Below are 56345 nucleotides of genomic sequence, written 5' to 3'. Positions count from 1 at the left end.
ATTCGGTGGCGGCGTGCGCCGATGTGGTCTGGGTCTTGCCTTGCGACTCGAGCCAAATGATGGCATCCAGAACGTTGCCGTCGGTGGCGTCGAGCGCGGCCTTGGCATCGGTGTAGCTCACGTTGCACTTGGTGCGGATGGTTTCAACTTTTTCGAGGTCGTCCATGACCTGTCCTTTCGTTCGATGGGCACGACGCCAGGCGATCTGCCCGGGCGCGAGCGTTGCGTTCGGCGATCTGCGTTGCGCGGCGCCGCCCCGCCCTTGGTCGAACTTTATAGTGCAGGTTATAGATTAAGCGATTCTTGAGCCAAGATTAATGTTGGATGAGTTTTTGGGTGGTGTGAGGGAGGAGCGGAATGTGTCCATTGGGTTGCGCGGGGGAGAAACGACTCGCCTTTTGGACTGCTGCCGACGAGGTCCAATACTTTTCCGAGAAGTGAACGAGCTAAATCGGACCCCCGAAGCATCGACACTTTAGAGGTGCCGTTTCCTGGGGTTTCGGTGCTGGAATCCTGCGATTTTGCCGACGAAAAATGTGGATGCTTCAGGGGTCCAAAAACAGACGTTCACTTCGCGGAAAAGTATTAGACCTCGATAGCGGGGGATGGGGTGCCGGTGCAAAACGGCGTTAAGGGTTGGTCGAGCAGGTGGTTTTCAGGCGACTGGGACATGGCGGGCGGTTGATCACCTATACTGGTTGGGCTCAACTGGAGAGGTGATAACTAGTTATGAAATCAATCAATGTTGCAGCAGCGGTTATTCAGAAGGACGGAAAAATTCTGAGCTGCCAGCGCGGCTATGGCGAGTTTAAAGACGGCTGGGAATTTCCGGGCGGCAAGCTCGAGCCGGGCGAGACCGGCGAGCAGGCAATTGTGCGCGAGATTCAAGAAGAGCTCGAGGTCACGATCGGTAACCTCGACTATCTTTGCACGGTCGAACACGATTACGAGACGTTCCACCTGTCGATGCAGTGCTACCTAGCTACCATTCTTTCGGGGGAGTTCAAAGAGCATGCTCACGAGGATATGAAATGGCTTGATACCAATAACCTGTGGGATGTCGATTGGCTTCCGGCAGACGTTAAAGTCGTTAAGGAGCTCGAAAAGAAACTCGGGCTTATGTAAGAAAGGGGCGGGCGCCACATGGCGGCCCGCTCTTTTTTACTCGGCCTCGCTCAAATCGCTGAGCATAAACTCGTAGATGTCCTGTCGTACAGGCACATTGAGCTCATATTCGATTTCAACGGCGTTGTCGCCGCTCTTAGTTTTAATAGCTTCGAACTCACCGGTCGGATGCATTTCGCCTAAGAAATAGAACTCCTTGCCACCCTTATCGTCCTTATTCTTTCGCATAAACAAATACGTTTTCAGGCCGTTTTCCGGCCATACCTGCAGTCGCAGAATCTCGGGAGAGTTGAGCGTACGGTTGCCCTTGGAGATTGCGATAAGCTTGCTCGGCGAAACAAAGCGATCTTCATACTGAATTGACTCACTAATGTCGGGCGCCTTGTCATAGTTAATAAACACAGGGAATGTATTGGTCTTTTCGTCGTAAAAATAGCCGCCAAGATTTTGGCCGTTGATGTTCTTTTCCCAGTTCATCAAGCGGCAAACCTCTTCGTACGTGTACTTGGCGTTGAGAACGAAATTTGTGTTTTCGTACGTCTCGGCATAGTCGAGTCGGTTGCGCGCGATACCAAAATCCAGCACCTCAAGAATCTGACGTTTGAACTCTGCGTTGCGCAGGGCGGTCGCAAACACTTCGGTCAGACGAGGTCCGGTTCCATCGTCAATGAGCAGGGAAACGAAATCCTTAGGAGTGGCAAAGTCGCCCTTAAGGACTGCGATTGCCGACCTAACGGCGCTGTCCTTAAGCTGTGCGCGGTAGTTCCTAAGCGCAGCCTCGCGCATATGCCGGTAGCCCTCGTGTCCGGCTTCGACGAGCGTTTGAAGCAAATAGAGGTCTTCGAATCGCTTGCCCGCGGCAAGTTTTTGAGAAATAAATTTGAGAATCTTGGTTTGATCAGAGGAAAATTGAACCGTGTAGTCCGGCTCGTATTTGGAAAGAAATACGTGGTAGGAGCCCAGGCTGCTATTCTTGAAGATAAGCAGCGGATCGATGGAGCCGTTACGATCAAATTCGAGCAGCGAGGGAATCTTGCCGAGTTTTTGGCGCAAGTCGAGATATTCGTTTTTCAAAAACCTGACGGAGGTGAAATCGCCGCCGTCGATGGCCTTGTAAATGCGTGCCTCGGAAATACGATCGAAGCTCACGGTCGAGCATCCGGGGATCGCCGAATCGCCCTCTTGAACAAGACGGCGCAGGCGGTCTTTGTTATATGTCTTGTCACCCGAAAGCGCGATGGGCACCAGGAAGTTGCTCTGGTAGTTGCCAATAAAGTCGAGCACCAGTGCGTATTCCTTACCATCATTCAAGCGCAAACCTCGTCCGAGCTGCTGAATAAAGATGATTGCGGAGTCGGTGCGTCGAAGCATGATGATTTGATTGAGCGAGGGGATGTCGACGCCTTCGTTCATGATATCGACCGAGAAAATGTACTCGAGCTCGCCGGCTTCAAGTCGGCTGATCGCGGCATCGCGGACCTCATCGGGATCTTGACCGCTAATCGCAACCGTTCGATATCCGAGAGCGTTGAATTTGCGTGACAGTTCCTTGGCCTCGGCGTTTCGATTGCAAAAAATTAAGCCCCTGCGATTGCTTTTGGTGACGCTATATTCTTCGATCTTCTCGGTGATATGACGCACGCGCTCGTCGGACGTTAAGCGCCCGAACAGGGCGATATCTTCGACCGTTTCGTCGTCAATCTCCAGATCGTGAATGCCAAAATAATGGAAGGGGGCAAGCATCTCCTCGGCCAAAGCGTCCTGCAGCGTGATCTGGAACGCGATGACGTGATTGAAAAGAGCGAAGACGTCATAGCCGTCGGTGCGATTGGGTGTAGCGGTCATGCCCAGATAAAACCGAGGCGTAAAGTGCGACATGATGGATTGGTAACCCTGGGATCCCGTGCGGTGGGCCTCGTCGATGACGATGTAGTCGAACTCATCGGGACGGAAATCGCTCAGATGTTTGGCGACCGAAGAACACATGGCAAACACGCAGGTAGCATTGCTTATATTCTTGCCAGTTTGATAGGTGTCGAACGTATAGGTACTACCTAAGAGGCGTTCGTAGCTTGCGCGGGAGGCGTCGATAATGCGCCGGCGGTGCGCAAGAAAGAGGACGCGCCGGGGTTTAGTTGCGAGCACGTCGAACGCCGAAAGGAAGGTCTTGCCGGTGCCGGTTGCCGAGACCAGCAGGGCGCGGGTCTCGCCCTTGCGGTGGATTACGCCGAGCGCCTCAAGGGCGCGCTGCTGCATTTTATTGGGCTTGATTTCTTCGAGGTCATTCTGCACCGGCGTTTCCGCAGATCTGAATGTCGGTTTCGATTTGGGCTTTGGCGGACGTGCCGATCGATATGCGGCATAGTTCTCAATCCAGTCTTGGGAAAGCAAAACAGTTGAGGTGTCGTTCCACAACGAATTGAACTCGCCCCTCAGTTCGCCGAGTAAGCGGCTGTTATCGACAGTCTGATACAGCACGTTCCATTCTTTATTACAGGTGAGGGCGGTCTGCGTCATGTTCGAGCTGCCGATGATGACCGTGCTGGTTTCGCCCTTATCAAAAATATATCCCTTGGCATGCAAATTACCTTGGAATACGCGAACTTCCATGTTGTCGTATTCCAGGAGCTTGCGAAACGCATCGGGTGAGTTGAAGTTGAGATAGGTGGACGTGAGCAGCCTGCCCTTAATGCCACGCTGTTTGAGCTCCTGGAACGCCTCGACCAGGATTTGGAGACCGCCGTCTGCAACAAACGCTACGCAAAAGTCAAAGGAGCTGCAGGTTGAGAGCTGCTCTTTGATAACGGATAGTAGTGTTCCGCCTGTCGCCTTCGAGTTGGCGATGAGCTTGGGTGAATCGTTCTCGCGTGCAAGCGAGTCGAATTCAATATCAATCTGCTGCTGCGTAGTCATCCCGGCCAAACCTTTCGAAAGACTATGTTGGCGCCAGGATAACAGATCGATCGTTCGTGTTTTGGGCATATGACGGTATTGATTGCCGGCTTTGGTCTGAGGGGCGCGGTTTCTCCATTGATGTCCGCACGGCATGTGACACTTACCCTGCCGCCCTGCTCTGCCGCGGCGGCATGTACCCAAACAACGGCCCTCTAAGGAGTCCGATATTGATGAGTGATAACACCAAGCATCTCGCAAAGAAGTGCGTTAAGGACGCGGGGCCGTGCCTCGCGCTGTGCGTGGTCGGCGCAGCGGTCGCGCTGTTGGCTGTTCTGGGACCATTCGACGTGCTCCGAAGTGCCAACTCTCTGCACGTTTGCATGGCTCTTGCCGGCGCTATGATGACCGGCGGCGTGCTCGATCTGATTTTTTGGGTGCTTGATCCGTTTGGATGGAAGAACGAGGGGTAAGCCCTAAGGGATGGAAGGGCTGGAACGGTTGGCTTAGTGATCGTGCAGAATGTGGACTAGCTACTTACGGGGAAGCGGTGATCCGATGACGGTCTATGTGACGGGCGATATTCACGGCGGCGTCGACATGCAAAAGCTGCGCGACTGGGATCTTGGGGATAGTCTGACGAGCGACGACCATCTGATTGTCGCGGGCGACTTTGGCTTTCCGTGGGATTTCTCTGCCGAGGAGTGCGCCGACATCGCTTGGCTGGAATCGCGTCCCTATACCGTGCTGTTCGTCGACGGCAATCACGAGCGTTTCGATCACTGGGCGGAGCGTCCCATGGAGCTGTGGCACGGTGGGCTAACGCAACGCCTGTCGGATACCTCTCCCATACGGCGCCTGACGCGCGGCGAGGTTTTTGAGCTCGACGGCTCAACGATCTTTACCATGGGCGGCGCCACGAGCGTGGATAAGGAATACCGCATTCCCTATTCCAGCTGGTGGCCACAGGAGCTGCCGGACGAGCGCAACTTTGAGGAGGCGCGGACAAAGCTCGACAGCGTGGGCTGGAAGGTTGACTACGTGGTCACCCATACCTGCTCTACGCGCATGCTTTCGCCCACGCTCTATCCTGCGCCCGGCTGGAATTGCCCCGACGTCGACCGACTTACAGCATTTTTCGATGAGCTGGAAGACCGCTTGGACTACAAGCGCTGGTACTACGGGCATTTTCATCGGGATGCCAACCCTGCCGAGCGCCATACCGTGCTCTACGACTGCATCGTTCGCTTGGGCGACGAACTCCAGCCCTGGGACGTTGCGTAGGGGCGAGGTATTTGGCTACTCGTCCGTTACAGCGATGTTCTTGCGGTGCGCGCGGATGACATTCCAGCTAAAGTGCTCGACCAGCTGCTCGGCAGAGCGCGGCGTGGTGTCCGGCGCGATGCCCGTTTGCCCGGCGAGCCATCCCAGCAGTGCCTCGGGCGTGCCAAAGCGTGCGCGTAGCTCGCCCAGGTCCAGATCGCGGTCGCGCTTGGAAAGGCGGCGGCCGTCTGGCGACACGAGCAGCGGAATGTGCGCGTAGTGCGGCGTGGGAAGTCCCAGCAGATGCTGCAGATAGATTTGGCGGGGCGTAGAGCCCAGCAGATCGCATCCGCGCACGACCTCGGTGACGCCCATGGCAGCGTCGTCGACCACCACGGCTAGCTGGTAGGCAAAAACGCCGTCGCTGCGGCGCACCAAAAAGTCGCCGCACTCGGTGGCGAGTGCCTCGCATTGGGCTCCGTACGTGCGGTCAACGAATTCGATCACGTCGCCGGCGAGGTCGTCGACGGCGGGCACGCGCAGGCGCGTGGCGGGAGCGCGCAGGGCACTGCGGCGGGCAACCTCCTCGGCAGAAAGGCCTCGGCAGGCGCCGCGGTAGATGGGCGTGCCGTCGCTGGCATGCGGCGCGCTCGCGGCGTGGAGCTCGGCACGCGTACAAAAGCAGGGATAGGTGAGGTCGGCGTCATTCAGCCGGCGCAAGGCGCTTTCGTACAGGTCCAGACGATCGTGCTGGTAGTAGGGGCCTTCGTCCCACTCAAGCCCTAGCCAGGCCAGGTCGTCAATCAATTGAGCGGCAAGTTCCGGGCGCTTGCAGCGATCGTCCAGATCCTCTATGCGTAACACGATGCTGCCGCCTTGGCTGCGGGCCGAAAGCCACGAGCACAGGCAGCTGAACACGTTGCCCAGGTGCATGCGGCCCGAGGGCGACGGGGCAAAACGGCCTACGACAGGTACGGGAACGGAGGCGGGCTGCATCGTTGGCGCGTTCGCGGCGGGCGTTGCTATGTTGCGTGCGTTGATATCCATGCGGACGAGTATAGCGCGGGGCGCGATGGGGAGGCGTCACTGTGGTCCGCAAGTTGTCGAGGCCCCGCATTGCGTATGGTGGGCCGCAGGCTCGGTGCTTTGATTCCTGTCGATCAACTCAGTACCTTAGACAACAGAAACCCCGGCAGCTCTTCGCAACTGCCGGGGTTTCCGCGGAAAAGGGGGACATGATCCTCGAGCGAACGGCAAAGGGGCAAACCGGTTTCGCTCAACTGTTTTATGCCCCTCGGCTGGCGGCTCAATCAGCGCGTGCCGCGCCCACACAAAGCTGCTACACCTGTGACGGAGCTGTGAAGTGGTATCTATTGCTGGCGCGGGCCATGCCAAGGGCGTCCCTCATGACTAGTCATTTAAGAACGTCCCCAATGATTAGCTGCTGGCGGCAGGCATGACTTTCATCCCGTTTGGCGCTCCGGTCGCCTAGATGTTCGTCATGTGTACCCGCAAACGTGGGACAATGGCGCTGTTGGTTTTACAGACAAAGGATGTGCCTATGAACGCCCCCGTTGCCAATGCTTGTCGGCAGCGCTGCCTGCTTGCGCGATTTGCTTCCATTTGCGCACTCGTCGCGTGCGTGCTGCTGCTGTTGCCCGCCGTTGCACGTGCCGACGGGTATTCCATGACCCAAACCTATATCGGTGCCACGGTTGAGGCCGATGGATCGCTGACCGTTGTCGAGGGACGCCAGTTTGATTTCGACGACGACATCAACGGCGTGTATTGGGATATCAATACGGGCACCAACCAGCAGGGTGGTACGGCGGGTGTCGACGTGCTGAGCGTCGAGGAAGATGATGCCGCGTTTAGCAGGGTTGACTATGCAAACAAAGGCGACAACGGCGTCTATACGGTTGAGCAGTCCGACGGCGGCGTAAAGATCAAGGTGTTCAGCCCCCACGAGAGTGGCGACAGCGCGATCTATTACGTGAGCTACACCATGACCGGTGCGGTTATGAACTGGTCCGATACCGCCGAGCTTTACTGGAAGTTTGTGGGCGACGGCTGGTCTGCGGACTCCGATGACGTCGAGATGGAAGTTTACTTCGCAAATGCCGCTGCCGGAACGGCGGCCGTCAAGGGCGATAACTTCCGTGCATGGGGCCACGGTCCGCTCACGGGCGACGTGTCGCTCGACGCGGACGAGCCCATGGTCACCTATACCATACCCTGCGTGCATCAGGGTGAATTCGCCGAGGCGCGCATCGCCTTCCCCAGCGATTGGGTGCCACAGCTCGCCGCCTCGGGCAAGGAACGCATGTCGACAATTCTGAGCGAGGAGAAGGCGTGGGCCGAGGAGGCCAACGCCCGCCGCGCTCACGCCCGCATGATCGCCAATGCACTTGCCGTGGTTAGCGTTGTCGCGGCGGTGGCCTTTACCGGCACAATCGTCGTGCTCAAGTTGCGCAAGCGCAAGCCCAAACCGCTGTTCCAGGACGAATATTTCCGCGACGTGCCCTCGGCCGACCATCCCGCCGTGCTTTCGGCCCTCATGAGCTGGAACGAGGTGCCCGATCAGGCATATATCGCCACGCTCATGAAGCTCACCGACGATCGCGTGATTAAGTTAGAGGAGGCAATCGCGACCAAGGGCAAGAAGGGCCTGCTCCGTCGCGAAAAAGAGGAGCAGACGTATCGTGTGACGGTGAGCGATGCGGGCTGGAAGTCGGCCAAGGGCATTGACCGCATGGTGCTCAAGGTCTTCTTTGCCGGTGCTAAGCCCGACGAGAACGGCGATCGCTCGCGCACGTTTGACGAGCTGCAACACTATGTTAAGCAGCACGCTACGCCCGTGGGCGACAAGCTCAAGGACTATCAGAGCACCGTTAAGGGCAAACTGGCCGATAGCGAGTACGTTGCCTCGGACGGCATTGTCGCAATGGTGTTTTGCCTGGTTCTTGGTACTCTGATCGCCTTTGTTCCCGTGGGATCCATCTTCTTTACCGACGGCGCACAGGTGAACATTGTCGCCGCGGTTATCTCGGTGCCGATTGTGCTGGTGGGTATTGGCGTGGGCCTTACGTTCCGCCGCCTTACGCCGGAGGGCGCCGAGGTGGCGGCTCGCTGCAAGGCGCTCAAGCATTGGCTCGAGGACTTCACGCGTCTAAAGGAAGCCGTCCCCGGCGATCTGGTGCTGTGGAATAAACTTCTGGTGATGGGTGCGGCGCTGGGCGTTTCCAAGGAAGTTCTGCGTCAGCTTGCCGAGGCCGTGCCGCCCGAGGTGCGCGAGGCCGACGGCTTCTACGACAATTACCCCTGCTACTGGTGGTACTACCATCACTACGGAAACCAGTCTCCGCTCGATTCGTTCGATGGCGTGTATCACGAGAGCATCCGTGAGCTGGCTTCGAGTTCCGATAGCTCGAGCGGCGGCGGCGGTGGTGGCTTCTCGGGCGGCGGGGGCGGCGGCGTCGGCGGAGGCGGCGGCGGAACGTTCTAGCGGTCCTAAATTATGGGATGGGCTTTTCTCGGCAGCCGTCGGGGAAAGCCCATCCCCTTTTTATGCGCCAAAATGCGCCGATCTTTTACTTTTGCCCACCGCTATTTGCAGAATCCTCTATAGGGTGATGCCAGCGAGGGTTTCGGTGACTCTTTTGTTCAAGACTGTCCCCGGCGACTAGTCATTTAAGAACGTCCCCAACGACTAGGTGTGGTTGCTGCCAAGGAGTGTCCCGGGGTGCCAGCACAAAGGGGATGTCCCTAACTGCCAGGTTTAAGCTGTTAGGTCGAGTTCGTAGAGGAAGCTTTCGCGCGGCATGTCGTGGCGGCGCTCTTCGCGGTTGGCGCGGTGCGTGGCCGTGCGCTTAAAGCCGTGCAGCTCGTAGAACTTCCACGAGCAGTTGGAGTCGGTATACAGGTGCGCTCTCGACGCTCCGCGCGAGGACAGGTGCGAGACCGCGGCATCGAGCAGAACCGAGCCAACGCCCAGGCCGTGGACATCGCGATCAACGGCAAGCAACGTGACCTCGTTGTCATGCGGCAGCGGGCTGCTCTCGAGCAGGCGGTTGTTGGTCCGAATGGTGGCGCGCACAAACGAGAGATACTCGGCACAGGCATCGGGCTCCAGCTCACGCATCTGCGACAGCAATGCGCGTTCGGTATCCATCCAATGCTCCTTAACGGTGGCGCCGCTGCTTTGCCCCGCACGTGCGAGTGCAATGCCGCGCGCCTGGCCGTCGATTACGGCGACCTGCGAAAACGTCGAGGAAGAAAGGCAATAGGCGAGGTCGCACGCGGCCTCAAGGCGGTTGTACTCTTCGTTATCCGAATTGTTATGCCAAAGCTGCTGCAAGATCAGTGCGATGGCGTCGAAGTCTTCGGTATCAAACGGTCGGTAGAGAACCCGCGAGACCATGGTGCCTCTTTCTATTGCGGATGCATATCGAGCACAGTTCTACCATGCCATTGGCATCTAATTATGGTGCCCCTGTGTTCCATCAACTCACCGTGCCTAGTGCCGCTCCTGCAACCCCCGCTCGCAAGCTTTTTCTGCACATGCGCCCGTTACGGGGTGCATCGATGCGCTCGATGCGCTACATTGAATCAGTATTTTCAATGCCGCTGCGCGAGCGCTGCAGATCGACGTATCACCGACTCACAGAGCACGGCGGCGTACCAGACAGGAGGACTGCATGGGATCTGATGTGAAGATCGCACGCGCGTTGATCTCGGTTACCGATAAGACGGGCGTCGTCGATTTCGCACGGACGCTGGTTGACGACTTTGGCGTCGAGATCATCTCTACGGGCGGCACGGCTCGTGCCATCGAGGACGCGGGCGTTCCCGTAACCCCCATCGAGGAGTTCACGGGCTATCCCGAGATGATGGACGGCCGCGTCAAGACGCTGCACCCCAAGGTTCACGGCGCGCTGCTGGCTCGCCGCGATTCCGAGCAGCACATGCAGGAGGCAGCTCAGCACGGCATTAAGCTGATCGACCTGGTCGTCGTCAACCTGTACGAGTTCGAGAAGACCGTCGCCAACCCCGAGGTCACCTTCGCGGATGCCATCGAGCACATCGATATCGGTGGCCCCTCCATGCTTCGCTCTGCCGCCAAGAACGCCGCGAGCGTTACCGTCATCTCCGACCCGGCCGACTATGATGCCGTCCTGGCCGAGATGCGCGAGACCGGTGGCTGCACCACGCTTTCCACCCGTCGTCGCCTGCAGGTGAAGGTCTACCAGACCACCGCCGCCTACGACACGGCTATCTCCCGTTGGCTTGCTGCCCAGGCAAGCGACGTGGCGGACACCTCTGCCAAACTCGAGGTCTCGCTGGAGAAGGTCGACGACCTGCGCTATGGCGAGAATCCTCAGCAGAAGGCTACGGTCTACCGCTTTGCCGATGGCTGCGAGAACTCCGCGAGCTCGCAGTTCCCGCTCGTGGGCTCCGAGCAGATTCAGGGCAAGCCGCTCAGCTACAACAACTATTTGGACGCCGATGCCGCTTGGAACCTGGTTCGCGAGTTCGACGAGCCTGCCTGCGTGATCCTCAAGCATCAGAACCCCTGCGGCTCCGCCGTTGCCGAGGACATCACGGCTGCCTACGACCGCGCCTTTGCCTGCGATCCCAAGAGCGCTTTCGGCGGCATCATCGCCTGCAACCGCGAGGTTCCCTTTGAGCTGGTTGAGCACTTTGCCGATCAGAACAAGCAGTTCGTCGAGGTCATCATCGCCCCGAGCTACACCGCCGAGGCGCTCGAGCGCATGGCCAAGCGCCCCAACCTGCGCGTGCTGGCTACCGGCGGCGTGGACCACGGCGCCAAGGTGGAGCTGCGCTCCATCGACGGCGGCATGCTGGTGCAGGAGGTCGACCACGTGATCGAGGATCCCGCGACCTTTACGTTCCCCACCGACCGCAAGCCCACCGATGCCGAGATGGCCGAGCTTGAGTTTGCCTGGAAGGTCTGCAAGGGCGTCAAGTCCAACGCCATCCTGGTCTCCAAGGGTAAGGCCGGCATTGGCATGGGCCCGGGCCAGCCCAACCGCGTTGACTCCGCACTGCTTGCCTGCGAGCGCGCCGAGGACTTCTGCGAGCGCGAGGGCGTGGAGAAGGGCGGCTTTGCCTGCGCAAGCGACGCGTTCTTCCCGTTCCGCGACAACGTCGACGTGCTTGCTGAGCACGGCGTGACCTGCATCATCCAGCCCGGCGGCTCCAAGCGCGACGACGAGAGCATCCAGGCCTGCAACGAGCATGGCATCGCAATGGTCTTCACGGGCGCTCGCCACTTCCGCCATTAATGATCGTTACGCGGTTTTACCAAACCGCGTAACTGCTCGACGCTGCGCCGGCCCCAAGCACCTCATCTCGCCGCTCAAACCGTCGCTCGCGTACAGAAGTACGCGTCGCTCCTCTTTCGCGGCGACCTGAGGCACTTGGGTCCGGCTCGCTGGCTTATGCTCCACCAGCGGTATTGGCTCGCCCCGAACTAAAGCTATCTATTGCCGCCCGTGCCGGTTGGTGCAGGCGGCTTTTTTGGGTATAACGGTGCGGTGTATGTTTTTGAGAAAGGTTGGATATGGCCGTTGTGGATGATGCCGAGCTGTTTGGCAATGCCGAGGACCAGCGTGCGTACGAGGACTTTTGCGCCAATCAGGAGGCGGTCGAGAAGTTTACGCTCGACAAGCCCGCGCTTGTCTGCCGTTGGCGTATGTCCAACAAAAAGGTGCCCATGCTCAACCGTCACATTCGTGCGCTGTCCGAGCGCCTGGTGCAGGGCGAGCCGCTCACCCATAACATGCTCAGCTGGGCCAAGCAGCACGTTGAGTGGTCGCTTGCCGAGGGCGATTACACCGCGCGCGACGGCGTGCTCATGCTGGTGATCGACGTTAACGGCAATGCCGCCATGACGGTGGGGGAGTACGAGCCGCTGGCCGATACTTCGGCCAAGGCGCTGCGTGCCCGCTCCGCCGAGGCCCGCTCCGAGGCCGACGAAACCGGCGTGGCGCCCGAGCTGCTCGCCGCCGTCAACAACGGCGAGCTGGTCTTTGTGGCACCGGCGGACGAGTGCCTGTGTGGCACGGCGACGCTTATCGAGCAGCTGGCCCAGACCAAGGGCATCCCGGTCACGCGCGTGGACATTCCCGCGCAGCTCAAGGGCGCGCTGTTCCTGGTGAGTGACGAGCACGGCGTGGTTCCTGCCGCCGAGACGGACGCCGTCGAGTCCGACGCCGCTACGGTTGCCTTCTTTGCCGAAGGCTACGAAAAGCTCCGTGCCTGCCGCTAAATGATTTTCCTGGGACGGGGATTTAATAATCATTTGATCCTCGCTCCCGTTGCGAGCGAGGGGCGAGCCAAACGCTTTCGTTCGCGAACAGTTCTGTCACCTTGGTGCCTCGCGAGGCACGCACCTGCGGCTCCGCGGTCATAATGGGGCAAGACAACCAAGAGGGGAGCGGAATCCATGGCGCTGATCTATGTCGTTGAGGACGACGAGCGCATTCGTCGTGAGCTTGTCGACATCCTTGCCCGCGCCGGGTTTGAAATCGAGGCCTGCGAATCGTTTGAGCATGTCTCGCGCGATATCCTTGCCGCCGCGCCCGACCTGGTGTTGCTTGACCTCACGCTTCCCGTCAAGGACGGCCAACATATCTGCCACGAGGTTCGCCACGAATCCGAGGTTCCTATCATCGTCCTCACGTCGCGCACGACCGAGATCGACGAGGTCATGGCCATGACGCTTGGCGCGGACGACTTTGTTCCCAAGCCTTACAGCGCCCGTGTGCTCGTGGCGCACATCAATGCGTTGCTGCGCCGCACCGCGGCGGCGGGCGATCGCAGCACGCTCGTCCACAAGGGGCTGGAGCTCGACCTCGCCCGCTCCATGGTCACCAATACGGCAACCGGCGACAGTACCGAGCTCACCAAAAACGAGCTGCGTATCCTCTCGCTGCTCTTGGGCCGCGCGGGCAAGATTGTCTCGCGCTCGGCTATCATGCAGGACCTGTGGGACTCCGACGCCTTCGTGGACGACAATACGCTCACCGTCAATATCAACCGCCTGCGCACCACGCTCGAAAAAATCGGCATCAAGGGGTATTTGACGACGCATCGCGGCCAAGGCTATTCGGTCTAGGAGCCGGTTATGTCGTTTGCCAAGTTCTTTAAAGATGCACTGCTTTCCGTTGCCGTGTGGACCTGCGGCGTGCTGCTGAGCTGTTTTGTACTGACGGTCGCCGGCGCCCCGGCATCCATCGTGGTCGTGGCGGTCGGTGTGTCCTTTATCTTTGGCATGCTGGGCATCGTGATCGAGTACGTGCGCCGTCGTCGTTTTCTGTGCCAGCTGGAGCGCGCGGCAGAGGAGCTGGGGAGCCCCGCATGGGTGCAGGAGATGGTGCAATGCCCGACCTATGCCGAGGGCGAGCTCGAATATGAGGTCTTGCGCCGGGTGGGCAAAGCCGCTTGCGACGAGGTGGCGGAAGGCCGGCGCCAGACCGATGACTACCGCGACTATATCGAGAACTGGGTCCACGAGGCCAAGCTGCCCCTGGCGGCGGCTCATCTGATTTTGGAAAACCTGGACGGCAGCGAAGACGACCTGTCGCGCGTGGATGAACTGGGTCGCGAGCTGGCTCGCGTGGAGCGCTATATCGATCAGGCGCTGTACTATGCGCGCTCGGAAGTCGTAGAGCGCGACTACCTGATTCGCCGCTGGGGTCTCAAGAGCTTGGTGACGGGCGCGATTAAAGCCAATGCGCGCGAGCTCATTGCGGCGCACGTGGCTCCGGTGTGCGAGAACCTCGACTTTGAGGTGTTCACCGACGAGAAATGGCTCGAGTTTATTCTGGGCCAGCTCATTCAGAACAGCATTAAATATGCGCGTGAGGACGGCGCGAAGATTGTGTTTTCGGGTGCGTTGCTGGACGAGGGCCTGGCAAACGAGCGCATCGAGCTTACCGTCGCGGACAACGGCTGCGGCGTGAGCGCGGCTGACCTGCCGCGCGTGTTCGAGAAGGGCTTTACCGGCGATAACGGCCGCACCACCAAACGCGCAACGGGCATCGGCCTCTACCTGGTGGCGCGCCTGTGTTCCAAGATGGGCATCGACGTCACCGCGGCATCCGACTCCGGCGAAGGCTTTGTCGTAACATTCGCTTTCTCGACCAACAAGTTTCAATACTTCGAGTAGTCGGGCCGTCTTGTGGTGCGGATGGCTATGTTCCCGAGCGTGAACATGGCTATGAGGCTCTAAAAAAATCACCCAAAAAAATGTGCCGCCCAACCAGGGCGGCACGCCATCTCTCTATTCAGCTAACTCGCTGAAGTACGGTGACGAAGGCGCAAGGCCGGGAGGGGTTATCTAAGCCGACATCCCGCAGCCGCGAAGCGGCGAGGACGTCGGCGTGATAACCCCGCAGGCCTTGCGCCGGCGGGAAGGAACCTACTTCACGACCAGAATGTCGCAGTCGGTGTTGCGCAGCAGGAATGTCGAAATCGAACCCAGGAGCGCATACTTGATCGAGGAAAGGCCACGAGCGCCGCAGAGCACCAGATCGGGCTTGACCACGTCGAGCATCTCGTCCTTGAGCGTCTCGCGAATACGGCCGGCGCGAATCATGACTTCGACCTCGGGAATGTTGGGATTAGCCTTGGCCTCTTCGAGCTGCTTGGCGATGGAGTTCTTAAAGGCCTCCTCCAGGCCGTTGACCAGATCGACCGGATAGGAACCGGCGCTCTCGAGCGCCGTGGAATCGATGACGTGACCGATGATCAGCTTGGCGCCATTGTTTGCGGCGACCTTGATAGCGCGTGTGAGCACAAAATCCTGCTGCTCAGTACCGTCGAGTGAAACAAATACCTTGGTATAGCCCTCGTTCATGGTTTCCTCCTTGGTCTATCGCACGGGCGCGGGGCTCGTGCATCGGACGACGTGTTGGCCGCCGGACACTTTAGCTTGTTGCAGTTATACCCAAGGATTTCGGTTTGACCGCTCGCAATTCTGTGAACGGGCGAGATTTTTGGTAAGGGTGGGCGCGGCCGCGGCCGAACGGTTGATAATGGGACATCGCCCGCAACCGTCCGCAGAACAACTATCGGCGGGTGAAAAACGAGGGGGTCCCTTTGGATATCATCGAGCTTCTAAAATCTGCCTTCATGGGCCTGGTCGAGGGCATCACCGAATGGCTGCCCGTTTCGTCGACGGGCCACATGATCTTGGTGGACGAGTTCGTCAAGATGAATGTGAGCGAGACATTCTGGAATATGTTCCTGGTCGTGATTCAGCTTGGCGCCATTTTGGCCGTTTGCGTTCTGTTCTTCTACGACTTAAATCCGTTCTCGCCCAGCAAGGGCAAGGAGGGTCGTCGCGACACCTGGGTGCTGTGGGGCAAGATTGTGCTTGGCTGTATTCCCGCCGCGGCGATCGGTCTGCCGCTCAACGACTGGATGGAGGAGCATTTCTATAACGCCCCCGTCGTGGCGCTGGCGCTCATCGTGTACGGCGTGTTGTTTATCGTGATTGAGAACTGGCGTGCGAGTAAGCGCGAGAACGCCGCTCTTGCCGATTCGTTTGGTTCGTGTGCTGTGGTGGCGGGCGGGCGTCCCGCCGGTGCACACTTCGCGGCTCCTGCGGCGGATATTACCGAAGACAATGACAATGACGAGGATTTGGACTTTGGATCCATCGCCACGCTCGAGGACCTGAGCTGGAAGACCGCATTGGGTATCGGTTGCTTCCAGGTGCTTTCGCTGATTCCGGGCACATCACGCTCCGGCTCTACCATTATCGGCGGCCTGCTGCTGGGCTGCACGCGCTCGGTGGCGTCCAAGTTCACGTTTTTCCTGGCCATTCCCGTTATGTTTGGCGCGAGCGCGCTCAAGCTGGTCAAGTACTTCGTTAAGGGCGGTACGTTTGGCACCAACGAGATTGCCATTCTGGGCGTGGGCTGCGTCGTGGCCTTTGTGGTTTCGCTTATTGCCATCAAGTGGCTCATGGGCTTCGTTCGCCGTCACGACTTTAAGTGCTTTGGCGTCTACCGCATTATTCTGGGCATCGTGGTGCTCGCGTACTTCTTTGTTCTGGAGCCTATGCTCGGCCTGTAACTTGGTTGACGCTGCGCGGCGGCCAGAGCGCGGCGCACGGAGTCGTGGTGTGATTTGCGTCGGTGTCCGCGCGGCTCGGTATACTGGTACGGCTCAAACTATGGCGCCGCCCGCAGGCGCGCCGTCCGTCAGATGAGGAGTCGCCCATGACCCAGCCCTTGCCCTGGGAAAAGAACGCCGCGGTACCCGTGCCGCCCGCGCCGGAACCCGTGCCGCTCGATGCATACATCGCCCCCGCTGCGCCGGAGCCCGAGCTCGTTCCGCTCGACATCTACGACGCTCCCGCGCCGGCACCCAAGCCCGTCAAGCCGCTCGTCGACATCGACAGCCTTAATCCCGCCCAGCGCGAGGCCGTCCTGACCACCGAGGGCCCGTTGCTGGTCCTCGCCGGCGCAGGCTCGGGCAAGACTCGCGTCCTGACCTTCCGCATCGCGCATATGCTCGGCGACCTGGGTGTTAAGCCTTGGCAGGTTCTTGCCATCACGTTTACCAACAAAGCCGCGGCCGAGATGCGCGAGCGTCTGACGGCGCTCATTCCCAGCGGTACCCGCGGCATGTGGGTGTGCACCTTCCACGCCATGTGCGTGCGCATGCTGCGCGAGGACGCCGACCTGCTGGGTTACACCGGTCAGTTCACCATCTACGATGACGATGACTCAAAGCGCATGGTGCGTGACATTATGCAGGCGCTCGGCATCGAGCAAAAGCAGTTCCCCATCAACATGATTCGCAGCAAGATCAGTTCGGCCAAAAACGCCATGATCGGCCCCGAGGACATGCTCAAATCCGCCGATAGCCCCAACGACAAAAAGGCCGCGCAGGTCTACCTGGAGCTGGAGCGCCGCCTGCGCGCCGCCAACGCGATGGACTTCGACGATTTGCTCGTGCGCACACTCGAACTGCTGCGCACCCGCCCCGAGGTGCTCGACAAGTACCAGGAGCGCTTCCGCTACATTAGCGTCGACGAGTATCAGGACACCAACCACGTCCAGTACGAAATCGCCAACCTTCTGGCCGCCAAGTACCAAAACCTCATGGTTGTGGGCGACGATGACCAGTCCATTTACAGCTGGCGTGGCGCCGACATCACCAACATCTTGGACTTTGAGCAGGACTTTAAAAACTGCAAGACCGTTAAGCTCGAGCAGAACTACCGCTCTACGGGCCATATCCTAAACGCCGCCAACGCCGTGGTGCGCCACAACTCGCAGCGCAAGGACAAGCGCCTGTTTACGGCTGAGGGCGATGGCGAGAAGATTCAGGCCTTCCAGGCGAGCGACGAGCGCGACGAGGGCCGCTGGATTGCCGGTGAGATCGAGAAACTGCATGCCAAAGGCACGAGCTACGACGATATCGCCGTGTTTTATCGCACCAACGCCCAGTCGCGTATTCTCGAAGATATGTTTCTGCGCGCGGGCGTGCCCTACAAGATCGTGGGCGGCACTCGATTCTTCGACCGTGCCGAGATTCGCGACGTCATGGCCTACCTCAAGATGATCGTGAACCCGGCCGACGAGATGAGCGTCAAGCGCGTCATCAACACACCGCGCCGCGGCATTGGCTCCACCTCAATCCAAAAGATCGAGCAGCTGGCACGCGACAACCGTTGCTCGTTCTTCCAGGCTTGCGAGATCGCGTGCGCCGAAACCGGCATGTTTAGCGCCAAGGTGCGCAACGGCCTGTCGAGCTTTGTCTCACTGGTGCGCGAGGGCCGCCGCATGGACGGCGAGCTCAAGGACGTTGTCGAGATGATCGTCGATAAGACGGGCCTTCTGCAGGCGTTTCGCGCCGAGGGCACCATGGAATCTGAGAGCCGCGCCGAGAACATCCAGGAATTTCTGGGCGTTGCGGCGGAATTTGAGGAGACGCACGAGGATATCGAGGGTACGCTCGAGAGCCTAGAAGAGCTGCGCGCAGCCGGTGTTGCCGACGTGCCTGCCGGCGCCGAGCCCGAGCCCGTCGTGGTGAGCGTGTCTGCGCCCGAACCGGGGCCATCTGCCCCGGCATCCTCGTTTGAGGCACTCGTCGGCGCCCGTGACGCCGCGGGCTCCAATCCGCTCGATGGCTTGGCCGCTCCGGCGCTGTCTCCGCAGGATGCCCTGGCCGCCGCCATCGCAGGCAACGCGTATGCCGCGCCGACGGAGCTGTCGGCGGGTGCCGTGCATGCCGGCGAGATCGAGCGTACCTACGGTCCGCTCACCTGTAAGGCGCTGCCGGCACTCATGGAGTGGCTGGCCTTGCGCTCCGACTTGGATTCCCTGGCCGGCGAGACGCATGCCATTACCATGATGACCATCCACTCCGCCAAGGGCCTGGAGTTTCCGGCGGTGTTCGTGGCCGGCATGGAGGAGGGTATCTTTCCGCACGTCCACGACTTTGGTGGCAGCGATGATCCGGGCAAGCTCGAGGAGGAGCGTCGCCTGGCCTACGTCGCCATCACGCGTGCCCGCAAACGCCTGTTCTTGACCTATGCGGCCACGCGTCGCACCTACGGTTCGACCTCCGCCAACCCGCGTTCGCGCTTTCTCAACGAGATTCCGTTTGAGGATATCGAGTTTAGCGGTATCGGTTCTGCCGGTTTTGAGGGCACGGGCTGGGAGAAGCGCGGCGACCGTCGCGGCACCTTTGGCTCGGGCACGGGTTCGGATATGTATGGCGGCAAGGTGTTTGGTTCGCATACGCGCTCGACCGGCGGTTCCGGTTCGCGCGGCGGATCGAGCTTCGACGATTTCTTTGGCGGCAGCAGCTACGGGACCGAGCGCCATCGTGGGGTCTCGCCCGACGCCGGTCGCGTTGCCTCGACCTTTGGCTCGGGCGCACCGCGAGCCAAAAAGCCGTCGTCTAAGGTGTCCCCGACAGTGGAGCGCAAGGTCGATCGCGCCAGCGCGTCGCAGGACTTTGCCGCGGGCGATACCGTGAGTCATAAGACTTTTGGCACGGGTACCGTGATCTCGGTCGCTGGAGACATGATCGAGGTCCAATTCGAAAAGACCGGCCAGACCAAAAAGCTTATGAAGGGCTTCGCTCCGATCGTCAAGCTGAATGCCTAACTGCGAGGTTGACCGGGCGCGCCGGGGGCTTTGGTCGCCTGCTCGGACAGTCCTGCTCGCACGGAGAGCACATTAAGTGCTCTCCGGCTCGTGCGGAACTCGCGATCGACCAAAGCCCCCGGCGCGCCCTCTTCCTTGTGGCGTTTTGGCCTGCAGCTTGCGAACGTCGCTCTGCTCGTTCGCTTTTTGATCTGGAGAACCGGGTGGGCTGATAGATAGATACGAGTAGGGGCTCTTCCGTACATGGTCGGGAGAGCCCCTTATTACGTTTCGGTTGTTGGCGCGACCTAGAGGTGGCTGATAATCAGTTCCATCTGGCCTTCGAGGTCAATGGAGCTGACGGTGCTGGGTGCCAGCAGATGGCTTCCCTTGTGGACGGGGTCGCCGCAGACGGTGCCTTCGCCGTCGATGACCGACAGGCACATGAAGGGCCAGCGCTGCTCCAAGGTCTTGCTGCCGTCGACGCGTACGCGATCGACAGTGTAGCAGGAGCAAGACTCGAGCTCGGTTACGCCGTTCACCTCGGGCGCGGCCACCGTGCCGTCGGTCGGAGCCTGAGCATCAAAGTCGATGCAATCGAGGCTCTGCTCAATGTGCAGCGGACGCAGTTTGCCATCGGTGCCGGGACGGTCGTAGTCGTACAGGCGATACGTCACGTCGCTTGACTGCTGCGTCTCCAAAATGAGCGTGCCGGTCTTGATGGCATGCACGGTACCGGAATCAATCTGGAAAAAGTCGCCCTTGTGGATCGGCAGTACGTTGAGCATGTCGTCCCAGCGGCCGTCCTCGATCATCTGCGCGGCCTCGGCGCGGTCATGCGCGCGCTGGCCGACGATGATTGTGGCGCCGGGCTCGCAGTCCAGCACATACCAGCACTCGGTTTTGCCCAGGCTGCCGTTCTCGTGCTTGGCAGCGTACTCGTCGTTGGGATGAATCTGGATCGAAAGGTCGTCCTTGGCGTCCAGAATCTTAATGAGCAGCGGGAACTCCTTGCCCTCGCACCTGCCAAAGAGCTCGCGGTGCTCGGCCCACAGCCACGACAGCGTGTGGCCTGCATACGGGCCTTCCGCAATCTGGCAGTCACCGTTGGGGTGGGCCGAGATGGCCCAACACTCACCGATGGGACCCTCGGGAATGTCGTAACCAAATACGGTTTCGAGTTGACGGCCACCCCAGATCTTCTCGTGGAAGATCGGCGTCAGTTTAATCAAATCGGACATATTCATACCCCATTGTGTTGCGCGGGCGTTGCACAAACAGCTCAAAACGAGCGCCCGCATGACTACAAAAACCTATACCAACGTTACGTTGTGCAACTCAAAGCGGTCGCCAACGTTGCGCGAGACCGAATACTCAAAGGCCGCGCCGCTGTCCAAAAAGCCAATCTGGTTGAGCTCGAGCAGGGGAGAGCCAGGTTTGGTGTCCAGGCGCTCGGCTTCTTCCTCGGTTGCTGCCACGGCGCGAATGGTACGGTGGAAGCTCGAGATCTTCAGCCCACATTGCTCGCGGACAAAGCGGTAGACCGATCCGTACAGGTCCTTCCTTTTAAGGCCCGGAATCAGCTCGAGGGGCATGTAGGTGTACTCGATAACGATGGGCTTCTCATCGGCCTGACGCACGCGCACGATGTGATAGGCGAAGTCATCCTCGGCAATTCCCAGCTGGGCTGCGATGTCCGCTGGTGGATTAACAATCGAGAAATCATAGACCACCGAGGTCACCTTCTCCCCGCGGTGCTCATACGAAAAGCCCTGGGCACGGTCGTTTTTGCCCTGGAAAAACGCTTGGCCGGGAAGCCCCGCCGTGTCCTTAACGTAGGTACCCGATCCACGACGGCTGGTAACAAGACCTTCCTCGGTGATTTGCTCGATAGCTCGTTTGACGGTGATTTTGGAAACGCTATAGAGCTCGCAGAACTCAACGACGGTGGGAAGCTTGTCGCCTGGTTTAAGAGCGTTATCCTCAATACTTCGACGAATATCTGCAGCTATCGCCTCGTATTTGGGAATCATGGGACCTCCTTTCCAACTTGATTGAGTATAAAAGAAAGTATACTCAACACCTAAGTATCCCTATTGAGTCATTGAAAAGTTCGATAGATATATTACTAAAAGTCGCTTTGCGCTAAAAATAAAAGCGCTCTAAATAAATATACATTCGAATAATGTCGTGTTGAGAAATCTAATCGGTCCGAGGACGGGGCCGAACCGATTTAGCACCCAGCGAAACGAATCCTGTATTCTGCATTTCCCCAGATAAAACCTACCAAAACAAACCTGTCCCTTTTTGGTAGGTTTTTGCCTTGGGAGCGGTACCATACAGACAATGTTTAAACGAGAAAGGCGGGCCCCTATGGAACCTAAGCAGTACTACATCGGCATCGACGTCGGCGGCACTTCGGTTAAGGAGGGCCTGTTCGACGGGGATGGCAACCTGCTTGCGAAGGTCAGCGTGCCCACGCCTCCCATCGTTGACGCTGCGGGCTTTGCCGCGGTGACCGAGGCTATCGACCAGGTGGTCGCCAAGGCACAGATTCCGCGCGCCTTTGTGGCGGGCATTGGCCTTGCTGTTCCGTGCCCCATTCCGGCAGCGGGCGATGCCAAGGTCAAGGCCAACATTGCCATTAACCTGCCCGAGTTGAAGATCGCCATTCAGGAGCACTGCCCCGATGCGGTCGTTAAGTACGAGAACGATGCCAACGCCGCTGCCATGGGCGAGGCTTGGCTCGGTTCTGCCAAGGACGTGCAGAATGTGGTGATGGTCACCATCGGTACCGGCGTGGGCGGCGGCGTTATCGTCAACGGCGATGTGGTGTCGGGTGTTGTGGGCGCTGGCGGCGAGATTGGCCATATGTGCCTGAATCCGGCTGAGGAGCGCACTTGCGGCTGCGGCGGCCATGGCCACCTGGAGCAGTATTCCAGCGCCACCGGCGTGGTGAGCAACTACCTTGCCGAGTGCAAGAAGGCGGGCGTCGAGCCCATCGAGCTCACCGGCCCCTCCGATTCCAAGGACGTGTTCCAAGCCTGCCGCGAGGGTGATAAGCTCGCGCTGGCCGCGGCCGATACCATGGCCGACTATCTCGGCCGTGCCCTGGCGCTTATTGCCAACGTGGTCGATCCCGAGATGTTCCTGATCGGCGGCGGCGCCTCCGCCTCGGCCGATGTCTACCTCGATAAGGTTCGCGAGTACTTCCAGCGCTACGCGCTCTCCGCCTCGCGCGAGACGCCCATTAAGGTTGCCTCGCTCGGAAACGACGCCGGCATCATCGGTTCTGCCTACGTAGCCCTGCGCGCTGCCGGTAAATAGCTGGTGCAAGGGGGCCAGGTTACTTTGCACCAACATGGTGCAAAAGGGACAGCCTTGGCCCCCATACCTGCCACAAAATATGCCGTGGCCCTTCCGTCCCCAAAGGCCAGCTGCCAGCGTGCTACCATAGCTACGTCTAATTACACATACCAAGTGGAGGATACCCATGGCAAACGTTCTTGTCTTTGGTCACCAGAACCCCGATAACGACGCCATCATGAGCGCCGTCGTTCTGTCTCAGCTGCTCAATCAGGTTGAGTATGCCGGCAACACCTATGAGGTCTGCGCTCTTGGTCAGCTTCCGGCAGAGTCCGCCAAGCTGCTCGCAGACGCCGGCATTGCCGAGCCCCGCATGATTGAGTCCGTCGAGGCCGGCCAGCTTGTCGTTCTCACCGACCACAACGAGTCCGCCCAGTCCGTCGCCGGCCTTAAGGACGCCACGGTCTTTGGCGTCGTTGACCATCACCGCATCGGCGACTTTGAGAGCGCCGGCCCGCTGCACTACATCTGCCTGCCCTGGGGTTCCAGCTGCACCATCGTCACTAAGCTCGCCGGCGTGCTCGGCGTTGAGCTTTCCGACGTTCAGGCCAAGCTGCTGCTCTCGGCCATGATGACCGACACGCTCATGCTCAAGAGCCCCACCACCACCGATGTCGACCGCGCCGTCGCCGCCAAGCTCGGCGAGCAGGTGGGCGTCGACCCGGTCAAGTTTGGCATGGAGGTCTTCCTCACCCGTCCGTCCGGCTCCTTCACCGCAGCCGAGATGGTCGGCAACGACATCAAGATGTTCGAGCCCGCCGGCAAGAAGCTGCTCATCGGCCAGTACGAGACCGTCGACAAGAGCCGTGCGCTCGGCATGATCGACGAGATCCGCGAGGCCATGCGCGCCTACGCCGCCGAGAAGGGTGCCGACGGCATCGTCCTGTGCATCACCGACATCATGGAGGAGGGCTCGCAGGTCCTGCTCGAGGGCGAGACCGAGGCCGCTCAGAAGGGCCTGGGCATTGCCGACGAGCACGACGGCGTCTGGATGCCGGGCGTCCTCTCCCGTAAGAAGCAGGTCGCTGCCCCCATCATGGCCGCCTGCTAGGTTTTGTAGCCTGCTACGACCGGACCGCGGACGCCCCGCGCTCCGGTCGTTTTTTGTGCGCGGGACCGCGTCCTCTATTGGACAGGGGCGCCCGTACCGTTGGGCAAATAATGTTCAACCTGTGGTTCCGCTTTTCGGCCACGCCTGCGTGCTTGTCGTGCAGGGTAGGCTAGATGCAAGCGTAATACGTTGGAGCGCGGTGCCGCCACTTGGGCGGGCCGTGCTTTTTTAAGACGGGAGCTTTCCCGTGAAAGGAGCCGCCCATGGCAGCAACTGAGCAGCTGTTCAACGTTCGTGAGCGCAAGCGCTTTGAACGTCATGACATCTGGGAGCGCATCGCCGAGAATGGCACGATTTCCGCCGCCGTCATGGTCATCGCCGCCATCGCCGCCGTTATCTGCGCCAACACCGATGTCTACGAGGCTATCCATCACTTTTTGGAGACCCCGCTGTATGTGGGTCTGGGCAACCTTACGGCTGGCCTCACCGTCGAGCTTTTCGTCAACGACTTTCTCATGGCGATCTTCTTTTTGTTGGTGGGCATTGAGCTTAAGTACGAGATGACGGTCGGCGAGCTCAAGAATCCGCGTCAGGCCATGCTTCCCATGCTGGCAGCCGTGGGCGGCGTCGTCGTTCCCGCCTGCATCTACCTGATCTTTAACCATGCCGGCGCCCGCAACGGTTGGGCCATCCCCATGGCAACCGATATTGCCTTTGCGCTGGGCGTGCTGTCGCTTTTGGGCAATCGCGTGCCCAACGGCGTGCGCGTGTTCTTCTCGACGCTCGCCATCGCCGACGACCTCATCTCCATCGCCGCCATCGCCATTTTCTACGGCCAGAGCCCCAGTCCGTTTTGGCTGGGTGCCGCTGCAGTTGTGACCTGCGCACTTGTGTGGCTCAACAAGACTCAGCATTATCGCCTTGCCCCGTACTCGGTGCTTGGTCTGCTGCTGTGGTTTTGCATGTTTAAGAGCGGCGTGCACGCCACGCTTGCCGGTGTCATCCTGGCCTTCACCATCCCGGCCAAGTGCGGTGTTAAGCTCGATAGCCTTACCGATTGGCTTGGCGAGTACCTGCCGTTGCTCGACGACCGTTACGACGACGAGGCGCACATCCTGGGCCAGCACGACTTTACCCTTTCGACTACCAAGGTCGAGCGTGTCATGCACCGTGTGACCCCGCCGCTCATCCGCATGGAGCGCCTGATCTCCACGCCGGTCAACTTTGTGATCCTGCCGATCTTTGCGTTTGTCAACGCGCAGGTTCGCCTTGTGGGCGTGGACATGAGCGTGCTGCTTACCGACCCGGTGACCCTCGGCGTGTACTTTGGCATGCTGCTGGGTAAGCCGATCGGTATCTTTGGCGTGACGTTTGCCCTGGTCAAGCTTAAGGCTTGCGAGCTGCCTCATAACGTTAACTGGCATATGATCGCCGGCGTGGGCATTTTGGGTGGCATCGGCTTTACCATGTCGATCCTCATCAGCGGCCTCGCCTTCCCGACGGCCCAGTTCGAGGTTCTGGCCGCCAAGGCCGCCATTCTTGCTGGTTCTGTTACCGCGGCCGTGCTGGGCATGATCTACATGAGCGTGGTCTGCAAGCACCCTTCGCCCAAGGACGAGTAGGAGCGCGAAAACCGGGGCCGGACATGCCCCGGATGCCCTCGTGTGAAAAAATGCCGTTTGTGAGCACTGTCACAAACGGCATTTCATTTATTTGCCATTTTTATTCCACGGTGCCGTAGACGGCGCCCCAGCCGTGGGCGGCAAGGGCCGAGTTAAGCTGGTCGCAAAGCGATTGGCGGTCGTAGTGGCCGGGCGGCAAAAGATTCACGATTTCCATGAGATCGGGCGCCAGGTCCAAGATCTCCGCCTGAACGATTAGATCCAGGCGGTCAATGGCCTTACGGTCATAAAACAAGCCGTCGACCAGACGCTGCAGGTCTCCGAACTCCTCGGCTTGAAAAGAGCCGTATTCCATACTGCCTCCTTGGATGTGCCATGCGGCTATACGGGTCATACGGTGGATATCGTAATTCATTGCGATGGACTTAATCTATCACGGCTTCATACCGTTGCGGCGGTAGCGGTCTATACTTAGACAAACTGCAACGTCCCGCTTTGCGAAAGGTCGCACCCATGCAGACGATCTACCAGAAGATGGAAACCACCGAACTCGATGCCGCCATCGAGGCGCTCAAAGCCGAGGTTGCCGAGGTCAAGGCCAAGGGCCTGGCGCTCGACATGGCGCGCGGCAAGCCGTCGCCCTCCCAGGTGGACATCTCGCGCCCCATGCTCGATATCCTCAATGCCGACGCCGATCTGCACGACGGTAACGTCGACTGCTCCAACTACGGCTGCTTTGAGGGCATCCCCTCGGCACGCAAGCTGGCGGGGGAGTTCCTGGGTTGCCCCGCCGATCAGACGCTCGTACTGGGTTCGTCGAGCCTTTTGATCGAGCACGATATCGCCGGTATGTTCTGGCGCTGCGGCTCGTGCGGCAGCGAGCCTTGGGAGGCTTATGAGGCCGCGCACGACGGTAAGAAGGTCAAGTTCCTGTGCCCGGTTCCCGGCTACGACCGTCATTTTGGCATCACCGCCGACCTGGGTATCGAGAACGTCCCCGTCGCGATGACCGGCAGCGGCCCCGACATGGACGAGGTAGAGCGCCTGGTTGCCACCGACGATTCCATCAAGGGCATCTGGTGCGTGCCCAAGTATTCCAACCCCACGGGCATCACCTTTAGCGAGGACACCGTGCGCCGCTTGGTCGAGATGCCCACGGCCGCGCCCGATTTTCGCATCTTTTGGGACAACGCCTACTGCGTGCACGACCTGTACGACGAGACCGACGAGCTCGCCAACATCTTCGATCTTGCCCGCGCGGCGGGTACCGAGGACCGCGTGGTGGCATTCGCCTCGACGTCCAAGATCACCTTCCCGGGCGCGGGCATCGGCTTTATCGGTGCGAGTCCCGCGGTCATCGCGGAGTTCTCCAAGCGCCTGAAGGCCGGTCTTATCAGCGCCGACAAGCTCAACCAGCTACGCCACGTGCGCTTCCTTCCCACCATCGAGGCGGTCAAGGAGCACATGAAAAAGCATGCCGAGTTCTTGCGTCCGCGCTTTGAGGCCGTCGAGTGCAAGCTCACTGAGGGCCTGGGCGATACGGGTTGCGCTACTTGGACGCATCCCCGCGGCGGCTACTTTGTGAGCTTTGATGGCCCCGAGGGCTCGGCCCAAAAGGTCGCCGCGCTTTGCGCCGACCTGGGTGTCAAGCTCACGCCGGCAGGTGCCACCTGGCCTTATGGCAAGGACCCGCGCGACACCAACATCCGCATCGCGCCGAGTTATCCCACGGTCGAGGACCTGGAGGCCGCACTCGACGTGCTGGTGCTGGCCGTCAAGCTCGTCGCTGCCGAGCTTGCTCGTGCCGAGCGCGCCTAACGCGTAGGGCCCCGCAAATCCGCGTCCAGTACTATCCGCACTCTCGATACGCAAAGGAGCGTATACATGGATTTGGGTATTTCCACCAACCCCACGCCGGAGCTCTACACCATCAGGGTGACCGGTGAGATTGATATCTCTAACGCCGACAGCTTGCGTAACGCCATCGACTTGGCGCTCGAGCAGCCCACCGAGGCCGTTGAGCTCGACTTTGCCCAGGTGAGCTATATCGACTCGACAGGTATTGGCGTACTTGTGGGCGCCGCGCACCACGCAGCCGATCACGACAAGCGGTTTGGCTGCGTCAACGTGCAGCCCCCGGTGATGCGCGTGGTTCAGTTGCTGGGTGTCGACCAGGAGATTTCAATTACGGCGGCATAAGCCCTGCCCCAAAAAGGGCGTGCCGTTTGGTATATGTTTGTGATGCGCTCGGATGTTTTGACGTCCGGGCGCTATACTTGACCGAATGAATAGACGAGTTCCGGCCGAATGGCGCGGTGCGGGCTCGACTCACATCGAGCCTTGGAGGTATGTGTGTTTGGTATTGGAGAGGGTGAGCTCGCGATCATCGTGGTCTTCGGCTTTTTGCTGTTTGGCCCGGATAAGCTCCCGCAGATGGGCCGCACGATCGGCCGTGCCATCCGTCAGTTCCGCGAGACGCAGGAAAAGATGACGGCTGTTGTTCAGTCCGAGATTATCGATCCGGTAAGCGAGGCCGCTTCGGCTCCGGTCAAGCCCAAGAAGGCTGCCGTCGATGACGATTCCGATGCGGACGAGGATGCCGTCGAGACGGCCGCGCCCGCAAAGAAGGAGACCTTTGCCGAGCGCCGTGCCCGCCTTGCCGCCGAGAAGGCCGCGAGTGAGGGTGCTGCCGAGGACGAAGGTGCTGCTGGTGAGGCTGAGGGCCCCGAGTCTGCCGCTGCCGCCGTCGAGCCCGAGCCTGCTGCAGAGCCGGAGCCCGAGCCCGAGCCGGCAGAGCCCACGACGGCTGACCTCTACGCCCGTCGTCCCCGCAAGCGCAAGGCCGTCGTCGACCAGCTCGCTCGCGAGCTCGAGGCCGAGGACGACGCCGCTGCCGCCCGTGCCCCGAAGGGAGGCGATGAGTAATGCCTATCGGACCTGCGCGCATGCCGCTCTTCGATCATCTGGGTGAGCTCCGTCGTCGCCTGACCATCGTGGTCGTGTCGGTCTTTGCCGCCGCCATCGTGCTGTATTTCGCCACGCCCGTGGTGCTCGACATCCTGGAAGACCCCATCCGCTCCTTTGTGCCGGACGGTAAGTTCTACATCACCACCACGCTCGGCGGCTTTGGTCTGCGCTTTTCGCTGGCCCTCAAGATGGCCGTTGTCATGTGCACGCCTATGATCATTTGGCAGATTCTGGCGTTTTTCCTGCCGGCGCTTCGCCCCAACGAGCGCAAGTGGGTTGTGCCCACGGTGCTCGCCTCGACGGTGCTGTTCTTCCTGGGCGCAATCTTTTGCTACTTCATCATCATCCCTGCGGGCTTTGAGTGGCTCATCGGCGAAACCTCGGCCGTCGCTACGGCGCTGCCCGATCTGGAGAACTACGTCAACATGGAGCTGCTCTTTATGATCGGCTTTGGTGTGGCGTTTGAGCTGCCGCTCATCATCTTCTACCTGTCTGTCTTCCATATCGTGTCCTATGCGGCCTTCCGCGGTGCCTGGCGTTACGTATACGTTGGCCTGCTTGCGGGCTCGGCTGTGATTACGCCCGACGGCTCGCCCGTTACACTGGGTCTCATGTATGGCGCCCTGCTCTCGCTCTACGAGATTTCGCTCGCCATCGCCCGCGTGGTCATTACCGCGCGCGATGGCAAGGAAGGCTTGTTTGTGAGCCGTCTGGATCTGTTCTCGAACGACGACGAGGACGACGACGAGGAGTAAATCCGTATGCACGAGGTTGGCATTGTCAACGGCATACTCGATACAGTGATTCGCGCGGCGCGTGGGGCGGGGGCCTCGCGCGCTGTTTTGGTAACGCTGCGCATTGGGGATATGACCGAAGTTGTGCGTGAGGCACTCGACTTTGCGTGGGAGACGTTTCGCGACGAGGACATGCTCACGCGCGGCTGCGAGCTTGCCGTGGAGGAAGTCCATCCACAAAGCGAGTGCCTGGACTGCCGCGAGGTCTTTGAGCACGACCGCTTCCATTGCCGCTGTCCTCAGTGTGGCGGCACCAACGTGCGCCTGCTGCACGGACGCGAGCTCGACATCGCCAGCATCGAGATCGAAACCCCCGACAATTAACCAGCCTGCCATTTGGGGACGGGGTATAAATGGTAGAAGTAAGGAGTGCCGAGTATGGCCGAGAAAACTATTGATATCGCATCGCCAATTCTGTCGCGCAATGAGCGCCTGGCAGATCAGCTGCGTCAGCGATTCAAAGAGACAGGCACCTATGTGATCAATGTGCTGTCGAGTCCCGGCTCTGGTAAGACCACCACGATTCTGGGCACCAACGAGCGCCTGCGCGACAAAGCCGGCCTGCGCTGTGCCGTCATCGAGGGCGATATCGCCTCGGATGTCGACGCCATCACCATGAAGGAAGCCGGCATGCCCGCCATTCAGATCAACACGGGCGGTCTGTGCCACCTCGAGGGCAACATGATCATGAAGGCCGTTGACGCGTTCGACCAGGCAGTGGGCCTTCAAAACATCGATGTTATCTTTATCGAAAACGTGGGCAATCTGGTCTGTCCGGTCGACTTTGACCTGGGCGAGAACCTGTCCATCATGATTCTCTCGGTGCCCGAGGGCGACGACAAGCCCATTAAGTACCCGGGCATCTTCCAGCACGCTGGCGCACAGCTGCTCAACAAGGTTGATGTGGCCCCGGCTTTCGATTTTGACATGGATAGGTATACTAAGACACTCGATGACCTCAATCCGCAGGCGCCGCGGTTTGCCGTGAGCGCACGCAAGGGCGAGGGCATGGATGCCTGGTGCGATTGGCTCATCGGGCAGATCGAACAAACAAGGGCGTAAGTCGGCCGTCGTACGTGCGGGCGCAGCCGCAGACACACGAGATAGGAGCCTCTTTTGAAGCTCATCATCGCCGAGAAAAACGACGCCGCGCGTCAGATCGCCGAGCGTCTTTCCACGGGCAAGCCCAAAAAGGACAAGGTGTACAACACCGCCATCTACCGTTTTGAGTGGAAGGGCGAGGAGTGCGTGACAATCGGCCTTGCCGGTCACATCCTTGCGCCCGATTTTTGCGACAGCGTGCTGTTCGATAAAAAGCTGGGTTGGTATTCGGTCACCGAGGACGGCGAGATGCTGCCGGCCGACATACCCGATGGCCTGGCGCGTCCGCCCTATGACACCAAGCGCAAACCGTTCCTTGCCGACGGTATCTCCATCAAAGGCTGGAAGCTCGAGAGCCTGCCCTACCTTACCTGGGCGCCCGTTATCAAGCTGCCGGCCGAGAAAGAACTCATTCGCTCGCTCAAGAACCTTGCCAAGAAGTCCGACAGCGTCATCATCGCCACGGACTTCGATCGCGAGGGCGAGCTGATTGGTTCGGACGCCCTCAACAAGGTGCGCGAGGTTGCGCCCGACTTGCCGGTTGCCCGCGCCCAGTATTCTTCGTTTACCAAGGCCGAGATCACGCAGGCCTTTGATAACCTCGTCTCGCTCGACCAGAACCTGGCCGATGCCGGCGAGAGTCGTCAGCACATCGACCTCATTTGGGGTGCGGTGCTCACGCGCTACCTGACGCTCGCCAAGTTTGGCGGCTTTGGCAACGTGCGTTCTGCCGGCCGCGTGCAGACCCCGACGCTCGCCTTGGTGGTCGAGCGCGAGCGCGAGCGCATGGCGTTTGTGCCCGAGGACTACTGGCAAATCCGCGGCATGGCTGCCGCGCAGGCTGCTGCCGAGGACGACCGCTTTAAGATCGCGCACAAGACGGCGCGTTTTACCGACAAGGATGCTGCCGAGATGGCGTACGGCCATGTCGACGGCGTTGCGACGGCAACCGTTGCCGCGGTGACCAAGCGCTCGCGCAAGCAGCAGCCGCCCACGCCGTTTGCGACCACCTCGCTGCAGGCTGCCGCTGCGGCCGAGGGCATCTCGCCCGCACGCACCATGCGCATCGCCGAGTCCCTCTACATGGCGGGTCTTATCAGCTATCCGCGCGTCGATAACACCGTGTACCCTGCGACGCTCGATCTGGGCGCCGTGGTGAGCGATCTGGCAAAGATCAACCCGGCGCTGGCGCCCGTATGCAAAAAGGTGCTCGCCGGTCCCATGAAGCCCACGCGCGGCAAGGTCGAGACCACCGACCACCCGCCTATCTACCCCACGGGCGAGGGCGATCCGTCCACGCTCGACGGCGGCCAGCGCAAGCTCTACGACCTCATCGCCCGTCGCTTCCTGGCGACGCTTATGGGCCCCGCCACCATCGAGAACACCAAGCTCGAGCTCGACGTGAACGGCGAGCCGTTCGTGGCTTCGGGCGACGTGCTCGTGACCCCGGGTTTCCGCGAGGTATACCCGTACGGACTCAAGCGCGACGAGCAGATGCCGCCGCTGGAGCAGGGCGACACGGTCGACGTATTCGACATTAAGCTCGAGGCCAAGCAGACCGAGCCGCCCGCGCGCTACAGCCAGGGCAAGCTCGTGCAGGAGATGGAGAAGCGCGGCCTGGGTACCAAGTCCACGCGCGCGAGCATTATCGAGCGCCTGTACGCCGTGCGCTACCTCAAAAACGATCCCGTTGAGCCGAGCCAGCTGGGCATCGCCATCATCGACGCGCTGACGCAGTTTGCCCCGCGCATCACGAGCCCCGATATGACCAGCGAGCTCGACGGCGACATGACCCGCGTGGAGCGCGGCGAGGACACCGAAGAGCATGTCGTGACGCACTCGCGCGCGCTGCTGGCCGGCGTGCTCGACGAGCTGCTCAAGCACACGCAGGAGCTGGGCGACGCCATTAGCGACGCCGTCACGGCCGATGCGCGCGTGGGCGCCTGCCCCAAGTGCGGCAAGGATCTGGTCATGAAGACGAGCGCCAAGACCCGCGGCAGCTTTATCGGCTGCATGGGCTGGCCCGACTGCGACGTGACCTATCCGGTGCCGAGCGGCGTCAAGGTGAGCCCGCTCGAGGGCGAGGCCGCCGTGTGTCCCGAATGCGGCGCACCGCGCATTAAGTGTCAGCCGTTCCGCCAGAAGGCTTTCGAGATCTGCGTGAACCCCACGTGTCCCACCAATTACGAGCCCGACCTTAAGGTGGGCGAGTGCAAGGTGTGCGCCGAGGCCGGACGCCATGGCGACCTGATTGCGCACAAGAGCGAGAAGAGCGGCAAGCGCTTTATCCGCTGCACCAACTACGATGACTGCGGCGTGAGCTATCCGCTGCCGGCGCGTGGCAAACTCGAGGCGACGGGCGAGACCTGTCCCGAGTGCGGCGCTCCCATCGTGGTGGTCAACACGGCGCGCGGTCCGTGGCGCATCTGCGTCAACATGGGCTGCCCGACCAAGGAAAAGAAGCCCGCCCGCGGCCGCAAGACCACGACCAAGGCGAGTACGGCGAAGAAGACCACGGCGAAAAAGACGACTGCCAAGAAGGCTGCCGCGAAAAAGACGACCACAAAGAAGGCGGCCGCCAGCAAGTAGCGGCGCAGCCGAAACATTGCCCAAAACAAAAACGGGCGAGGGTCCCATGATCCTCGCCCGTTTTTTGTTCGGCAGTTGGGGACGTTCCTTTTCTGCCGGCAGTTTAGGAACGTCCCTAACTGCCAGCTCGGGAACGACAAAACGCTAGTTCACCTCGACGGGTTTGGCGCTGGGATAGCGGTCCTCAAAGTCCAAGCGATACTTGTTGCTGCTGGTTCCCGGCTCGTTGTCGCGTGCCAGCGGCGCCACGATTTCGTCCTTATGGTCCGAGGGCTTTGCGTACTTTAGGCTGATCTCCCAGGCATCGCAGATCGCGTCGATGCGGTGATCAAGGTCGTCATACAGGGCAATGATGTCTTTCCAGGAGTTGTAGTTCTTGGAGCTCATGGGGACGTCCAGGTCCTCGACGATATCGTAATACTGCTCGATGGTCTCCTCCGTGCGCTCGGCGACGTCGGCGAGATTTTGGCGGGTGGTGCGATCTTCTTCCAGATAGCTACCATTGAAGGCCTGCGCGCAGGCGCGGACCTGGCTATCGAGGTCCTCGAGCAGGTCGTAGTATTCGCTCAGGCGACGGTAGAGGTTCTGCTCGGAGAGGGTTGCTTCGCCGCCAGCCTCGTCCTCGTCGTCATCGTCATCGTCGTAAAGGCTATTGGGGTCGCCGAGAGACTTGAGGTCATCATCGTCAACATCGTGGTGCAGCTTGGTAACCTCGGCAGTCGTCTGCGTGGCGGAGTTGTCGAACGGTTTGATCACAAAGAAGATGACCAGGGCGATGATGATTGCCACCAGCGCAACGATAACGGCGACAAGCGCCCCGGTGCCGCTCTTTTTGGGAGCGGGGGTCTGTGGCGAAGCAGGCGCGTATGCGGGAGCCGGCTGCTGTTGGGGCGAGCCGCTCGCGACGGGTATGCACTGCGTGGTCTCGACGGCCGCGGGGCTTGCGGCGGGGTCGGGGCGATAAGCGAGGGGATCGTCCGCCTTGGCTTGCGGCGTATCAAGGGGCCCGGTCTGCTCAAAAGCGGGCTGGCTATCGCTCGCGGCTGTTTGCTCAACGGGTGCACCGCACGAGGTGCAGAACTTGGCATTATCTGCAAGAAGCTTGCCGCACGAGGCGCAATACCGAGACATTGCCACTCCTTTCGCCACATTTCAATGCCATACGACGATTATACCAAGCATCCAAAATTCCCCATCATAAGTTGCGGTGAAATAGGGACTGTTTGGCGGTCTTAGAGGTTCAGTCAGTCCCTATTTCACCGCAACTTTGGAAAGGCGCCTTTAGTCATTGGGGACGTTCTTAAACGACCAGTCAATTAAGAACGTCCCCAATGACTAGGTTGGATTTGGGGTGCGCCTGCCCCTGGGGTATCATGATTTGGTTGATATATCTGCATTTACGCGCCTTGTAGGAAGGGACTGCGCCCATGGCTTTTGAGCCCGCTCAACATAGCTTTATCACGCTCGAGGGCGTCGATGGTGCCGGTAAGTCCACGCAGGCGCGCCTGCTGGCCCGTGCGCTCGAGCTCGCTGGCTACCAGGTCGTGACCCTGCGTGAGCCGGGTGGTACCGCCATTAGTGAAAAGATCCGTGCCCTGCTGCTCGACCCCGCCAATACGGCGATGGGGGATACCTGCGAGCTGCTGCTCTACGAGGCCGCACGTGCCCAGCTGGTGCACGAGGTCATAGCTCCCGCCCTTGCGGCCGGCAAGGTGGTCCTGTGTGACCGCTTCTATGATTCCACGACCTGCTACCAGGCGTTTGCCGACGGCCTCGATCGCCAGATGGTACGCGACGCCAACAACCTTGCTGTCGCGGGGACGCACCCGGCGCTCACGCTCGTCTATCACATCACGCCCGAGCAGGCGGCGCTGCGCATGTCCGCCCGTGGTGCGGTCGACCGCATGGAGGCCAAGGGCATGGCGTTCCAGGAGCGCGTTTACCAGGGATTTAGTGCCATTGCCGCCGAGGAACCAGATCGCGTGAAGCTCATCGACGCCACCGCTTCCATCGAGGACGTCTTCGCGCAGACGGTCGAGCAGGTTCGTGCGTACGGTCTCGACATTTCCCAGGACGCCGTCACCGCCACGCTTGCCCAGGAGGCCGAGTAACATGGCCCCCGCTCAGACAAGCCTGCTGGCCAAGCTCGACACCCAAGAGCGCGTACGCGATTTTTTGACCAACGCCGTCGCCAGCGGCCGCGCATCGCACGCCTACCTGTTTTTGGGCGCTCCCGGTGCCGGCAAGCTCGATGCCGCCTGGGCGCTCGCCCAAGCCTTCCTGTGCGAGCAGGACGGCTGCGGCTCATGCGATAGCTGTGTGCGTGTCGCCCGCCATACGCACCCCGACGTGCACTATTACACGCCCGAGAGCGCTACGGGCTACCTCATCGCCCAGACCCGCGAGCTGCTCGACGACGTGCCGCTGGCGCCCATCCGTGCCAAGGCCAAGGTCTACATCATCGACCGTGCCGAGCAGCTGCGCGCCAACACCGCCAACGCACTGCTCAAGACGCTCGAGGAGCCGCCCGAGGGCGTTATGTTTATCTTGCTGGGCACCTCGGCAGACGTGATGTTGCCCACCATCGTGAGCCGCTGCCAGTGCGTGCCGTTTCGGCTGGTGTCGCCCGCCGTGGCCACGAAGGCCGTGAGCCGCGCGACGGGCCAGGATCTCGCACGCTGTCGCATGGCGGTCGCCGTGGCGGGGAGCCCCACGCGCGGCATCGAGTTCCTTAAGAGCGCCGAGCGCCAGGATGCTCGCCGCCAGATGATCCGCGCCATCGATTCGCTCATCGCCGCCGACGAGGCCGATGTACTCAGCCGCGCCAAGTCGCTCATCGTCGCCGTTAAGGCTCCGCTCGCCGAGGTCAAGTCCACGCAGGAAAAGGTGCTCGAGCAAAACGCCGATTATCTGTCGCGTGGAGCATTGAAGCAGCTTGAGGACCGCAACAAGCGCGAACTCAATGCGCGCGAGCGTTCGGGTATCATGGAAGCGCTGGCGAGCGCGCGGACGCTCATGCGCGACGTGCTGCTGACGCTTCAGGATGAGGCGGCAGACATTGTGAACGAGGATGTGCGCGACACGATCGGGCGGCTTGCCGCCGCGACGAATGTTGCGGGTGCCACCCGGGCGCTCGAGGCGGTCGCGACCGCCGAGCGCAACATTGCCAGAAACGTTACTCCCCAGCTGGCCATCGAGGTCATGCTGTTCGATATCAGGAAGGCACTGAAATGCCGTTAGTCGTACCCGTTAAGTTTACCTACGCCTCGCGCGACCTGTGGTTTGACCCGCAGGATCTGGATATCCTCGAGGCCGATTATGCCATTTGCTCCACCGAGCGCGGAACCGAGATCGGCCTGGTCACGGCCGATCCCTTCGAGGTGCCGCAAGACGAGATCGGTCAGCCGCTCAAGCCCGTGCTGCGTGTGGCGAGCGATATCGACCTGCAGCTTGCCGACGACCTGGCCATCCAGGGCGATGAGGCCATGGTCGATTTCCGCCGTCTGGTCAAAGATCTCGACCTCGAGATGAAGCCGGTGGGTGTCGAATACCTGTTTGGCGGCGAGAAAGCCGTGTTCTACTTTGCGGCCGAGGAGCGCGTCGATTTTCGTCAGCTCGTCAAGGACCTATCCTCGACGCTGCACATTCGCGTTGACATGCGCCAGATTGGCGTGCGCGACGAGACTCGCTTGGTGGGCGGCTATGCCCAATGCGGACAGGAGCTCTGCTGCACGCGCTTTGGCGGACAGTTTGAGCCCGTCTCGATTCGCATGGCAAAAGAGCAGGACCTGCCGCTCAATTCGTCTAAGATCAGCGGCGTGTGCGGCCGCCTGATGTGCTGCCTGCGCTATGAGTTCGAGGCGTACAAGGACTTTAAGAGCCGTGCGCCCAAAAAGAAGACGCTCATCGATACGCCGCTCGGCAAGGCGCGTATCCAGGAATATGACACGCCGCGTGAGCAGCTGGTGCTGCGCCTGGAGAACGGTAAAGTCTTTAAGGTCAACTTGGCCGATATGACGTGCTCGGAGGGCTGCAAAAAGAAGGCCGCCGAGCAGGGCTGCAGCTGCCGCCCCGACTGCGTGACGCGCGATGTGCTCGAGCGTATCGAGTCGCCCGAGATGCGCCTGGCGCTCATGGAGCTCGATCGCGAGAACGGCGTCGACGTGGGCGATGGCCTGTCGAGTGCCGACCGTCTGGCCGGCACGTCGATGCCCAAGCGCCGTCGTCGCGATGCCGAATCCGATGCTTGTGCCGGTCAGGGCCAGGGCGAGGGTCGTGGCCGCGGAAAGGGCCGCGGCAAGGCCGAGGCTTCCGAGGCCGAGGAGGCGGCCGGCGGCCGTCGTCGCCGCAAGCGCGCGGCGTCCGTCGACAACGGCGAGACCGCGGGCAAGAACGCCTCTCGCGAGCGCGAGGCTCAGCAGCCCCAGCAGCAAAACCGCGGCGGCGGCATGAACCCCACGCGCCGTCGTCGCCGCCACCTGTCGAGCGAGGAGCGCGAGGACGCCTTCCGCGCCGCAGCCGCTCGCGAGGCCGGTGCCGCTCCCAAGGGCGCCTCGGCCTCCGACGCGCCTGCCGACAAGGCTGGCAGGCCACGTGGCGAGGAGGAGCGCGCGCCGCGTCCGCGCCGTCGCCATTCCTCGGGCACGCAGCAGAAACCCTCGGTTCCTTCTGTGGCCGATCAGGTTTCGGATGGTGAAGTCAAGGTCACGCGCCGTCGCCCCGGCGATGGCGGAGGAGCTGCCGCCAAGGCTTCGCGCGGCGGTGCTCGCGACGAGCGCGAACCGCGTGAGGATCGCAGTGGCGAGGGTTCGGCCGACCAGAGTCAGAAGCGCCGCCGCCGTCGCCGTTCCCGCAAGCCGCGCCAGGATGGTGGCGAAGGCTCGACCCACACCTCGTCCGCACCGCAACCGCCTGCCGGCGAATAGCGCCCGCAAGCGGATTCGACTTGTCTGACCCCAAGTGCAACGGGGTATCATGGCACTGAATCGACAGCCCTCCCTTCGCCCAAGCGTAGGGAGGGTTTTGTCATAAATAACTATCTGAATGGTTTGAGCCGCTTACGGAGTGCCGGCATCTTGCCGTTAGCGGATGAATTGCTACCGTTTGCCGAGCGCGCGGCGCATGAGGCACTCGAGGTTCTTTCGCCCACGCGATGCGCCGGTTGCGAGCGTGCCGGTGCGCTTATTTGTCGGGAGTGCCTGGCGTCGCTCACGCTTGTCGATCCGCGCCACAGCTGCACGAGGTGTGGCGCTCCGTTTGGAGACCTGCTGTGTACCGAGTGCTCGGTCGAGGGTGCGTCTTCGGCGGTGGCTAAGGCCCTCGATCGCTGCCTGGCGTGCGCTGTCTATGCACATCCGTTGCCGCGCATCATCAAGGCATACAAGGATGCGGGCGAGCGCCGTCTGGCACCGTATCTGGCAGAGCTGCTCTACGACACCGCCTTGCATGCCCAGGTAGCAGCCCCCGACCGTTACGGCGGCGTGCTGTCCGGTGTCGACGCGGTGGTATTTGTTCCCGCGACTGCGGCGGCGTTTCGGCGGCGTGGATTTGATCACATGGAAGCAATCGCTCGCTCGTTTTGCGATCTTTCGGGCGTGCCATTGCTGGACGCCTTGGTCAAATACGGTCATGGCGACCAGCGCGAACTCGGTCGCGCCGAGCGCCGGGAACATGCCCGGGACATGTACGAGACGGTCGAGGATGTACGTGGCTGTCGTCTGCTGCTCATCGACGATGTCATTACCACGGGCGCAACAATGGCAGCGGCCTCGGCGGAGCTTAAGCGCGCCGGCGCCAAAGCCGTCGATGGCCTCGCTATCGCACGCGTTTGGTAGGGGTGGTTTTGTGGCAGTGAAGATTGCGCGGCGCGTCGAGCCGACAGGCGAGCAACTGGCAGCCTCTGTAATCCTGACCGGCGCCTCGGCGCTACACATGATGCGCGCCGAGCGCCGGCAAATGGGTCACATCAGTTGGAGGGACTTCCGTCCCGATGAAGAGCGCCGTGTGCTGCCCGCCTCGACCTGCGAAATCTGTACTCGCGGTGCGAATGACGACCTAACCTTAAACTTTAGCTTGAACTTAGTTATAATGCGCTACGTTCCCGCCAGGCTGTGGTTGCGGACGGGCAATGCGCCCATCCAAGTCCAAGACAGACGCGGTCAAAGGGATCCACGTAAGCGACCGCGTGCGCGCGGCGCGATCATGGCGCGTCCTAGATGTAAGCCGTACCGTCCGTTCTACTTTCTTTGGGGCAATACCGCCTCGCGGGCGAGCGGGCCAGTCGTGAAGGTGGCTGCGGCCTCCCGAGCAAACGCCCCGGTGCGCAAGTGTGGGGTCAAATACCAGGTCAGCTGGTGGGAACAACCCGATATTCCGTGCAGGGCACGGATCGTATACGACACAGAAGGCAGGGTAGCGGACATGGTGAGGGGCAGCTTGATGCATGCAGCTCGGTTGGGTGCTGGGACCGCGGCGGTCATTGCCGTTTTGGGCCTGAGTGGATGCGCGTTCAATCCACTGTCCACGTTCACGACGCCCACGATCGACCAGATCGAGCGCGAGACCGTTACCCCCACGCTATCGGACGATGCCCTGGTCACGCCGGGAACCCTGACGGTCGCCCTCGATACTTCCGATGCCCCGCAAGCCATGCAGGATGCCGACGGAAACCTGACGGGCTATGCGGTCGATGCCGCTCGTGCCCTCGCATGCCGCATGGGTCTCAAGGTCGCCTTTGTCGATGCGTCCTCGGCCGATTCCGCGCTCAGCGATAAAAAGGCCGATATCTTCATTGGCGACGTCAGCTCTACGGACGGCGATATCAGCTCGCTTGGCACCTGTCTGTACGACGCCCCCGCCGTATTCGGCAAGAGCAGTGACGGCGAGTCGCCGAGCGTTTCCACCGAAACGCTTAACACCGCTACTCTGGGCGTTCAGACCTTCTCGGCCTCGCAGGAAGCGCTCGCCAAGCAGGGCATCACAGCCAACCAAAAGACCTTCTCCAACATCAACGAGTGCTTCGAGGCACTCGAGTCGGGCGAGGTCGATTACGTGATCTGTGATTCCACGGCCGGTGGTTACCTCGCGCGCCTGATGAGCCAGATCTCCTGTGTCGGCACGCTCGAGACGCCCTCCACGCTTGGCGTCGCAGGCCTTAGCTCTAACGATGAGCTGTGCCGTGCCGTGAGCGATGCCCTCGACGACATCACGGTCGACGGCACGCTCGAGGCGGTCCACTGCGTCTGGTACGGCCAAATGCCCTATGACCTTACCGCCAAGACTGTTTCGGGGGCCAATGTGCAGGCATCCGAATCTACGTCCAACGAGACCGAGTCCTCCGATGGCGACACCTCCGATAACAACGGCGACAGCCCGTCGTCTAGCCAGGAGGGCGCCATCACCGACGATGACATCAACAAGCTCAATAGCTAGTTATTGGTAGGGGTGGCGCCTGCCATACATTGAACGCGGCGCTTCTTCACGGTTTCAACACGCATGGCCGGGTCTCCCCCATAGGGGAGCCCGGCTTTTCAATTTTGATAAAACCAGCAGCTCAAGGGCAATTTCCAGGAGAAAAACCAACTCCGCCGACGCCCTCATATAGCGCACTTTGCCGCGGAAAAGTGCGAGACTTCGGTATGCGGTATCAAGCAGTCGTTATTCGGGCCTTTGGGAATTCGGGTGATTAAATGCACGGCAATGGGTACATAGCCAGTACAGTAAGTCCCCGAGGCAGATTGGAGCCACGTATGGATATCAAGGTTTCTGGACGCAAGACGACGGTAACCGATGCTCTGCGTGCGCATGTGGACGAGAAGATCGGCGAGGCGCTCAAGGTTTTCGATATCGAGCCCATGACAGTCGACGTCGTGCTTCGTTATGAGAAGAACCCCTCGAACCCCAACCCGGCAATCGTCGAGGTCACGGTTCGTGCCCGCGGCTCTGTGATTCGCGTCGCCGAGCACGGCGCAGATATGTATGCCGCCATCGATCTCTCCGCCGATAAGGTCACCCGCCAGCTGCGCAAGTTCAAGACCAAGGTTGTGGACAACCGCCAGGGCGGTGCCAGCGCCGCGGATGTCGCACCGGTCGAGCGCGTCGAGGATCTGGCCGACCTGCTGCTGCCCGAGGAGGACGACGACCTGCTCGTCCGCGAGAAGGTCATCGATGTCACCCCGATGACTGAGGAGCAGGCGCTGGTGCAGACCGATCTGCTCGGCCACGACTTCTACGTGTTCGAGAACGCGACGACTGGCCTCATCAATGTGGTGTATCACCGTAAGAATGGTGGATATGGCATCATCAAGCCCCGCATCGAAACACTTGACGAGTAAAATACGTTAACTTGCATGAGTTAACGGTTGGCGGCCATCCCATGCGGGTGGCCGCCTTTTTTACGTAAGGAGTCGCTTTGATGGACAAGGCCGCATCCGCCGGTCATTCGGACCGTTGCCGTATCGTCGTCGATACCTGCTGCGACTTTAACCCCGAGGTCGCCGCGAACCTCGATGTCGATATCTTGGGCTTCCCTTTCATTATCGATGGCGAGGAGCGCACGGACGACATCTGGTCGAGCATGAGCCCTAAGGAGTTCTACGACCGTATGCGCGCCGGTGCCCGCGTGTCCACCTCGGCTGTGTCGCTCGGTCGCTATATCGAGTTCTTTACCGAGTGCGCCAAAGAGGGCACGCCCACGGTTTACCTGTGCTTTACCTCGGCGCTGTCGTCGAGCTACAACTCCGCGTGCCAGGCGGCAGATGCCGTGCGCGCCGAGTATCCCAACTTTGAGCTCTACGTGGTCGACAACGCTCTGCCCTGCGCGACCGGCGAGCTCCTGGCGCTTGAGGCCGTGCGCCAGCGTTCGGCGGGACTGACTGCCAAGCAGCTGGTCGATTGGGCAAACGAGGCCAAGACCTACGTGCACGGCTACTTTACGCTCGAGAGCTTCGATGCGCTGGCTGCCGGCGGCCGCATTCCGCCCGCGGCGGCGCAGCTCACGGCAAAGCTCGACGTCAAGCCCGAGCTCTCCTACGACCTTGCCGGCTCGCTGTCGCTGATCGGCGTCAACCGCGGCCGCAAGAAGGCGCTCAAGTCCATCCTCAAGTCGTTCCGCGAGAACTACGTGCCCGATCGCACCATGCCCATCGCCATCATGACGGCCGATGCCGAAAAGGACGGTGACTGGCTCGAAACCGCCATCCGCAAGGAGGAGGGCTGCGCCGACGTCACGATCATTCGCAGCTCCGTGGGCCCCACCATCGGCTCGCACGTGGGCCCCGGCATGGTGGCCTGCGCGTTTTGGGGCAAGAACCGCACCGACAAGGCGTCGCTTTCCGACCGCATCGCCCGCCGCGTGCGCGGCCAGTAGACAAGCGCTGCGTCCGTAATCGCCCTCGACTCACAGCCCAAACGCTGGCAACGAGTATTCAACCTGGTAATAACACCCAACCCAAAAGGAAAGGTTTCATGGCAAACAAGCTCTCTGTCGCATTTATCGGCACCGGAATCATGGGTGCCCCTATCGCCGGCCACATTCTGGACGCTGGCTATCCCGTCACGGTCAACAACCGCACCAAGTCCAAGGCTGCAGCGCTTGTTGAGCGCGGTGCCGTCTGGGCCGATACGCCGGCAGATGCCGCGGCGAACGCCGACGTCGTCTTTACCATGGTGGGCTATCCCTCCGAGGTCGAGGAGCTCTACCTGGCGGGCGACGGTCTGCTCGCGTGCACTAAGCCCGGTGCGGTCCTGATCGACCTCACCACGAGCTCGCCCGAGCTGGCGCGCGACATTGCCGAGGCCGCCCAGGTTTCCGGCCGCATGGCGTTTGACTGCCCCGTCACCGGCGGCGAGTCGGGTGCTATCGCCGGCACGCTTACGGCTATCGTGGGCGCTACCGAGAACGACATTGCCCCGGTCCGCGATATCCTTTCCACCTTTGCGGCAACCATCTGCTGCTTCGATGGCGCCGGCAAGGGCCAGGCTGCCAAGCTCGCCAACCAGGTGTCGCTGGGCGCCTGCATGGTCGGCATGGCCGATGCGTTGGCGTTTGCCGAGCTGAGCGGCCTTGATATGGAGAAGACCCGTCAGATGATCCTGGGCGGCACCGGCAAGTCCGGTGCCATGGAGAGCCTGGCGCCCAAGGCGCTCGACGGCGACTACAAGCCCGGTTTTATGGTGGAGCACTTCATCAAGGACCTGCGCTTGGCGCTCGCCTATGCCGACGACCGCGAGCTTGCGCTGCCCGGCGCCGACGTGGCCTTTACGCTCTATGACATGCTCGACGCCATCGGTGGTGCCAAGCTGGGTACCCAGGCCATCAATGTCCTCTATAAGGAGGAGGCCGACGCCATTGCCGCCGGTCTGGACTGGTCGCAGTATCGTCCCGAGGAGCATGGTGCTCACGAGGAAGGCTGTGGTTGCGGCGAGCATGGCGACGACCACGAGTGCGGTTGTGGCCACCACCATGGCGAGGACCACGAGTGCTGCGGCGGCCACGGCCATGACGACGGCCACGAGTGCTGCTGCGGCCACCATCACGAGGAGTAGCGCCCATGAGCTGGACGTTCGTGGTGCTTGCACTAGTGCTCTTTCTCTTTGCGATCTACATTGGCTTTTTGTGCGGCCAGTGGGCGTGCGAAAAGCGCGTCGTCACCAAGCGCGACTACTGGATTGCCAACTTTGCAGGAGCGGCGGCAGTCGTCCTGCTGACCTGGGTGTTCTCGCTGTTCCCGCTGGTGCAGTTTGCGCCGATCGGCTGGCTTGGCGGCTTTATCGCCGGTCTTAAGATGAGCTTTGGCGAGTCCGTTGGTCCGTGGCGCAAGCACGATGAGGTCTTTAACGTCAACCAGGCTCACCGCGCCGCCGCCGACGCAGGAGACGCCGAGGAGCGCCGCCGCGCGCGTCGCAATGGCGCGGCTGACCGACAGCTCATCTCGGTCACCGATGACAGCAAGGGTGCTGGCAGGCACACTAAGAAATAGTAAGAAGAGGTAACTATGGCAGAAAACAAAGACGAACAGCTCACCGACGAGGAGCTGGCACAGCTTCAGCTGGCAGAGGAGAACGAGAACACCGTCGACCGCTTGGTCCAGGAGCTCGGCTGCCCCACGCGCCGTATCCGCCAGTTTGCCGCCCGCGTGCTGCACCTGCTTGCCGAGCGCGACCCGCAGCGCGTCGTGCCCTGCGTGCCCGCGCTGATCGAGGCGCTCGACCGGCCCGAGGCTCAGACTCGCTGGGAGGCCCTCGATGCCCTGGCGGCGCTTGCCACCACCTGCCCCGACCAGCTGGGTGATGCCTTTGAGGGCGTCGAGACCGCACTGTTTGACGAGATTTCCTCCACGCTGCGCTATGCCGCCTTCCGCCTGCTGTGCGTGTGGGGTGCCACGAGCGTCGAGCGTTCGCGCGAGGCTTGGCCCATCCTGGACGAGGCCATCCAGTGCTACCACGGTGACCTCGAGTATCGCGATATGCTCGGCTGCCTGTACGAGTTTGGCAAAGGCGAGATCGATGCCGAGATCGCCGAGAAGCTTGCGCTGCGCCTTAAGTTCGATGCCGAGAACGGCAAGGGCAGCTATCTCAAGGCCCGTTCGAGCGAGATTTGCGAAATGCTTGTTAAACGTTTTGGCCTGGATCTCTCCAAAAAGAAGAAGCGTGCTAGCGTTAAAAAATCTGACGACGCCGAAGACGAGGAGTAACAGATTATGGCGCACGATGTAGTCCTGATTCCCGGTGACGGTATCGGTCCCGAGATTACGCAGGCCATGCGCCGCGTGGTCGAGGCCGCCGGTGTCCAGATCAATTGGAACGTCCAGGAGGCCGGTGCCGGCGTCATGGACGAGTTTGGCACGCCGCTGCCCCAGCATGTGCTCGATGCCGTCGCCCAGACCAAAGTTGCCATCAAGGGCCCCATCACCACGCCGGTCGGTACGGGGTTCCGCAGCGTCAACGTTGCCCTGCGTAAGTACTTCGACCTGTACGCCTGCGTGCGCCCCTGCCTGTCGCAACCGGGCGATGGCTCGCGCTTCCGCGGTGTCGACCTGGTTATCGTGCGCGAGAACACCGAGGACCTCTACGCTGGTATTGAGTTCGACGAGGGCGCTGCCGAGGTCGAGGAGCTCTCACAGCTTGTCGAGCGCTCGGGTCAGAAAACCTTCGCCGCGGATTCCGCCATCTCGATCAAGCCCATCTCCATCGCCAAGAGCCGCCGTATTGTGGAGTACGCCTTTGAGTATGCTCGCCGCTGCGGCCGCAAAAAGGTGACGGCCGTGCATAAGGCCAACATCATGAAGGCGACTGACGGCCTGTTCCTGCGCGTGGCTCGCGAGGTGGCTGCCAACTATCCCGATATCGAGTTCAACGACAAGATCGTCGACGCCACCTGCATGGGTCTGGTTCAGAACCCCAACGACTTCGATGTTCTGGTCCTGCCCAATTTGTATGGCGACATTGTCAGCGACTTGTGCGCCGGTCTTGTAGGCGGCCTTGGCATGGCCCCCGGCTCCAATATCGGAGCCGACTGTGCCATCTTTGAGGCCACGCATGGCTCCGCGCCCGATATCGCTGGTCAGGATATCGCTAATCCCACGGCCGAGATTCTGTCTGCGGCTATGATGCTCGATCACCTGGGCGAGAACGACGCTGCCAATCGTATTCGCGCCGCCGTATCTGCCACGCTCGACGAGGGCGAGCAGGTTACCGGTGACGTGCGTCGTGCCCAGACCGGCTCCATTGAGGGCGCCGTGGGCACGCAGGCCTTTGCCGATGCCGTTATCGCGCATCTTGCCTAAGGGGATACGGCTTCAAACGCCTAAACGGTACTTATACGTTTGCGGATAACCTGAGAATGAATACGCCCGGCGCTCTGTCGGGCGTATTCTATTGAGGACTATGTTTCTTAACAAGGAGTAACTGATATGGGTCTGATTCAAAAGAAGGACGAAAAGGACGAGATCGACGGCATCCAGATCATCGAGCGCGGCGAAGGCCCCGACGGTGACGAGGACGAGAAGATCGACCTGGTCGCCGGTACGTCTGCCGAGCACATTGCTGCCGGCACGACCGCCGAGGAGGAGGACGCCCGCCTGGAGGCTCAGATTGCCGCGGATGCCGCCGACGAGAACCTCATGCCTGAGGAGCAGGACGAGGACGATGACTCCGACGTGGACGACAGCGCATCCAAGCACAAGAAGACGATGATTGCCGCCTTTGTGGTCGCCATCGTGATCGCTGCTGTGGTCGGCTTCTTTATCGGCAACGGTGGTTTTGGCGGCAAGGGCGTCGGCTCGGCGACCCTCACCGAGGACCAGCTCGATTCGACCGTGGCAAGCTACAGCTACAACGGCAAGAAGAGCGACATCACCGCGCGCGAGGCCATCGAGAGCCAGTACAGCCTTGATACCGTCAAGGATAGCGATGGCAACTACACCGCTCCCTCTGCCGACGTTATCCTGTCCTACGTGCGCAACAAGATCCTGCTCGACGCCGCCGAGGACGAGGGCATCACCGTCTCTTCTAAGGAGATGAAGAAGTACGCCGAGGATTCTATTGGCACTTCGGACTACAAGACCATGGCCACGCAGTATGGCGTGTCCAAGGACCAGGCCAAGCAGATCGTCCGCCAGTCCGCAACGCTGCAGAAGCTCTACAAGAAGAAGGTGGGCGATAGCTCCGCAAGCATGCCGATCGCTCCGACCGAGCCTTCTGACGGCAACGAGGACACCGCGAGCAAGGACTACGCCGATTACATCATCAACCTTGCCGGTGACGAGTGGGATAGCAAGAAGGGCACCTGGAAGGACGCCGATAGCACCTACGCTAAGGCTTTTGCCGACGATGCCTTTACGGCCGATAGCGCTACCTATAAGCAGGCCATGACCGCCTATTACACCGCCTACCAGCAGTACTCTTCGCAGGCTTCGAGCGCCAGCTCCAAGTGGACCGAGTACGCCAACGGCCTCTACGCCAAGGCCAATATCAGCATCTACGGCCTGTTTGCGTAGGGTTTGCCTGAGCCTTCGAGTACGAAGCCGAAATATCTGATGAAGCCTCCTAGAACGGAAATCGTTCTAGGGGGCTTTTTGCGTTGGAGGGCTATCTATTGAGACGGAAAGGGCAGATTGAATGATCACGCACGTGCTTCATCGGGTCTCCCTAATTCATCTGGGAAAACAACTGCAAACGATTGCAAGTAACCGGTGAACGGTCGAAAACGACCGTTCACCGATAATCTCAAAACTGGTTCAGACTGGTATTAAGTCAAAAAGACCAATTCACATATCTTCACAATGACCTGCAATTTTTCTACACGCTATTTTTAGCCGCCCTGCGTTGTTTAGACACGGGAAAAGATCCGATCTTTTGCCAAAACATTTCGAAACGGTTTCAAAACCGCAGGTAGATGTGTTAACGACCGGTAAACGGTCGAAATATCACCGTGAGCGGTGCAAAAACGTTTTACTGTATGAATCAACGAAAGCGACCTCTTCTGGGGTGATATAGTGACAACAACACGTCACGTGGTTACTACCAGTTGAGAAACCACTGGTCTTCAAAGAACGCTTTCTAAGAAGCTTTAAGGGCGAGCGCCCGCTGGCTTCCGAAAATCATCGGACTCAGATCGTACACACCTTCGGAAGGGAAATTTGAATGGTTGGCTTTATTCTTACCGGTCATGGACAGTTTGCACCCGGCCTTGCAAGCGCTATCGCTATGGTTGCCGGCGACCAGCCTGCTTTTACCGTCGTTCCTTTTGAGGGCGACCAGGCTGCTTCCTACGGTGAGGATCTCCGCGCCGCTATTACCGCCATGCGCGAGGAGTGCGATGGCGTGCTCGTCTTTACCGACCTGCTTGGCGGCACCCCGTTTAACCAGTCGATGATGATTGCCCAGGATGTCGACAACGTCGAGGTTCTGACTGGCACCAACCTCCCCATGGTTATTGAGCTTCTGTTCCTCCGCGGCAATGCCACGCTCGCCGAGCTTGGCGAGCAGGCAGTGACCGTTGGCCAGACGGGCATCACCGCCCAGACGGTCGCATCCGTTGCCGGCTCCGACGAAGAGGATATCTTCGGCGACGAGGACGGCATCTAATGGCCGATTTCGGAGCCAACGTCCTGAGCTCCTCGGTCGCTCTTTTAGGCCTGCTTGTCATCATGGGCTTGATTTACACCATCTGGTCGCAAATCAACATGAAGAAGAAGCAGAAGTACTTCAAGGAGCTGCACACCGAGCTCAAGCCGGGTCAGGAGGTTCTTTTCGCCGGCGGTATCTACGGAACCGTCAAGGGCATCGAAGGCGAGAAGGTCCAGATCAAGGTCCGATCCGGAGCCGTCGTAGATGTTTCGCGTTACGCGATTCAGGAGATCAAGTAACTGTCGTCAGCAAATAGCGAAAGGAAGCTGATCAGCATGGCAGAACCCAACATTCTTCTTACCCGCATCGATAACCGACTGATTCATGGTCAGGTTGCCACCCAGTGGAACTCCACTCTGGGCTCCAACCTCATCCTCGTCGCCAACGACGACGTGTCAACCAATACCATGCGTCAGAACCTCATGAAGATGGCCGCTCCCGCCGGCGTCGCTACGCGTTTCTTCTCCCTGCAGAAGACCATCGACGTCATCGGCAAGGCGAGCCCGCGCCAGAAGATCTTCATCGTGGCCGAAACACCGGAAGACGTGCTTACGCTCGTCAAGGGCGGTGTGCCTATAAAGAAGGTAAACATCGGCAACATGCACATGTCGGAAGGAAAGCGCCAAGTCGCCACCTCCGTCGCAGTTAACGACGAGGATGTCGCTGCGTTTAAAGAGCTGAAGGAATTGGGGGTGGAGCTGGAGATCAGGCGCGTTCCGAGCACGCCTGTTGAGGACACGAGCAAGCTCTTCTCGTAATCCTCGTGATCCACATTGTCAGGAGTGAAACCCTGACGTTCTGTACGTGATATCAAAAGTGCGTACATGCATTTTGAAAGGAGGAGCAAGATGGAATACTCGATCATCCAGGTCGCTCTGGTCTTCATCGTCACGTTCGTCGCGGCAATCGACCAGTTCAACTTCCTCGAGTCTCTCTATCAGCCCATCGTCACCGGCGCCGTCATCGGTCTTATCCTTGGCGACCTCAACACCGGTCTTCTCGTGGGTGGTACCTATCAGCTCATGACGATCGGCAACATGCCGATCGGAGGCGCTCAGCCGCCTAACGCCGTCATCGGCGGCATCATGGCAGCCATTCTCGCAATCGCCACGGGCCTCGAGCCTAACGCGGCAGTCGGCCTTGCCATTCCGTTCGCTCTGCTTGGTCAGCTCGGCGTTACCCTGGTCTTCACGCTTATGTCGCCGCTCATGTCCTCCGCGGACAACATGGCTCACAACGCTGACACCAAGGGTATCGAGCGTCTGAACTACTTCGCCATGGCTCTGCTCGGCCTGATCTTCGCTATCGTCGTCACCCTGTTCTTCATCGCTGGCGCTACCATCGGTCAGACCATCGCTTCCGCCATCCCGGCTTGGCTGCAGACCGGTCTCTCCGCTGCAGGCGGCATGATGCGCTTCGTCGGCTTCGCCGTCCTGCTCAAGGTTATGATGAACCGCGATATGTGGGGCTTCTTCCTCATGGGCTTTGGCCTCGCGATCATCACCGTTGCCAACGATTCTCTGGCAACTCCTGCCCTGCTCATCCTCGCTCTCATCGGCTTCGGCATCGCTTTCTGGGACTTCCAGCAGCAGACCGAGCTGAAGGGTGCAGCTGTTTCTGACGGAGGTGACTTCGAAGATGGCATCTAATGAGTATGTGATCCCGGAGCACTACGAGGATCTCACTCCTGCTCCGCAGCTCGACCAGAAGACCCTCAACAAGATGGCTTGGCGCTCCTGCTTCCTGCAGGCCTCGTTCAACTACGAGCGTATGCAGGCCGCTGGCTGGCTCTACTCCATCATCCCCGGTCTGGAGAAGATCCACACCAACAAGAACGACCTCGCGGCTTCCATGAGCCACAACCTGGAGTTCTTCAATACTCACCCGTTCCTCGTCACCTTTGTTATGGGCATCGTGCTTTCGCTCGAGCAGAACAAGGTTGACATCCCCACGATTCGCGCCGTCCGCGTCGCCGCAATGGGCCCGCTCGGTGGTATCGGTGACGCCCTGTTCTGGCTGACGCTCGTGCCTATCACGGCTGGCATCACCTCCAACATGGCCATCAACGGCAACGCCGCTGCGCCGATCATCTTCCTGGTGATCTTCAACGCCGTCCAGTTCGCACTGCGCTTCTGGCTCATGAACTGGTCCTACAAGCTTGGCACCAGCGCTATTGACGCTCTGACCGCCAACATGCAGGCCTTCACGCGCGCCGCTTCCATCATGGGCGTCTTCGTCGTCGGTTGCCTGGTCGTCACCATGGGTGGCACCCAGATCAACCTCCAGATTCCCAACGGCACCACCCGTGGCCTCTCCGCTACTACCGTGATCGTCTCCGAGAAGGAGGCCGAGAACTTCACCGGTATGGAGGGCATCGATACCGAGACCGCTGAGGCCGGTACCATCGCCATGACCGATAAGGACGGCAACGCCCTCACCGCTTCCGATGCCGACGGCAACGCTGTCGAGTGCGGCGTCACCGATCTGGGCAACGGCATGGAGTCCGTGACCTACGGCACCGTTACCGAGGATCCGGTCAACTTCTCTGTTGCCGACACCCTCAACACCATCGTCCCGAAGCTCGTCCCGCTTATGCTTACGCTGCTGCTTTACTACATGTTCGCTAAGCACAGCTGGACCCCGACCAAGGGCATTCTGCTGCTCTTCGTCCTGGGCATCCTGGGCGCTGGCCCGCTTGGTCTCTGGCCGAGCATCTGGTAAGGCTCTAGCTTGAGGGGTGTGTCCCTACGCGGCTCACACCCCGACCCCTTAAGCCATGTGTATGTTAAAAGCCGCGTGCTCGAAAGAGCGCGCGGCTTTTGTTTTCTTGATGATTCGGATGTGGCAGACAGATAATGTTAACCACCCAAGGTAGTAGCCGAGTTTGAGAAAATGGGAGGATAGGATGGCGATCGGGGCGCGTAAGCAACCGCTGTACGATCAGCTGGTCGATATTCTGACCGAAAAGATTGACCATGAATATCGCGCCGGTGACATGATTCCTTCCGAGCGCGAACTTTCGGAGCGCTATGGTCTCTCGCGCACCACGGTACGCCTGGCTCTGCAGGAACTGGAGCGTTTAGGACTGGTGGTTCGGCAGCACGGTCGCGGTACCTTTGTGACCGACCGTTCGGCAAAGGCAACCAATCTTATGCAGTCCTACAGCTTTACCGAACAGATGCGCGCGATGGGTCGTGACCCCGAGACCACGATTCTCGAGTTTTGCGAGATGGAGGCCGATAAGAATCTAGCCGAGCATATGGGATTGCATATCGGTGATCGCGTTTTTAAGCTCAAGCGCCTTCGTTCTGCCGACAACATGCCCATGATGGTCGAACGCAGCTATCTGCCGGTTCGTCAATTTCTGTCCCTAAAGCGACCACTGCTGGAGAGTAAGCCGCTTTACGATGTGATTGAGCAGGACTTTCAGCAAAAGATTCGCGTGGCCGAAGAGGAGTTCTATGCGAGCATAGCCCGTCCCACCGATGCCCACCTTTTGGCAATTGTCGAGGGGTCGCCTGTGCTCGATTTGGTCAGGACTACGTATAACGAGTCAAACGAGGTTGTGGAGTATACGCTCTCGGTTGCTCGTGCCGATCAGTTTAAATACAAGGTTTACCACCAGCGTAGCAACTAGTGTTCGCATCGTTTCCATATGGTGATTCCTTGCATTTAACTGGTTACTACCAGATAACCAACCGAAGTGTATAATTGCACGTCAGAGGATTACTTCTAGAGAGAGGTATTAGAAATGTTCGAGAAGAGTGTCGAGGAGCTCACCGAGCTCGGCGCCCAGATCACCACGGCCGAGATTGCTCAGCAGCCCGAGCTTTGGCGTGATACGCTCAACATCTATCGTGAGAACAAGGAGGCCATCGAGGCCTTTCTGGCCGAGGCTCGCGCTATGGGCGAGGGCCGTCTGTCCGTTGTCTTCACCGGTGCCGGTACGTCTGACTACGTTGGCGATACCTGCGCCCCGTACCTGCGTCACGCTGGCAACACTGATCTCTACGACTTTAAGCCCATTGCCACGACCGACATCGTGAGCGCCCCGCGCGACTTCCTGCGTGCCGAGGATCCCACGCTCGTGGTTTCCTTTGCCCGCTCTGGCAACAGCCCCGAGAGCCTTGCCGCCGTTGCCGTTGCCAAGGAGCTTGTCCACAACGTCAAATTCCTCAACATCACCTGCGCTCCCGAGGGCAAGCTCGCCGTCGAGTCTGCCGATGATCCCAACGCGCTGACGCTGCTCATTCCGCGCGCCAACGACAAGGGCTTCGCCATGACCGGTTCTTATTCCTGCATGACCCTGCTCGCCACCCTTATTTTCGACACTGCCTCTGACGAGCAGAAGGCCGAGTGGGTCGAGACGATTGCCAAGATGGGCGAGGAGGTCATCTCCCGTGAGCCCGAGATCGCCGATTACCTCGCTGGAGACTTCAACCGCGTGACCTACTTGGGTTCTGGCTCCTTCGGTGGCCTTGCCCAGGAGAGCCAGCTCAAGATCCTCGAGCTCGCTCACGGCCTGGTTGCCACTTCTTACGACACTTCCATGGGCTATCGTCACGGACCCAAGTCCTTCGTCGACGACAAGACCCTCGTGTTCGTGTTCGTCAACAACGACGCCTACACCCGTCAGTACGACATCGACATCCTCAATGAGATCGGTGGCGACGATATTGCTCAGCACACCGTTGCCGTTCAGCAGGATGGCGCTACTGTCTACGAGGGTGAGTCCTTCACCTTTAAGGGCTACGAGGCACTTCCCGAGGGCTACCTTGCTCTGCCGTTCGTGATGTTTGCTCAGGCTATCAGCCTGCTTAACTCCGTGCGCGTGGGCAACACGCCCGACACGCCGAGCCCCACGGGCACGGTCAACCGCGTGGTCAAGGGCGTGACGATTCACCCCTTCACCGCTTAATCGCGTCCCCCTGTAAGGGCGCCCGTCCGCTCGTAACGGCGGGCGGGCGCTTTTTGTTTTACGTGAGCTGGGTATAAACATCACCACAGTTAACTGCTTTAGAAGTAAGGAGTACATATGAGCACGTACGCAATTAAGGCTGACAAGTTCTTCTTGCCGGCAGGCCCGCAACTGGGCGGCTATCTTATGGTCGAGGACGGCGTCTTTGGCGCTTGGCAGGCCGACGAGCCCTCCTGCGAGATCAAGGACTACACGGGATCGTGGATCGCTCCGGGCATGGTCGACACCCACATCCATGGCTTCTATAACCATTCGACTACCGATAACGATCCCGAGGGCATCGATATCAGCTCGACCGAGCTCGCCCGTCGCGGTACCACCAGCTGGCTGCCCACGACGTTCACCGATGGCGTCGAGCAGATCAAGGACGCCTGCGCCGCCATCGCTCAGGCGGACGAAGGCCGTGGCCCCGACTTTTGCGGTGCTCGCATTCAGGGCATCTACCTGGAAGGCCCTTTCTTTACTATGAAGCACGTGGGCGCGCAGAACCCCGCTTATCTTATCGATCCCTCCGAGGAGGTCTTCGATCAGTGGCAGGAGGCTGCGGGTGGTCGCATCGTTAAGAGCGCCATGGCAGCCGAGCACGACGGTGCCGCTGCTTATGCGGCTGCTCTGAACGCCAAGGGTGTGGTGACCAGCATCGGTCACTCCGACGCCACCTACGATGAGTGCATCGCCGCCATCAACGCCGGTGCCAGCTGCTTTACGCATACCTATAACGGCCAGCGCGGACTGCATCACCGTGAGCCCGGTGTTGTGGGTGCTGCCATGTCCACGCCCGAGACCTACGCCGAGATCATCTGTGACGGCAAGCACGTAAACCCTGGCGCTATCAAGGCGCTGCTGCAGGCAAAGGGCTGGCAGCATACGGTGCTCATCACCGACTGCCTGGGTTGCGGCGGCATGCCCGAGGGCAGCTACACCAGTGGCGGCATGGACGTCATCATGAAGGACAACCTGTGCTGGCTCGCCGACGGCAAGAGCATTGCCGGCTCGGTGCTCACGCTTGCCCAGGGCGTCAAGAACATCGTCGACTGGGGCATTGCCAGTGCCGATATCGCCATTCGCATGGCAACCGAGGTGCCGGCACGCTCCGTGCACATCGAGGATAAGTGCGGCAGCATCATGCCGGGTCGCGACGCCGACTTTGTCGTGTTCGACCATGAGCTCACCCTCGTCGAGACGTATGTTGGCGGTCAGAGCGTCGGTAACGCCTTTACCGAGTAACGATAGAAAAAGACGGCGGGCCCGAATCTGCTCGGACCCGCCGCATGGGTTAAACGCTCAAAAGTACCTTCACAGTTATAGCTTGTTAGCGATCTTCTTTACCGTGCGCTTAACGCCGGTCACCAGGCCTCCTGCAGGATGCTCCTTCTCGTATGCTAGGCGCTTCTCGCGCTTGGCGTACTCTTCGACGATGATGTCGCCATACTCGTCTTCGATCTTGTCGAAGAAGTCGACGGCGCCCTTAATTTCCTCAGCGGTCGGGTGTCCCTTTTGGACACCGCCGGTGAGTTTGAACGGCCCCCACGTATCAAAGCCGGGGCAGCCGTAGACACCCATAAAGATGGCCTGCCTCATGCGGCAGATGCCATCGATATCCTTGCCGTACCACTTGTTTTTGCCACCGTAGGTCATAAGGCCAAACACCTTGTCCTGCGGCTGCAGCACGTTAGTGAGCACGCGTGCCATGTCCTTGTCGATCTCGGAGTAATAGATGCCCGTGGCGACACCGATCAGATGATATTCGTGCAGGTTGGGATACTCGTTTTTGCCGAGCGCCTTGACGTCGAGGGTATCGATCTCGGGGTGTGCCTCGACGATGGCGTCCACGAGCTTTTTCGTATTGCCGTGATGGCGCGAGGCGTAGAGGATGATGGTTCGCATAAGAAGACCTTCCAGCTGTAATTGCATCAATGTCTGTATGGTACCCCGTTGCATTGCTGGGATACCGGACACATCGCTGAGCGTGCGGGTTTGTCCTTTGGTCAGGGCCGAGACGGATACTTGCGAGCAAAAGCAGTTGTTCGAAAGGATGGGCAATGGAATACGCTCTCTCCAACGATTCGATTTCTATTAAGGTGTCCACGGCTGGTGGTTCGTTTACCTCGATTGAGGCCGGAGGCCGCGAGTACTTGTGGCAGGGCGATCCCGCCGTGTGGTCCGGCCAGGCACCGATTTGCTTCCCGATTTGCGGAGGCCTGCGCGATGGCAGCGCCATGACGTTTGCCGGGCATCATGTAAAGCTCGCTCGCCACGGGTTTGCGCGCAAACAGGAGTGGAAGCTGCTGAGCCAAAGCGCAAACGAGCTGGCTATGTGCCTGGCTTCGGAGGATAACGCCGCGCTGCTGAGAGATTATCCCTACCCGTTTAAGCTTGTCGCTCGTTATACGCTCGAGGACGCTGCCGTGCGCGTTTCCTATGAGGTGGCCAACGAGGGCACCGAGGACATGCCGTTCTTTATCGGTGGACACCCCGGCTTTAGGTGCCCGCTCGACGAGGGCGAGGCCTATACGGACTACGAGTTGCGCTTCGAGAAAGACGAGGCTGCGGAGCTTTGCACCGCCGTACCCTCGACTGGCTTGATTGATGTAGCTAACCGTTCAAAGAACCCCATGGTGGGAAAGACGCTGCCCCTGTCGCATGAGCTCTTCGATTTTGCGGAGACCATCTTTGACGTGCTCGAGAGTCGTCAGGTCACGCTTTCCAAGAAGGGCGAGGACAAGGGCGTTCGCTTGAGTTTTGAGGGCTTCCCGTACCTCATCGTGTGGAGCAAGCCCGAGGGCGATTTTGTGGCAGTTGAGCCCTGGGGCGGCCTCTCGACCTGCTCCGATGAGGACGACGTACTTGAGCATAAGCGCGGCTGCCTTGTCGCCAAGCCCAAGGAGACCGTCGTTCGCTCGTTCACGATTGAGATTCTGTAATTCCGTTTTGTCGACTCGTATCGCGAGGCACAAGGAGCCCGCGAGATAAGGAGCTAAAATGATCCTCACCGTTACGATGAACCCGTCTGTCGATACGCGCTATCAGCTCGATGAGCTCATTATCGACGACGTCAACCGTGTGACGCCCGAAAAGACCGCCGGCGGCAAGGGTCTCAACGTGGCCCGTGTGCTGGGCCAGCTGGGCGACGACGTTGTGGCAACCGGTCTGCTCGGTGGCCATATGGGCGCCTATATGGCAGAGCTCATGGATGCCAACGGTATTAACAACGACTTTGTGCCCATCAAGGGCGAGACTCGCATTTGCCTCAACATCCTCCACGCCGGCAACCAGACCGAGCTGCTCGAGAGCGGCCCGACGATTGCCCCCGAGGAGCTGGATGCCTTTACC

Annotated in this window: 52 protein-coding genes (2 of these 52 cut by a window edge); 42 read left to right on the top strand and 10 right to left on the bottom strand. The window is 60.2% G+C overall.

The window, feature by feature from the left end:
• Nucleotides 1-166 carry the start of a DUF4342 domain-containing protein gene (locus ACTNA2_RS04510; RefSeq protein ID WP_441048719.1) on the bottom strand. It extends 377 nt beyond the left edge of the window, so 166 of the gene's 543 nt are visible here — the first part of the coding sequence; the start codon lies at nt 164-166; its stop codon lies beyond the left edge, outside the window.
• A gap of 563 nt (nt 167-729) precedes the next feature.
• Here ACTNA2_RS04510 and ACTNA2_RS04505 point away from each other — a divergent pair.
• Complete coding sequence (locus tag ACTNA2_RS04505) at nt 730-1125, top strand: (deoxy)nucleoside triphosphate pyrophosphohydrolase (protein WP_441048718.1); 396 nt, start codon at nt 730-732, stop codon at nt 1123-1125.
• Between the two features lie 36 nt (nt 1126-1161).
• Here the strand turns inward: ACTNA2_RS04505 and ACTNA2_RS04500 are convergent, their stop codons facing one another.
• The gene (locus tag ACTNA2_RS04500; protein ID WP_441048717.1) at nt 1162-4278 is read right to left on the bottom strand and encodes a DUF3427 domain-containing protein; all 3117 of its coding nucleotides are present in this window, start codon (nt 4276-4278) and stop codon (nt 1162-1164) included.
• Between ACTNA2_RS04500 and ACTNA2_RS04495 the strand changes: the two genes are divergently transcribed.
• Nucleotides 4251-4490, top strand: coding sequence for a hypothetical protein (locus tag ACTNA2_RS04495; protein ID WP_441048716.1), 240 nt, complete (start codon nt 4251-4253; stop codon nt 4488-4490). The two genes, ACTNA2_RS04500 and ACTNA2_RS04495, sit on opposite strands and share 28 nt — an antisense overlap.
• Before the next feature lie 85 nt (nt 4491-4575).
• On the top strand, nt 4576-5301 hold the full coding sequence (locus ACTNA2_RS04490; RefSeq protein ID WP_441048715.1) for a metallophosphoesterase: 726 nt from the start codon (nt 4576-4578) through the stop codon (nt 5299-5301).
• A gap of 15 nt (nt 5302-5316) precedes the next feature.
• On the opposite strand, the gene gluQRS is transcribed toward ACTNA2_RS04490, so the two are convergent.
• On the bottom strand, nt 5317-6276 hold the full coding sequence (gluQRS, locus tag ACTNA2_RS04485; RefSeq protein WP_441048714.1) for a tRNA glutamyl-Q(34) synthetase GluQRS: 960 nt from the start codon (nt 6274-6276) through the stop codon (nt 5317-5319).
• Between the two features lie 565 nt (nt 6277-6841).
• Here gluQRS and ACTNA2_RS04480 point away from each other — a divergent pair.
• Nucleotides 6842-8785 carry a DUF2207 family protein gene (locus tag ACTNA2_RS04480; protein ID WP_441048713.1) on the top strand — a complete coding sequence of 648 codons (1944 nt, stop codon included), beginning with the start codon at nt 6842-6844 and terminating at the stop codon, nt 8783-8785.
• Nucleotides 8786-9058: 273 nt separating this feature from the next.
• Here the strand turns inward: ACTNA2_RS04480 and ACTNA2_RS04475 are convergent, their stop codons facing one another.
• Complete coding sequence (locus ACTNA2_RS04475) at nt 9059-9700, bottom strand: GNAT family N-acetyltransferase (protein WP_427728515.1); 642 nt, start codon at nt 9698-9700, stop codon at nt 9059-9061.
• Nucleotides 9701-9977: 277 nt separating this feature from the next.
• Between ACTNA2_RS04475 and purH the strand changes: the two genes are divergently transcribed.
• The 4 genes from purH (at nt 9978) to ACTNA2_RS04455 (ending at nt 14473) form a co-directional block, all read left to right on the top strand.
• Nucleotides 9978-11585: a bifunctional phosphoribosylaminoimidazolecarboxamide formyltransferase/IMP cyclohydrolase gene (gene purH / locus ACTNA2_RS04470; RefSeq protein ID WP_427794233.1), complete on the top strand. Its 1608-nt coding sequence runs from the start codon at nt 9978-9980 to the stop codon at nt 11583-11585.
• 278 nt (nt 11586-11863) lie between these two features.
• Nucleotides 11864-12571 (top strand): hypothetical protein, encoded by a 708-nt coding sequence (locus tag ACTNA2_RS04465; RefSeq protein ID WP_441048712.1) that lies wholly within the window; start codon nt 11864-11866, stop codon nt 12569-12571.
• A 177-nt stretch (nt 12572-12748) separates the two neighbouring features.
• Complete coding sequence (locus tag ACTNA2_RS04460) at nt 12749-13420, top strand: response regulator transcription factor (protein ID WP_154515056.1); 672 nt, start codon at nt 12749-12751, stop codon at nt 13418-13420.
• A 9-nt stretch (nt 13421-13429) separates the two neighbouring features.
• A complete protein-coding gene (locus tag ACTNA2_RS04455; protein ID WP_441048711.1) occupies nt 13430-14473 on the top strand; it encodes an ATP-binding protein in 1044 nt (347 codons plus the stop codon).
• A gap of 252 nt (nt 14474-14725) precedes the next feature.
• On the opposite strand, the gene ACTNA2_RS04450 is transcribed toward ACTNA2_RS04455, so the two are convergent.
• Nucleotides 14726-15163, bottom strand: a complete 438-nt coding sequence (locus ACTNA2_RS04450) for a universal stress protein (protein WP_154515052.1) — start codon at nt 15161-15163, stop codon at nt 14726-14728.
• A gap of 242 nt (nt 15164-15405) precedes the next feature.
• On the opposite strand from ACTNA2_RS04450, the gene ACTNA2_RS04445 reads away from it, so the two are divergent.
• Nucleotides 15406-16386, top strand: coding sequence for an undecaprenyl-diphosphate phosphatase (locus ACTNA2_RS04445; protein WP_441048710.1), 981 nt, complete (start codon nt 15406-15408; stop codon nt 16384-16386).
• Nucleotides 16387-16532: 146 nt separating this feature from the next.
• On the top strand, nt 16533-19436 hold the full coding sequence (locus ACTNA2_RS04440; RefSeq protein WP_441048709.1) for an ATP-dependent helicase: 2904 nt from the start codon (nt 16533-16535) through the stop codon (nt 19434-19436).
• Nucleotides 19437-19723: 287 nt separating this feature from the next.
• Here ACTNA2_RS04440 and ACTNA2_RS04435 read toward each other — a convergent pair whose 3' ends face one another.
• Both ACTNA2_RS04435 and ACTNA2_RS04430 read right to left on the bottom strand, forming a co-directional pair.
• The gene (locus ACTNA2_RS04435) at nt 19724-20656 is read right to left on the bottom strand and encodes a type I phosphomannose isomerase catalytic subunit (RefSeq protein WP_441048708.1); all 933 of its coding nucleotides are present in this window, start codon (nt 20654-20656) and stop codon (nt 19724-19726) included.
• A 72-nt stretch (nt 20657-20728) separates the two neighbouring features.
• The gene (locus ACTNA2_RS04430) at nt 20729-21448 is read right to left on the bottom strand and encodes a GntR family transcriptional regulator (protein ID WP_441048707.1); all 720 of its coding nucleotides are present in this window, start codon (nt 21446-21448) and stop codon (nt 20729-20731) included.
• Between the two features lie 340 nt (nt 21449-21788).
• On the opposite strand from ACTNA2_RS04430, the gene ACTNA2_RS04425 reads away from it, so the two are divergent.
• From ACTNA2_RS04425 to nhaA, 3 genes are all read left to right on the top strand, one after another.
• A complete protein-coding gene (locus ACTNA2_RS04425) occupies nt 21789-22742 on the top strand; it encodes an ROK family protein (protein ID WP_427728539.1) in 954 nt (317 codons plus the stop codon).
• Nucleotides 22743-22908: 166 nt separating this feature from the next.
• Nucleotides 22909-23832 carry a manganese-dependent inorganic pyrophosphatase gene (locus ACTNA2_RS04420; protein ID WP_441016085.1) on the top strand — a complete coding sequence of 308 codons (924 nt, stop codon included), beginning with the start codon at nt 22909-22911 and terminating at the stop codon, nt 23830-23832.
• Nucleotides 23833-24095: 263 nt separating this feature from the next.
• Nucleotides 24096-25454, top strand: coding sequence for a Na+/H+ antiporter NhaA (gene nhaA / locus ACTNA2_RS04415; RefSeq protein WP_154515038.1), 1359 nt, complete (start codon nt 24096-24098; stop codon nt 25452-25454).
• Nucleotides 25455-25554: 100 nt separating this feature from the next.
• On the opposite strand, the gene ACTNA2_RS04410 is transcribed toward nhaA, so the two are convergent.
• Nucleotides 25555-25809, bottom strand: coding sequence for a hypothetical protein (locus ACTNA2_RS04410; RefSeq protein WP_154515036.1), 255 nt, complete (start codon nt 25807-25809; stop codon nt 25555-25557).
• Nucleotides 25810-25967: 158 nt separating this feature from the next.
• On the opposite strand from ACTNA2_RS04410, the gene ACTNA2_RS04405 reads away from it, so the two are divergent.
• The 7 genes from ACTNA2_RS04405 (at nt 25968) to ACTNA2_RS04375 (ending at nt 32905) form a co-directional block, all read left to right on the top strand.
• Nucleotides 25968-27272, top strand: a complete 1305-nt coding sequence (locus ACTNA2_RS04405) for an aminotransferase class I/II-fold pyridoxal phosphate-dependent enzyme (protein ID WP_441048706.1) — start codon at nt 25968-25970, stop codon at nt 27270-27272.
• 66 nt (nt 27273-27338) lie between these two features.
• On the top strand, nt 27339-27653 hold the full coding sequence (locus tag ACTNA2_RS04400) for an STAS domain-containing protein (RefSeq protein ID WP_154515032.1): 315 nt from the start codon (nt 27339-27341) through the stop codon (nt 27651-27653).
• A 153-nt stretch (nt 27654-27806) separates the two neighbouring features.
• Nucleotides 27807-28379 carry a twin-arginine translocase TatA/TatE family subunit gene (locus tag ACTNA2_RS04395; protein WP_441048705.1) on the top strand — a complete coding sequence of 191 codons (573 nt, stop codon included), beginning with the start codon at nt 27807-27809 and terminating at the stop codon, nt 28377-28379.
• The gene (tatC, locus tag ACTNA2_RS04390) at nt 28379-29176 is read left to right on the top strand and encodes a twin-arginine translocase subunit TatC (protein WP_427718932.1); all 798 of its coding nucleotides are present in this window, start codon (nt 28379-28381) and stop codon (nt 29174-29176) included. Before ACTNA2_RS04395 ends, tatC begins: the two co-directional genes overlap by 1 nt.
• Before the next feature lie 6 nt (nt 29177-29182).
• Nucleotides 29183-29539 carry a hydrogenase maturation nickel metallochaperone HypA gene (gene hypA, locus ACTNA2_RS04385; protein ID WP_152068469.1) on the top strand — a complete coding sequence of 119 codons (357 nt, stop codon included), beginning with the start codon at nt 29183-29185 and terminating at the stop codon, nt 29537-29539.
• A 54-nt stretch (nt 29540-29593) separates the two neighbouring features.
• The gene (gene hypB, locus ACTNA2_RS04380; RefSeq protein WP_441048704.1) at nt 29594-30277 is read left to right on the top strand and encodes a hydrogenase nickel incorporation protein HypB; all 684 of its coding nucleotides are present in this window, start codon (nt 29594-29596) and stop codon (nt 30275-30277) included.
• Nucleotides 30278-30331: 54 nt separating this feature from the next.
• Nucleotides 30332-32905, top strand: a complete 2574-nt coding sequence (locus ACTNA2_RS04375; protein ID WP_441048703.1) for a DNA topoisomerase I — start codon at nt 30332-30334, stop codon at nt 32903-32905.
• 144 nt (nt 32906-33049) lie between these two features.
• Here ACTNA2_RS04375 and ACTNA2_RS04370 read toward each other — a convergent pair whose 3' ends face one another.
• The gene (locus ACTNA2_RS04370; RefSeq protein ID WP_441048702.1) at nt 33050-34036 is read right to left on the bottom strand and encodes a zinc-ribbon domain-containing protein; all 987 of its coding nucleotides are present in this window, start codon (nt 34034-34036) and stop codon (nt 33050-33052) included.
• A gap of 296 nt (nt 34037-34332) precedes the next feature.
• Between ACTNA2_RS04370 and tmk the strand changes: the two genes are divergently transcribed.
• The 20 genes from tmk to nagA all read left to right on the top strand — a co-directional run bounded on the left by tmk (nt 34333) and on the right by nagA (nt 54239).
• A complete protein-coding gene (gene tmk / locus ACTNA2_RS04365; RefSeq protein ID WP_427747986.1) occupies nt 34333-35016 on the top strand; it encodes a dTMP kinase in 684 nt (227 codons plus the stop codon).
• 1 nt (nt 35017) lies between these two features.
• Nucleotides 35018-36145, top strand: coding sequence for a DNA polymerase III subunit (locus tag ACTNA2_RS04360; RefSeq protein ID WP_441048701.1), 1128 nt, complete (start codon nt 35018-35020; stop codon nt 36143-36145).
• The gene (locus tag ACTNA2_RS04355) at nt 36136-37830 is read left to right on the top strand and encodes a PSP1 domain-containing protein (RefSeq protein WP_427718946.1); all 1695 of its coding nucleotides are present in this window, start codon (nt 36136-36138) and stop codon (nt 37828-37830) included. Before ACTNA2_RS04360 ends, ACTNA2_RS04355 begins: the two co-directional genes overlap by 10 nt.
• Nucleotides 37831-37980: 150 nt before the next feature.
• Nucleotides 37981-38739, top strand: coding sequence for a ComF family protein (locus tag ACTNA2_RS04350; RefSeq protein WP_441048700.1), 759 nt, complete (start codon nt 37981-37983; stop codon nt 38737-38739).
• A 604-nt stretch (nt 38740-39343) separates the two neighbouring features.
• Nucleotides 39344-40336 (top strand): substrate-binding periplasmic protein, encoded by a 993-nt coding sequence (locus tag ACTNA2_RS04345; RefSeq protein ID WP_441048731.1) that lies wholly within the window; start codon nt 39344-39346, stop codon nt 40334-40336.
• A 317-nt stretch (nt 40337-40653) separates the two neighbouring features.
• Nucleotides 40654-41238, top strand: a complete 585-nt coding sequence (hpf, locus tag ACTNA2_RS04340) for a ribosome hibernation-promoting factor, HPF/YfiA family (protein ID WP_055285508.1) — start codon at nt 40654-40656, stop codon at nt 41236-41238.
• Nucleotides 41239-41318: 80 nt separating this feature from the next.
• Nucleotides 41319-42272: a DegV family protein gene (locus ACTNA2_RS04335; protein WP_441048699.1), complete on the top strand. Its 954-nt coding sequence runs from the start codon at nt 41319-41321 to the stop codon at nt 42270-42272.
• Nucleotides 42273-42370: 98 nt separating this feature from the next.
• On the top strand, nt 42371-43450 hold the full coding sequence (locus ACTNA2_RS04330) for an NAD(P)-binding domain-containing protein (protein WP_427718955.1): 1080 nt from the start codon (nt 42371-42373) through the stop codon (nt 43448-43450).
• Nucleotides 43451-43455: 5 nt separating this feature from the next.
• On the top strand, nt 43456-43884 hold the full coding sequence (locus ACTNA2_RS04325) for a hypothetical protein (protein ID WP_427728604.1): 429 nt from the start codon (nt 43456-43458) through the stop codon (nt 43882-43884).
• Nucleotides 43885-43899: 15 nt separating this feature from the next.
• Entirely contained in the window at nt 43900-44598 is a 699-nt protein-coding gene (locus ACTNA2_RS04320; protein ID WP_441048698.1) for a hypothetical protein, read from the top strand.
• Between the two features lie 6 nt (nt 44599-44604).
• Nucleotides 44605-45690, top strand: a complete 1086-nt coding sequence (locus tag ACTNA2_RS04315; protein ID WP_441048697.1) for an isocitrate/isopropylmalate dehydrogenase family protein — start codon at nt 44605-44607, stop codon at nt 45688-45690.
• Nucleotides 45691-45816: 126 nt separating this feature from the next.
• On the top strand, nt 45817-46902 hold the full coding sequence (locus ACTNA2_RS04310) for a hypothetical protein (RefSeq protein ID WP_427728600.1): 1086 nt from the start codon (nt 45817-45819) through the stop codon (nt 46900-46902).
• 646 nt (nt 46903-47548) lie between these two features.
• Nucleotides 47549-47992, top strand: a complete 444-nt coding sequence (locus tag ACTNA2_RS04305) for a PTS fructose transporter subunit IIA (RefSeq protein ID WP_117743271.1) — start codon at nt 47549-47551, stop codon at nt 47990-47992.
• Nucleotides 47992-48273, top strand: a complete 282-nt coding sequence (gene yajC, locus ACTNA2_RS04300; RefSeq protein WP_022094612.1) for a preprotein translocase subunit YajC — start codon at nt 47992-47994, stop codon at nt 48271-48273. Before ACTNA2_RS04305 ends, yajC begins: the two co-directional genes overlap by 1 nt.
• A gap of 36 nt (nt 48274-48309) precedes the next feature.
• Complete coding sequence (gene agaV / locus ACTNA2_RS04295; protein WP_441048696.1) at nt 48310-48792, top strand: PTS N-acetylgalactosamine transporter subunit IIB; 483 nt, start codon at nt 48310-48312, stop codon at nt 48790-48792.
• A 90-nt stretch (nt 48793-48882) separates the two neighbouring features.
• Nucleotides 48883-49683: a PTS mannose/fructose/sorbose/N-acetylgalactosamine transporter subunit IIC gene (locus tag ACTNA2_RS04290; RefSeq protein ID WP_154514996.1), complete on the top strand. Its 801-nt coding sequence runs from the start codon at nt 48883-48885 to the stop codon at nt 49681-49683.
• Complete coding sequence (locus tag ACTNA2_RS04285; protein WP_138374505.1) at nt 49673-50755, top strand: PTS system mannose/fructose/sorbose family transporter subunit IID; 1083 nt, start codon at nt 49673-49675, stop codon at nt 50753-50755. The genes ACTNA2_RS04290 and ACTNA2_RS04285 overlap by 11 nt, the downstream gene beginning before the upstream one ends.
• Before the next feature lie 184 nt (nt 50756-50939).
• Nucleotides 50940-51671, top strand: a complete 732-nt coding sequence (locus ACTNA2_RS04280) for a GntR family transcriptional regulator (RefSeq protein ID WP_154514994.1) — start codon at nt 50940-50942, stop codon at nt 51669-51671.
• A 114-nt stretch (nt 51672-51785) separates the two neighbouring features.
• A complete protein-coding gene (gene agaS, locus ACTNA2_RS04275) occupies nt 51786-52952 on the top strand; it encodes an SIS domain-containing protein (protein WP_441048695.1) in 1167 nt (388 codons plus the stop codon).
• 117 nt (nt 52953-53069) lie between these two features.
• Complete coding sequence (gene nagA, locus ACTNA2_RS04270) at nt 53070-54239, top strand: N-acetylglucosamine-6-phosphate deacetylase (protein WP_154514990.1); 1170 nt, start codon at nt 53070-53072, stop codon at nt 54237-54239.
• Nucleotides 54240-54314: 75 nt separating this feature from the next.
• Here nagA and ACTNA2_RS04265 read toward each other — a convergent pair whose 3' ends face one another.
• Nucleotides 54315-54899 (bottom strand): hypothetical protein, encoded by a 585-nt coding sequence (locus ACTNA2_RS04265; RefSeq protein WP_441048694.1) that lies wholly within the window; start codon nt 54897-54899, stop codon nt 54315-54317.
• A 155-nt stretch (nt 54900-55054) separates the two neighbouring features.
• On the opposite strand from ACTNA2_RS04265, the gene ACTNA2_RS04260 reads away from it, so the two are divergent.
• The gene (locus ACTNA2_RS04260) at nt 55055-55936 is read left to right on the top strand and encodes an aldose 1-epimerase family protein (RefSeq protein ID WP_441048693.1); all 882 of its coding nucleotides are present in this window, start codon (nt 55055-55057) and stop codon (nt 55934-55936) included.
• Between the two features lie 58 nt (nt 55937-55994).
• Nucleotides 55995-56345 carry the beginning of a hexose kinase gene (locus tag ACTNA2_RS04255; protein WP_441048692.1) on the top strand. It continues 585 nt past the right edge of the window, so only the first 351 of its 936 coding nucleotides appear in the window; the start codon lies at nt 55995-55997; its stop codon lies beyond the right edge, outside the window.

Origin of the sequence: Collinsella sp. HCP28S3_E9, from assembly GCF_052065455.1 — a bacterium.
In the GTDB taxonomy this organism is placed as follows: Bacteria; Actinomycetota; Coriobacteriia; order Coriobacteriales; family Coriobacteriaceae; genus Collinsella.
The sequence above is the reverse complement of the archived record's forward strand: the minus strand, read 5'-3'. Positions and strand labels throughout refer to the sequence as shown.

Bases quoted from the DNA above. Each gene is read 5' to 3' on its own strand.
- ACTNA2_RS04440 (WP_441048709.1), top strand. From the start codon at position 16,533: ATGACCCAGCCCTTGCCCTGGGAAAAGAACGCCGCGGTACCCGTGCCG.
- ACTNA2_RS04265 (WP_441048694.1), bottom strand. From the start codon at position 54,899: ATGCGAACCATCATCCTCTACGCCTCGCGCCATCACGGCAATACGAAA.
- ACTNA2_RS04480 (WP_441048713.1), top strand. From the start codon at position 6,842: ATGAACGCCCCCGTTGCCAATGCTTGTCGGCAGCGCTGCCTGCTTGCG.
- agaV (WP_441048696.1), top strand. From the start codon at position 48,310: ATGGCAGAACCCAACATTCTTCTTACCCGCATCGATAACCGACTGATT.
- agaS (WP_441048695.1), top strand. From the start codon at position 51,786: ATGTTCGAGAAGAGTGTCGAGGAGCTCACCGAGCTCGGCGCCCAGATC.
- gluQRS (WP_441048714.1), bottom strand. From the start codon at position 6,276: ATGCAGCCCGCCTCCGTTCCCGTACCTGTCGTAGGCCGTTTTGCCCCG.
- yajC (WP_022094612.1), top strand. From the start codon at position 47,992: ATGGCCGATTTCGGAGCCAACGTCCTGAGCTCCTCGGTCGCTCTTTTA.
- hypB (WP_441048704.1), top strand. From the start codon at position 29,594: ATGGCCGAGAAAACTATTGATATCGCATCGCCAATTCTGTCGCGCAAT.
- purH (WP_427794233.1), top strand. From the start codon at position 9,978: ATGGGATCTGATGTGAAGATCGCACGCGCGTTGATCTCGGTTACCGAT.
- ACTNA2_RS04435 (WP_441048708.1), bottom strand. From the start codon at position 20,656: ATGTCCGATTTGATTAAACTGACGCCGATCTTCCACGAGAAGATCTGG.
- ACTNA2_RS04325 (WP_427728604.1), top strand. From the start codon at position 43,456: ATGAGCTGGACGTTCGTGGTGCTTGCACTAGTGCTCTTTCTCTTTGCG.
- ACTNA2_RS04290 (WP_154514996.1), top strand. From the start codon at position 48,883: ATGGAATACTCGATCATCCAGGTCGCTCTGGTCTTCATCGTCACGTTC.
- tatC (WP_427718932.1), top strand. From the start codon at position 28,379: ATGCCTATCGGACCTGCGCGCATGCCGCTCTTCGATCATCTGGGTGAG.
- nagA (WP_154514990.1), top strand. From the start codon at position 53,070: ATGAGCACGTACGCAATTAAGGCTGACAAGTTCTTCTTGCCGGCAGGC.
- ACTNA2_RS04355 (WP_427718946.1), top strand. From the start codon at position 36,136: ATGCCGTTAGTCGTACCCGTTAAGTTTACCTACGCCTCGCGCGACCTG.
- ACTNA2_RS04285 (WP_138374505.1), top strand. From the start codon at position 49,673: ATGGCATCTAATGAGTATGTGATCCCGGAGCACTACGAGGATCTCACT.
- ACTNA2_RS04430 (WP_441048707.1), bottom strand. From the start codon at position 21,448: ATGATTCCCAAATACGAGGCGATAGCTGCAGATATTCGTCGAAGTATT.
- ACTNA2_RS04260 (WP_441048693.1), top strand. From the start codon at position 55,055: ATGGAATACGCTCTCTCCAACGATTCGATTTCTATTAAGGTGTCCACG.
- ACTNA2_RS04280 (WP_154514994.1), top strand. From the start codon at position 50,940: ATGGCGATCGGGGCGCGTAAGCAACCGCTGTACGATCAGCTGGTCGAT.
- ACTNA2_RS04305 (WP_117743271.1), top strand. From the start codon at position 47,549: ATGGTTGGCTTTATTCTTACCGGTCATGGACAGTTTGCACCCGGCCTT.
- hypA (WP_152068469.1), top strand. From the start codon at position 29,183: ATGCACGAGGTTGGCATTGTCAACGGCATACTCGATACAGTGATTCGC.
- nhaA (WP_154515038.1), top strand. From the start codon at position 24,096: ATGGCAGCAACTGAGCAGCTGTTCAACGTTCGTGAGCGCAAGCGCTTT.
- ACTNA2_RS04400 (WP_154515032.1), top strand. From the start codon at position 27,339: ATGGATTTGGGTATTTCCACCAACCCCACGCCGGAGCTCTACACCATC.
- ACTNA2_RS04405 (WP_441048706.1), top strand. From the start codon at position 25,968: ATGCAGACGATCTACCAGAAGATGGAAACCACCGAACTCGATGCCGCC.
- ACTNA2_RS04465 (WP_441048712.1), top strand. From the start codon at position 11,864: ATGGCCGTTGTGGATGATGCCGAGCTGTTTGGCAATGCCGAGGACCAG.
- ACTNA2_RS04495 (WP_441048716.1), top strand. From the start codon at position 4,251: ATGAGTGATAACACCAAGCATCTCGCAAAGAAGTGCGTTAAGGACGCG.
- ACTNA2_RS04425 (WP_427728539.1), top strand. From the start codon at position 21,789: ATGGAACCTAAGCAGTACTACATCGGCATCGACGTCGGCGGCACTTCG.
- ACTNA2_RS04410 (WP_154515036.1), bottom strand. From the start codon at position 25,809: ATGGAATACGGCTCTTTTCAAGCCGAGGAGTTCGGAGACCTGCAGCGT.
- hpf (WP_055285508.1), top strand. From the start codon at position 40,654: ATGGATATCAAGGTTTCTGGACGCAAGACGACGGTAACCGATGCTCTG.
- ACTNA2_RS04370 (WP_441048702.1), bottom strand. From the start codon at position 34,036: ATGTCTCGGTATTGCGCCTCGTGCGGCAAGCTTCTTGCAGATAATGCC.
- ACTNA2_RS04420 (WP_441016085.1), top strand. From the start codon at position 22,909: ATGGCAAACGTTCTTGTCTTTGGTCACCAGAACCCCGATAACGACGCC.
- ACTNA2_RS04360 (WP_441048701.1), top strand. From the start codon at position 35,018: ATGGCCCCCGCTCAGACAAGCCTGCTGGCCAAGCTCGACACCCAAGAG.
- ACTNA2_RS04315 (WP_441048697.1), top strand. From the start codon at position 44,605: ATGGCGCACGATGTAGTCCTGATTCCCGGTGACGGTATCGGTCCCGAG.
- ACTNA2_RS04450 (WP_154515052.1), bottom strand. From the start codon at position 15,163: ATGAACGAGGGCTATACCAAGGTATTTGTTTCACTCGACGGTACTGAG.
- ACTNA2_RS04475 (WP_427728515.1), bottom strand. From the start codon at position 9,700: ATGGTCTCGCGGGTTCTCTACCGACCGTTTGATACCGAAGACTTCGAC.
- ACTNA2_RS04460 (WP_154515056.1), top strand. From the start codon at position 12,749: ATGGCGCTGATCTATGTCGTTGAGGACGACGAGCGCATTCGTCGTGAG.
- ACTNA2_RS04490 (WP_441048715.1), top strand. From the start codon at position 4,576: ATGACGGTCTATGTGACGGGCGATATTCACGGCGGCGTCGACATGCAA.
- ACTNA2_RS04345 (WP_441048731.1), top strand. From the start codon at position 39,344: ATGCATGCAGCTCGGTTGGGTGCTGGGACCGCGGCGGTCATTGCCGTT.
- ACTNA2_RS04330 (WP_427718955.1), top strand. From the start codon at position 42,371: ATGGCAAACAAGCTCTCTGTCGCATTTATCGGCACCGGAATCATGGGT.
- ACTNA2_RS04320 (WP_441048698.1), top strand. From the start codon at position 43,900: ATGGCAGAAAACAAAGACGAACAGCTCACCGACGAGGAGCTGGCACAG.
- ACTNA2_RS04310 (WP_427728600.1), top strand. From the start codon at position 45,817: ATGGGTCTGATTCAAAAGAAGGACGAAAAGGACGAGATCGACGGCATC.
- ACTNA2_RS04505 (WP_441048718.1), top strand. From the start codon at position 730: ATGAAATCAATCAATGTTGCAGCAGCGGTTATTCAGAAGGACGGAAAA.
- tmk (WP_427747986.1), top strand. From the start codon at position 34,333: ATGGCTTTTGAGCCCGCTCAACATAGCTTTATCACGCTCGAGGGCGTC.
- ACTNA2_RS04335 (WP_441048699.1), top strand. From the start codon at position 41,319: ATGGACAAGGCCGCATCCGCCGGTCATTCGGACCGTTGCCGTATCGTC.
- ACTNA2_RS04455 (WP_441048711.1), top strand. From the start codon at position 13,430: ATGTCGTTTGCCAAGTTCTTTAAAGATGCACTGCTTTCCGTTGCCGTG.